We start from the raw sequence: 46,229 nt of genomic DNA, 5'->3' as shown, positions 1-46,229 counted from the left end.
GTCGCCGACCAGCTCAACCGCCGCCCACGCAAAACGCTCGGCTGGGAAACCCCAGCCGAGCGCCTGCATAAACTCCTCGCGGCCTAGACAACCGACCACGTGTTGCAACGACCGCTAGAAACCGCCAACACGACTGGAGGGCCAATAACAGGCTCTCACCTGCTAGTTATCCCTGGTGGGCGCGGACGGTTTCGAACCGCCGACATCTGCTTTGTAAGAGCAGCGCTCTACCCCTGAGCTACGCACCCGTGGATGAGTGGACAGCCTACATGGACGGCGTACCCCGGACACAAACGCGATCGCGTGGGGGAGAATGGGGTGGGGCATGCTGGACGCGGTTGGACGCGGTACGGGAGAGGGATTGTGACAACGGCTTCCCGGCGGTGGTTCGGTGGGCGGGACGAGAGCCGGCGGGCGGATGCGCAGGCCGCGAAGGATGCTGCCGCCGCCGCGTTCTACGAGCTCGACACCGCACAGCGGGATCTGCGGATCTCGATAGAGACGATCACCGCGGCGGACGGGTCTCCCGCCGGGCGGCGGGCCGTCGAGGGCTTCGCGGAACTGGGCCGGCGGATCGACGCGGTCAGCCAGGTCTACATCGAGGCCGTCGACGCGCACGACCTGGACCGGGACGATCTCGACGGCGCGGTGGCCGCGCGCGCCCAGCGTGAGCTGGAGCGGGCGCGGGACGAGCTGGTGCGGGTCAAGGGCGAGCTGGAGCGGTTTGACCAGGGGCTGCGGCCGCTGCTCGACAACGCCGAGTCGCAGCTGGCGCGGGTCGCGCCCGCGCGGGAGCGGGCCAAGGCCGCGCTGCTCGCGGCGGCGAACGCGCTGGACGCCGTACGGGCCTCCGGCATGCGCGCCGACGACCTGGCCGCGCGGCTGGCGGCGCTCGGGCCGGAGCTGACCATGCTCAACCAGGGCGCGGCGCGGCACGGGGTGCCCGCCACGGTGCAGCGCGCCGACCGGATCCTGCGGGACGCGGAGGCGGTGCGGGCGGAGGCGGCCAGGCTGCCGGAGCGGGCGGCCGAGATGGACCGCCGGCTGGTGAGCCTGCGGACCCGGGCGCAGGCCCTGCGCAACCGGGCGGACCGGGTGGATCCGGTGCTGAGCGAGCTGCGGCGCCGGTTCAGCGCCGACTGCTGGCAGGACCTGCAGCACGTACCGGAGCAGGCGCTGGCCTCCGTACGGCAGGCGGAGGAGCGGTTGAAGGAGGCGGGGCAGGCCCGGCAGGAGCAGCGCTGGTCGGAGGCCACCGAGCTGATCGCCACCGTCCGCGAGCTGTTCGACTCGGTGGACGCGGCGGTGTCGACGGCCCAGGACCGGCTGACCCGGCTGGAGGCGGTGGCCAAGGATCCACAGGCGGAGGTCCAGCGGACCCGGTTCGCGATCCGGGACGCGCAGCGGCTGGCGATGGAGGGGCGCAGCGTGCCCGATCCGCGGCACGCGGGGCCGCTGGACGAGTCGGTGGCCCGGGTGGAGCGGGCGCTGGCCGGGCTGGAGGGACGGCACCCGGACTACTGGCACTTCCTCCAGGAGATGGAGGGCGTACGGGCGACCGTGGCCGGGGTGGTCAGCGATATGCGGGGGCGGCGCGGCACCGGCTGAGGCCTGGGTTGTCGGACGGCGGGCATCGGCGGATGCTGGAGTTCCAGAAACGGAGCTGAGGAGGCGGCGCCATGGCTGCCCACATTTCCCACAGGCCTCGTGCGGGCCGCGCCTCCCAGGCGCCCCCTGTACCGCATGAGCCCGAGTCGTACGCGTCCCATGCGCTCTACGGATGCCATGAGGCCCACGAGAACTATGCGCCGTACGTAGCCCACGAGCCCTACGCGTCTCATGCGCCGCAGGCTTCCGAGGGGCTGCTGCGACGCCTCCTGCGTCCCGTCAACGCTGAGCTCGACGATCACCTGCCCGCCGACCACAAGCTCAGCCAGGTCTATCGGGTCGGTGCCGGACTGACCGGGCTGTTGCTGGTCGCCTTCGGGATCCTCGGGATCATCGACCGGATCGGTTTCTTCGACACCGGTGGGGCCACGGTGCTCGCCCTGAACACCAACGGTTCGCTGAGTGTGCTGTCGATCTGTATCGGAGGGCTGTTGTTCGTCGGGATGGTGATCGGGGGCAGCTTCGCGTCGACGCTCAACATCACGCTGGGCCTGCTGTTCATCGCGAGCGGGTTCGTCAATCTCGCGCTGTTGGACACCGGCCTGAACTTCCTGGCCTTCCGGATCCAGAACGTGCTGTTCAGCTTCGTCGTCGGCGTGATGCTGATGTGGTTCGGGATGTACGGGCGGGTGGGCAGTGCGTTGCCGCACGACAATCCGTACTGGCGCGCGCGGCACCCCGAGCAGGCGGCGCGGGAGGAGCGGATGCGGGCCCGTCCGGGGTCGGTGGCCGTGGGCCCCGGCCCGGCTCGGTAGCCGTCGCCCTGGCCTGGCCCCCTGGCACGCTCCGGCTGAATACGTCCACGTCGGCTCCGAGCGCATAGCCTGTGCGCATGCCCCGTTATGAATACCGCTGCCGGACCTGCGAGGACGTCTTCGAGGTCAGCCGCCCCATGGCCGAGTCCGCCGCGCCCGCGAGTTGCCCCGCCGGGCACGGCGACACCGTCAAGCTGCTGTCCGCCGTCGCCGTCGGCGGCACGCGTTCCGCCGCCCCCGCACCAGCCCGCGCGGGCGGAGGCGGCGGAGGCGGGTGCTGCGGCGGCGGAGGCTGCGGCTGAGCCCCGCCAGCCGGCCGGTCGGCCGGCTACCCCGCCAGCCCCCACCGGCCTCCGCTAGCTCCGCTTGCGCGACAGCGTCAGGCCGTCCGAGATCGCCAGCATCACGGACTCCATCCGCTTGTCCCCCGCGACGTGGTCGTTGAAGGCGCGCACCCCGGCCCCCGAGCCGGTCGCCGACTCGTCCAGCACCGTGCCGTGGAAGAGGGTGTTGTCCGTGACGATCAGGCCGCCCGGCCGCAGCCGCGGGACCAGTTCCTCCCAGTAGGCGATCTGGCTCTGCTTGTCGGCGTCGATGTACGCCAGGTCGACGTGTTCCCCGAACGGCATCGCCCGCAGCGTGTCCAGCGCGGGCCCGATCCGCAGCTCGATCCGGTCCGCGACCCCGGCCGCCGCCCAGGCCTGGCGCCCGTACGCCGTCCACTCCTCCGAGACGTCACAGGCGATCAGCCGGCCGTCCTCGGGCAGCGCCTGGGCCATGGACAGCGCCGAGAAACCGGTGAAGGTGCCGACCTCCACGATGTGGCGCGCGCCCGTCAGCCGGACCAGGAAGGCCAGCAGCGGCCCCTGTTCCTGCGCGGACTGCATTCCGGCGACGTCCGGGAACTTCTCGTAGGTCGTCGCGACCAGGGCCTGCTGGACCTCGTCCAGCGGCGGATTGTGGTCGAGCATGTACGCGTACAGCTCATCCGTGATCTTGGTGCTGTTGCCTTTGGTCATGCGCTCAGTCTGCCCACCGCACGGCCGAACTGGCGGATGATCTCCTCACCCGCCGCCACTCCCTGGGTGGTCAGCGCCCGCACGCCCGGCGGGTTCCATCCCGCGTCGGCCAGTTCGCCGTGTCCCGGCCGCCACGCCTCGTCCGCCGCTTCCAGCAGGTCGGCGTCCAGCAGCGAGTCCCCGGCGGCCAGCGTGTGCGCGGCGCCGGTCCGCCGGGCCACCTCCCGCATGGCCGCGCTCTTGGTCAGCGGGCGCGGGACGGCGTATATCTTGCGGCCCTGGAGCGAGACCGTCCAGCCCCGCTCCTGCGACCACTCCACCAGCTCCTTGAGCCACTCCGGCGGCACCAGCTCCCGTTCCACCACCAGGTACGCGAAGAGGTCCTCCGCCACCCGGGCCTTGCGCAGCCACAGCGGGTCCGCGGTGTCCAGCAGGTGCCCGTACACCTCCTCCAGCGGCGCGCACTCCCGCTCCAGCCGCTTGGCCACCTGGCGCCGCCAGTCCCGGTCGGGCGCGCCGTCGACCAGCAGCTGCCCGCCGTTGGCGCAGATCGCGTAGGCGGCGGGGCGGCCGGGGAAGCGGATCCGCTGGTACTGCTTGCGCGTGCGCGTGGTGGTCGGGACGAACACCACGCGGGAGTCGGCGGTCAGTTCGGCGAGCAGCCCGGCCGCCGTCTCCGTCATGAAGGAGAGCGGGCGGCTCTCGTGCACCTCGACGCACAGCAGCCGGGGGGCCACCGGATCGGGCATGGTCAGCCCGAGGGCCGCCGCCGAGTAGATGAGCGTACGGTCGAGATCACTGGCTACCAGGACGGTCACTTGGAGGCCACAGCCTTTCCGTCGGCGCCGGTGGCGCCGCGTGTGAAGCGGGGATGGATGAGTCCTACGCACGTGTACGGCAGCCCGTCGGCCTCCTCGACCGGCACCCCGCGCTGCTCGGCCAGCAGGCGTACGTGGTCCAGGTCGGCCCCGGCGCCGCGCCGGGCCAGGATCTTCCACGGGACGCGGCGGAGCAGGACGCGGGTGGTCTCGCCGACGCCGGGCTTGACGAGGTTGACGTCGTGGATGCCGTACTCCTCGCTGATCCGCTCCACCGCCGCCCAGCCCTCCCAGGTCGGGCTGCGGTCGGCCGCCAGCAGCTCCTTGACCTCGGCGTCCACCACGTCGGCCACCTCGTCGAAGCGGGCGGCGACGGTGTCAACGAACGCGACGGACACATCGGCCCCGGCCAGTTCGCGGTAGAACTTGGCGCCGTGGAAGTCGTCCGGGCCCACCAGGTCGGACCGCAGCACGGTTCGCGATATGAGTCCGGAGACGGTCGAGTTGAGGCAGGCGGAGGGGATCAGGAAGTCCTCGCGGGTGCCGTACGTCGACACGCAGCCGCCCGGGTCGGCGAGGACCACGATCTCCGGGTCGAAGCCGGGGCCCCCTTCGGCCTTCTGATGCGCTTCGAGCGCCGCCTTGAGTTCGCGGGTGATGGCGCCCTTGCCGGTCCAGCCGTCGACGAACACCACGTCGGCCGGGTCGTGGTGGGCGGCCAGCCAGCGCAGCGCGTTGGCGTCGATGCCCCGGCCGCGCACGATGGAGACGGCGTAGTGCGGCAGGTCCAGACCGTGGCGCAGCTGCGCCCAGCGGCGCATCAGCACCCCGACCGGGGTGCCCGCGCGGGCCAGCGAGACCAGCACCGGGTGCGGGGAGCGCTCGGCGAGGACGGTCTCGGTGACCGTGCCGACGGCGCGCGCGATGCGGGCGGCGGAGGCGGCCAGGGCGCTGCGGTACAGCTCCTGGTAGTGGTCGCTGGGCTGGTACTCCACGGGCAGGGATTCGGCGTAGTGCGCGCCGCCGGCCTGGATGGCTTCCTCGCGTTCCTCGGTGGGGGCTTCCAGCTCCACGTCGGAGAGGTCCTGGAGCAGCCAGCCGACGTCCTCGGCCGGGTAGGAGGAGAACGCGGGTCCGCGCAGCGGCTCGGGCAGCGCCGAAGGCTCCGACGGCTCCAGCTCTGACCGCTTCGACCTCTCTGGCAGCTCTGACAGCTCTGACAGCTCGGGCATGATCGGCTCCCGCCGGTCGTCGGGTACGTCGGATGGGTGCGCGCCCGGCGCGTACGACGGCACGTACGACGGTACGACGGCCAGCGCGACCCGGCCCGTGTGCGGCGCGAGGCTGGCCAGGAGCCCGTCCGGGGCGTGCAGGGCCGGGGTGTCACCGGCCGAGTCCACGACCGCGACCACGGTGTCGAAGGCGGGGCCCCCGGCGGTGAAGACGTTGTAGGCGTAGCGCTCGCCGGGCCCGTCGGCCGGGTCGTCGTGGGCCGGGAAGACCAGCCGGGTGCGGATGGCGTAGCCGGGGTCGTCGACGGCGAGGACGGGCGAGCGGGTGGTGGTGGAGAAGCACACCTCGGCGGCGGTCCCGGTCTCCTCCAGGGCCTGCGCGAGCCGCAGCGGGGCGTACATCAGCTCCTCGTTGCCGAGTACGAGGACCCGCCCGGGGCGCTCCCCCAGGGCGCGGGAGAGCTGCGCGCCGAGCCCGGGCAGGGCGGCCTCCAGCCGGGCGCGGTGCGCGGGGGTGAACCCGTGCCTGCCGCCGTCCGGGACCCCGGCCGGCCAGTCGAGCGGGACCCGGGTGACGCGGGCGTGCGCGGGGGCGGGAGCGTGCGCCAGGGGCGCGTCCAGCGCCTCGCACGCCGCAGCATCCTGCGCCTCGCACGCCCCCGCGCCCTGGGCCTCGTACTGCTCGACCAGCCGCATGCCGCGCTCCAGCACGCCCTCCGGCAGTCGCACGGTGCCACTGGCCAGGGCGATCAGGTCCACCCGGGCCCCCAGGCTCTCCGCGAAGGCGGTCAGCCGGTCGCGGTCGGCCGCCGAGCGCATGTCGACCAGGGCGACCACGACGTAGTGCTCGCGCGGATGACGTTCGTGCAGGTCACGGATGGTGTTCAGGACCGTGTTGCCGGTGGAGAACTCGTCGTCGACCAGGACCAGTGGGCCGCTCCCGGCCAGCAGCTCCGGGTCCTCCGGCAGCAGCAGGTGCGAGGTGGCGTGCGAATGCGCCTCCTCGAAGCCCCCCGCGGGCGCCACGCCCGGGACCGGGCGGCGGGTGGAGTGCAGGTACGGGGCCGTGCCGAGGCCGTCGGCGACGCAGTGGCCGAGCCCGGTCGCGGTCTCGGCGTACCCGAGCACCACGGCGGAGGGGGCCGCCTCACCCAGTAGCTCGCGCACCCGCAGCCCCAGCCCGTACCCGGCGCCGTGGACCACCGCCGGGGAGCGGGGGACGTGCTTGCCCAGCACCCGGGACACCAGCAGGTGCGCCCGCTTGGGGTTGCGGCGCAGCGCCAGGCCGAGCAGCTCGGCGAGCGGTGGCGCGCCCGGCTCGGGCCGCGGGCCCTCGTCCAGGGCCACGCCCAGCCGGTCCGCCACCCATGTTCCCGACCACACCGCTTCGATCTTCTTGCCCTTCCTCGACGTCGACACCCGGTCCGGATCCCGGTTCAGACCTGGAGTCCGGCGGTGAGGAGGTCGACGAAGCCGACCTCCTCCCTGGCCACACCGAAGACCTCGGCGCGCAGCATGGTGCGCTCGGCCCAGGCCCGGTGCGGCTTCACTTCATTCATTTTGTTCGTATAAGCCGATCTCATCACTCCGCCGCCGCCCCGCTCGGGGCGCAGGATGTCCTGGGCGTCGCTGAACTCCTCGTGGGAGACCACGGACAGTGCGTGCACCGGGGTGACGTGCGCGGGGTGGATGCAGGTCTTGCCGAGCAGGCCGTTGGCCCGGTCGAGTTCGATCTCGCGCAGCAGGCCGTCTAGGTCGTGCTCGATGAGCGCGGTGCGCAGCTCCTCGACGCCCTCCTCCAGGAAGGGGCTGCGCCGCAGCTGCGGCTTGAAGAGGCGCTGCTGGCTGCGGAAGTACTCCCAGACGGGTCCGGTCACGGTGAATCCGGTGCCGTCGGCCCTGCTCAGGACGTTGACCACGTCCGCGATGACGCCCGCGACGATCTGGACGTCGTAGGCGGTCATGTCGGGGGTGCGGCGCAGTCCGTACGCCGAGCAGAAGTCGGTCACGCCCAGGCGCAGGGCCAGGACCCGCTCGCGGTAGCTGTTGACCGTGCGGGAGATGCCCGCGAGGGCTTCGGCCCGGGTTTCCAGGTGCAGCAGGTCGGGGGTTTCCAGCACGGGCATGGCGTAGAACGGCCGCCCGCCGACCTCCTCGGCCCGGCCGACGGCGTCGAGGAAGGCGACCCCACGGCTTTCCGTGAATTTGGGGAGTACGAATCCGGCCAATCGGCGCACGGACCCGCCGAGGCGTCGCACGATGTCGGGTATCTGTTCGGGTTCGCGGACCCGGACGAAGAGCAGCGGGGCCTCAGCCGCGTTCGCGTCGATCTCGGCGAACTGCCGGACGAGGTTCTCCTCGCCGCCCGCGACCTCGGCGTCGCTGATGGAATCCTCCAGGCAGAGGACCATGGAGACGACTCCGCGACCGGCCTGCTTGGCGACGTCGGCCGCCAGGTGGGGCCGGGTGGCGGGGCTGTACAGGGTGGCCCCCAGGGCCGCGGCGAGCGTGCGGGCCGGTGAGCCGGCGGTGAACTCCACCGGCTCCTGGTGGAAGAGATCCTTACGGACAGTAGGCGATATGTGCCCGAAATGACGCATGTGCTTCCCCCTACTGACTCGGCGGCCCCATTGGCATGGCCGGTAATAGTACGTACGAATGAGTTCCAAGAGTTCCTCAAGCACATGAAGTTCGGGTAACCCTCTTGCACCATGCCCCGCTCCCGGACGACCGAACAAGGGCCGAGGGCGACACTCGGGGGGCCCGCATTGTCCCGGCCCGCCCCGGGAGGGCAGGATGACCGCCATGACGCACGCGATGCAGAAGGGCTCCAACATCCCGGTGACCGCCGCCGCGGTCCGGGCGGTGCTGCGCTGGACCGGCGGCCCCGAGGTCCCGGACGTGGACGCTTCGGCGCTGCTCGTGGGGGCGGACAGCCGTGTGCGCTCGGACGAGGACTTCGTCTTCTACAACCAGCCCCGGCACCCCTCCGGGGCGGTCTGGCGGCTGGGCAAGAAGCGGGTCGGGGACGCGGTCACCGACGCCGTGCAGATGGACCTGGTCTCGGTGCCCGGCTGGGTGGACCGGATCCTCGTGGTCGTCTCGGCGGAGGACGTGCCCTTCGAACGGGTCGGGGACCTGCGGATCCTGCTCTACGACGCCACGGTGAGCGGGGGCACCGAGCCGCTCGCCTACTTCGACGTACAGCCCGAGACGGGCGCGGAGACGGCGCTGATGTGCGGGGAGGTGTACCGCAGGTCCGACGGGTGGAAGTTCCGCGCGCTGGGCGAGGGCTACTCGAACGGGCTGGTCGGGCTGGCCACCGATCACGGCATCTCGGTGGACGACGGCGCCGGGGAACCGGAGGCGGCCGCGGGCGCGGCCCCGGCGGCGCGGGCCGGGCAGGACGGGCCGGCCGCCGGGCAGCTCGGGCAGACCGGCCAGGCCGGGCCGACGGCGGCCATGCGGCCGACGGCGCCCGCCGCGGGGCCGACCCAGGCGCCGCCCGCCGCGCAGCCCGCCTACGGGTACCCGCAGCACGTGTCGCCCGCGCCCGCCGGGGACCCGTCCTTCCGGCTGCCGGTGCAGGGCCCGCAGTTCCTGCGCCGCTGACGCGGGCGGCCCGGGGCCGTCACGCCTTGGTGCTCTTGTAGCCCCGGCCCCACTGGAGCCCCCAGCCGTACAGCCGGTCCAGCTCGGCCTGGAACCCGTAGACGAACTTGACCTCGCGCCGCACGACGAGTTCCCCCTTGACCTTCTCCAGGGAGACCACCGCGCAGGAGCGGGCCTGCGGATGGCGTTCCTCCAGCGGGATCTCTATCCGCGGGCCGGTGACCGGGTAGAGGGTCACCATGGCGTGCGTACGGTCGAAGGCCGGGGTCTGGTCATAGATGTAGACGAAGATCAGCAGCCGCTTGATCTCGTCGGCGTGATCGAGGTTGACGTAGAGGGTCTCGCCCGAGGCCGAACCGAACCGGTCGTCGCCGCTGAGCTTGACGTACGGCGGGTCGTTGATGTCCCCGAGCAGGTTGCCCAGGGGTTGTACCGCCCCGCGCGTGCCGTCGGTCAGCTCGTACAGGCAGCCGAGGTCGAGGTCGACGTTGACCACGCCCTGCGTGTGCGCCTGCACCATGTCCGGCTTGAACAGCTTGAACGGATGGCGCAAGAGCTGCCCGCTCTCGCCGGAGCGGCCGCCGAAGTCGGAGGTCCGCATCCGCCAGGACAGGTTGACGCGCAGGTTTCCGTGGACCGCCCCCTGTTTGGTGAGCGACACCGTGGGGCGCCGTTTCGTCAGCTCGATCGCGTTCGACGACGCGCTGCCCGACTGGAACTGCGAGGCGCGGGCGCCCCTGAGGCCGTCGAAGAAATCGATGAAGCCCATGTCCATCCCCCCTGGGTTCGCAGATGCGGGACGGGGCGGCGTGGGAGTACCCCATGCCGCCCCGCAGTTGAGCGTTCCGCATTACCGCAGTGATCATGCCTCGACGGCGGACTCCTGAAGAGCCAGGCGCTTGTTGCGGCGGACCGAGGACCAGAAGGACCAGGCGATCAGCACCACTCCGACGAGGCCGGTGATGACCTCGTGGATCTCGTACTGGATGGTGACGAGCAGGATGACGGCGAGCGCGCCGATGGCGTAGTGCGCGCCGTGCTCCAGGTAGACGTAGTCGTCCAGGGTGCCCTGGCGGACCAGGTAGACCGTCAGCGACCGGACGTACATGGCACCGATGCCGAGGCCGAGGGCCATGAGCACGATGTCGTTGGTGATGGCGAAGGCGCCGATGACCCCGTCGAAGGAGAACGACGCGTCCAGTACCTCGAGGTAGAGGAACATGAAGAACGCGGCCTTGCCCGCCATGACGACCGCCGAGACCGGACTGCCGGACTTCTTGGCCGCTTCCTCGGCCTCGTGCTCGGCCTCCTCCTCCTCTTCGAGCTTGTTCTCGAAGTAGCCGGAGAGACCGCCGACGATCATGTAGGTGATCAGACCGGCGATGCCGGAGATCAGGACCGTCTGCGCCTTGTCCACATGGGTGCCGCCGTGCTGGTGGGCGTTGGCGGCGAAGGTGAACGAGGAGATCAGCAGGACGATCAGCGCGATGCACGCCGACAGCATGTCGATCTTGCCGAGCTTGGCGAGGGGACGCTCCAGCCAGGCGAGCCACTTGATGTCGCGGTCCTCGAAGATGAAGTCCAGGAAGATCATCAGGAGGAACATGCCGCCGAAGGCCGCGATCGCCGGGTGGGCGTCGGTGACCAGCTGCTGGTACTGGTTCTTGTCGGTCATCGCGAGATCGACGGCCTCGATGGGCCCGATCTTGGCGGTGATCGCGACGATCACGACAGGGAAGACCAGTCGCATGCCGAACACGGCGATGAGGACACCGACGGTGAGGAAGATCTTCTGCCAGAAGGCACTCATCTTCTTCAGGATTCCGGCGTTGACCACCGCATTGTCGAAGGACAGCGAGATCTCCAGGATGGACAGGATCGCGACGATCCCGAACGCGGTCCACCCCCCGTAGAGAACCGCCGCGGCCAGGCCGAGCGCAGTAATTGCGAACGACCAGCCGAAGGTTTTCAGAACCACGGGCACCCCATCGTCTTGTACGGCTTTACGAAACGTTGACCCCGAAGTCTAGAGCGATGCCCCGCAGGCCCGACGCGTACCCCTGCCCCACGGCCCGGAACTTCCATTCGGCGCCGTACCGGTAGACCTCGCCGAAGATCATCGCGGTCTCGCTGGAGGCGTCCTCGGAAAGGTCGTAACGCGCCAACTCCTGGCCGTCCGCCTGGTTCACCACGCGGATGAAGGCATTGGTGACCTGGCCGAAGGACTGCCCGCGGGCATCGGCGTCGTGGATGGACACCGGGAAGACGATCTTGTCGCACACCGCCGGGACCTTGGTGAGGTCGATCAGGACCGACTCGTCGTCGCCTTCACCCTCACCGGTGAGGTTGTCACCCGTGTGTTCGACGGAGCCCTCGGGGCTCTTGAGGTTGTTGTAGAAGACGAAGTACTCGTCGCCCAGCACCCGGCCGTTGCCGCACAGCAGCGCGCTGGCGTCCAGGTCGAAGTCGGCGCCGGTGGTCGAGCGCGCGTCCCAGCCGAGGCCGACCAGCAGCCGGGTCAGGTTCGGTGCGGCCTTGGAGAGGGAGACATTGCCCCCCTTGGCGAGTGTGACGCCCATGATGTGGTCCTCCCCGGAAGATGTGGCGCCGACGTCGGACGCCGACGAATCACATCCGGCGCCGTACACAGAAGTGCACGGCGCCGGACGGTGTACTGCTGGTACTGCTCCTGCGGGTGCTGGCGCGGTCAGACGTTGACGCCGAAGTCCTGCGCGATGCCGCGCAGGCCCGAGGCGTAACCCTGGCCGATGGCACGGAACTTCCACTCCGCGCCATTGCGGTACAGCTCGCCGAAGACCATGGCGGTCTCGGTCGAGGCGTCCTCGGAGAGGTCGTAGCGGGCCAGTTCGGTGTTGTCGGCCTGGTTCACGACGCGGATGTACGCGTTGCGGACCTGGCCGAAGCTCTGCTGGCGGCTCTCGGCCTCATAGATCGAGACAGGGAAGACGATCTTGTTGACGTCGGCAGGGACACCGGCGAGGTTGACCTTGATCGCTTCGTCGTCGCCCTCGCCCTCACCGGTGGTGTTGTCACCGGTGTGCTCGACCGAGCCGTCGGGGCTCTTCAGGTTGTTGAAGAACACGAAGTTCGCGTCGCTGGCGACCTTGCCCTGATCGTTGGTCAGGATCGCGCTGGCGTCGAGGTCGAAGTCGACACCGGTGGTGGTGCGAGCGTCCCAGCCCAGACCGACGATGACCGCCGTCAGGTTAGGCGCGGCCTTGGTCAGCGAGACGTTGCCGCCCTTGCTGAGGCTGACTCCCACGGGTCCTCCATTGGGTTCATGTGGGGCGGGGCCCCGTCGTGCGGTTGCTACCGGATCAACGGTTCGATCCTAGTGACGGGTTCCCGCCCGTACGGGGTTTTCGTGCGGAATCGTACGGATGCGGCTCGGCACCCGGCGCGGCGCCGGGTCAGATGCTGTCGAGCGCCTTGATGTACTCGTTCAGGTCACGCGCGTCGGGCAGCCCGTTGACGACGGTCCAGCGCACGACGCCGTCCTTGTCGATGATGAAGGTGCCGCGGACCGCGCAGCCCTTGTCCTCGTCGAAGACACCGTAGGCACGGGAGGTCTCGCCGTGCGGCCAGAAATCCGAGAGCAGCGGGTATTCCAGCCCCTCCTGCTCGCCGAAGATCCGCAGGGTCGGCGCGGAGTCGTTGGAGACCGCGAGCAGCTGTACGTCGTCGTTCTGGAACCGCGGCAGCTGGTCGCGCAGCTCGCACAACTCGCCGGTGCAGACGCCGGTGAAGGCGAAGGGGTAGAAGAGCAGCACCACGGCCTTCTCCCCGCGGAAGTCGGAAAGCCGCACGGTAGCGCCGTGGTTGTCCTTCAGTTCGAAGTCCGGGGCCTTGGTGCCGACCTCGATCGCCATCTCTCGTATCCCTTCGTTGGACCGTTCGGGTGAAGCCCAGCCTAGGCGAGGGCCTGACAGGACCGTACGCACGCGGCCGTAGGAACAGCAGAAACCCCGCCGACCGGAGCCGACGGGGTTCATCCACTTGTCTGGGCGCGTGGCTAGCGCTTGGACTTTGCGGCCTTGGGGGTCACCAGCTTGCTGGCGGCCCACTCCTTGCCGACGCTGACGCTCTTCGTCTGCGCCAGGCCCGCCGTCTGGGCGGCCTCGCTGATGTCACTGGCCTCGACGTAACCGGGACGACCGGTCTTGGGGGTCAGCAGCAGGATCAGTGCGCCGTCCTCCACCAAGTTGATGGAGTCGACCAGCGTGTCCGTCAGATCGCCGTCTTCGTCCCGGAACCAGAGCAGCACCGCGTCGGCGACGTCGTCGTACTCCTCGTCGACGAGGTCGCTGCCGATGTGATCCTCGATGGCCTCACGGAATTCCTGATCGACGTCGTCGTCGTAGCCGATCTCCTGGACCACCTGTTCGGACTCGAAACCCAGCCTGGAAACCAGACTGGTCTCCGCGTGGTCCGCGGTCGCGCTCACGGGGTGCCTCCTGCTCATGTATCGGTGATTGTCTTCGGCGGCGCGCGTACGCGCAGCATTGGGCGTAGTCCACACGGACGCGGCGGATCGCGCAAGTACCCGGTGCCCGAGACCGTCGAAACGGTGACGATTGCGGCCGTCTCGCCGCAACTTTAAGCCTGCCCGCGCGAACCCCTCGTGATTCATCCCACACCATTGCGGCGCATTCGGCACTCGATGAGGACTTTGACACTTGTTTGAGGGGCGAACGGCCTCACGAAGCGCGTGCGGCCCCTGGGCGTAAGGTTGCCATTTGGCCGGACCCGCTCCTCTCCCCTTGAGTGTGGCCTGATATTCCACCGGTTACCTACTGGTACAGATGACGATTTCGGCCGACCGGTGGACGATGGGAGTCGGCGACCCAGGCACGACTCCCCCGACAGCGAAGGAACAGCGTGGCTTCCGCATCCGATCGCAACCCGATCATCATTGGCGGCCTGCCGAGTCAGGTCCCGGACTTCGATCCGGAGGAGACTCAGGAGTGGCTCGACTCCCTCGACTCAGCCGTCGACGAGCGGGGCCGTGAGCGTGCCCGCTACCTGATGCTGCGGCTGATCGAGCGGGCCCGCGAGAAGCGCGTGGCCGTGCCCGAAATGCGCAGCTCGGACTACGTCAACACCATCGCGACCAAGGACGAGCCCTTCTTCCCCGGCAACGAGGAGATCGAGCGCAAGGTCCTGAACGCCACCCGCTGGAACGCGGCCGTCATGGTCTCGCGCGCCCAGCGCCCCGGCATCGGGGTCGGCGGCCACATCGCCACCTTCGCCTCCTCCGCCTCCCTCTACGACGTGGGCTTCAACCACTTCTTCCGGGGCAAGGACGAGGGCGACGGCGGGGACCAGATCTTCTTCCAGGGCCACGCCTCCCCCGGCATCTACGCGCGCGCCTACCTCCTGGACCGGCTCTCCGAGCAGCAGCTCGACGCGTTCCGCCAGGAGAAGTCGAAGGCCCCGTACGGCCTGTCCAGCTACCCGCACCCGCGGCTGATGCCGGACTTCTGGGAGTTCCCGACCGTCTCGATGGGCCTCGGCCCGCTCGGCGCGATCTACCAGGCCCGGATGAACCGGTACATGGCGGCGCGCGGGATCGCGGACACCTCCAAGTCCCACGTATGGGCGTACCTCGGCGACGGCGAGATGGACGAGCCGGAGTCGCTCGGCCAGCTGTCCATCGCCGCGCGTGAGGGCCTGGACAACCTGACCTTCGTCGTCAACTGCAACCTCCAGCGCCTCGACGGCCCGGTCCGCGGCAACGGCAAGATCATCCAGGAGCTGGAGTCGCAGTTCCGGGGTGCGGGCTGGAACGTCATCAAGCTGATCTGGGACCGCTCCTGGGACCCGCTGCTGGCCCAGGACCGCGACGGCATCCTGGTCAACAAGATGAACTCCACCCCCGACGGCCAGTTCCAGACGTACGCCACCGAGTCCGGCGCCTACGTCCGCGACCACTTCTTCGGCGGCGACCAGCGGCTGCGCGCGATGGTCGAGAACATGTCCGACCAGCAGATCCAGCACCTGGGCCGCGGCGGGCACGACCACAAGAAGGTCTACGCGGCCTACGCGGCGGCCAAGGCCCACAAGGGCCAGCCGACCGTGATCCTGGCCCAGACGGTCAAGGGCTGGACGCTGGGCCCGAACTTCGAGGGCCGCAACGCGACCCACCAGATGAAGAAGCTGACGGTCGACGACCTCAAGCGCTTCCGCGACCGGCTGCACATCCCGATCACGGACCAGCAGCTGGAGGGCGGCGCCCCGCCGTACTACCACCCGGGCCGCGACTCCCCCGAGATCCAGTACATGCACGACCGCCGCAACGCGCTGGGCGGCTACGTGCCGACCCGTGTGGTGCGCGCCAAGCCGCTCCAGCTGCCGGACGACACGACGTACGCGGCGGCCAAGAAGGGTTCCGGGCAGCAGTCGATCGCCACCACCATGGCCTTCGTCCGCATCCTGAAGGACCTGATGCGGGACAAGGAGATCGGCAGGCGCTTCGTGCTGATCGCGCCCGACGAGTACCGCACCTTCGGCATGGACGCGTTCTTCCCGAGCGCCAAGATCTACAACCCGCTGGGCCAGCAGTACGAGGCGGTCGACCGCGACCTGCTCCTCGCGTACAAGGAGTCCCCGACCGGCCAGATGCTGCACGACGGCATCTCGGAGGCGGGCTGCACGGCCTCGCTGATCGCCGCGGGTTCGGCGTACGCGACGCACGGCGAGCCGCTGATCCCGGTCTACGTCTTCTACTCGATGTTCGGTTTCCAGCGCACCGGTGACCAGTTCTGGCAGATGGCCGACCAGCTCGCGCGCGGTTTCGTGCTCGGCGCGACCGCGGGCCGGACCACCCTCACGGGTGAGGGACTCCAGCACGCCGACGGCCACTCCCAGCTGCTGGCCTCGACGAACCCGGGCTGTGTCGCCTACGACCCGGCCTACGGGTACGAGATCGCGCACATCGTCAAGGACGGTCTGCGCCGGATGTACGGGCCGCAGGCGGAGGACGTCTTCTACTACCTGACCGTCTACAACGAGCCGATCCAGCACCCGGCGGAGCCCGCCGACGTCGACGTGGACGGCATCCTGGCCGGCATCCACCGGATCTCCCGGGGCGCCGAGGGCGCCGTACCCGCGCAGCTCATGGCCTCGGGCGTGGCGGTGCCGTGGGCGCTGGAGGCGCAGCGGATCCTGGCCGCCGATTGGAACGTCCGGGCGGACGTCTGGTCGGCGACCTCCTGGAACGAGCTGCGCCGGGACGCCGTCGAGGTGGAGACGCACAACCTGCTCCACCCGGAGGAGGACCAGCGCGTGCCGTACGTGACGCGCAAGCTGTCCGGCGCCGAGGGGCCGTTCGTGGCGGTCTCGGACTGGATGCGGGCGGTACCGGACCAGATCTCGCGCTGGGTGCCCGGCGCGTACACCTCGCTGGGCGCGGACGGCTTCGGCTTCGCCGACACGCGCGGCGCGGCCCGTCGGTTCTTCCACATCGACGCCGAGTCGGTGGTGCTGGCGACGCTGACCGAGCTGGCGAAGGCCGGGAAGATCGACCGGTCGTTGCTCAAGCAGGCCATCGACCGGTACCAGCTGCTGGACGTCAAGGCGGCCGATCCGGGCGCCGCGGGCGGCGACGCGTAGGCGTCACGCCTTCGTTTCCACGGGGCGCCGGGAACCTGGGTTCCCGGCGCCCCCGTGTCGTTCCCTACGATTCCCGCATGAAGGAACAGCCCGCGCAGCTCCGCTGGGAGCGGCACACCCAGCTCCCCCTGCTCGTGTGCGCGGTGGCCTTCGGCGTCGCGTACGCCGTTCCGATCATCGTTGCGGACGCGGACCGGCCGGTGCACGAGGCCTGCCTGCTGACGGAGTGGCTGGTGTGGAGCGTGTTCGCGGGGGACTACGCGGTGCGGCTGCTGCTGGCCCCGGACCGGCGGGTGTTCGTACGGACGCACTGGCTGGACCTGGCGGCGGTACTGCTGCCGATGATCCAGCCGCTGCGGCTGCTGCGGCTGGTGTCCACCCTGCTGCTGGTGGGGCGGCGGGCCCGGATGGCCCCGCAGGTGCGGCTGACCACCTATGTGGCGGGCGCGGTGGTGGGGCTGCTGATGTTCGGGTCGCTGGCCGTGCTGAGCGTGGAGCGCGACGCCCCGCGGGGGAACATCAAGAACCTCCAGGACGCGGTGTGGTGGTCGTTCACCACGATGACCACCGTGGGCTACGGCGACCACTCGCCCACCACCGGTCTGGGGCGGCTGGTCGCGGTGGGCCTGATGCTGTCCGGCATCGCGCTGCTCGGTGTGGTGACCGCGAACATCGCGGCCTGGTTCATCTCCCGCTTCGAGCGCGACGACCAAGCGGAGCGGCTGCAGGCGGCCGCGCTCAGCGAACTGGCCGAGGAGGTACGGGCGCTGCGCGCCGAGGTCGCCCGGCTCGGCGGGGCGGTCCCGGGCGCGGGGGCCGACGTACCGGCTCCGCACCCGGCGCCCGGGACGCCCTCCGCGGTTATCGCTCCCACACCTTGAAGGCCCTCACCTGGTAGGGAGACTGGGGCAGCCAGACACCGTCGCCGGGGTAGGTCTGGAACTCTCCCGTCTCCCCGCATTCGGCCGACTGGTAGGTGGTCACGGGGCGTCCGGTGCGGTTGACGAGGGCCTGCGCACTGGTGCCCGGGGGCAGCGAGACGCAGTCGTTGGTGGTGAGGTCGGCCAGTTCGTGGATCTGCTTCGCGCCCTTGAAGTCGGGCTTGGCCCAGAAGCACAGCTGTCCGCTGGCGCAGGTCGCGAGCGGGGGCGGCCCGGCGGCGTGTGCGGCGGTGGCCGCGCCGGGGAGCAGGGTGGTGGCGGCCAGGAAGACGGCGGCGAGCACGGTGGAACTCGTACGCATGACGGGTCAACTCCTTGTGGTCACAGCGCACTCGGACGGGTGGCCCGATGGGCCGAGGGTCCGCTCCGAGTGCCGGTGACACCACGCTGACCTGCGACGACGGTCGGGCGGAAGAGCCCGGCGGCCGGTCCACCCGGATAGGCGACAGCCCCGCCGGACGGATCCGGCGGGGCTGTCGACGCTGCGGAGTTGACGCCTCCGGGGCGGCTCGCGAGGGGCCCGCGGGGCGGGCCGGACGCGGTTGCGGGCGGGTCAGATGTGGGCCGCGCCCGCTCCTGCGGCCGCGTTGTCCCCGCGCTTGGTGAAGCCCGCGACCACGGCGGCGAGCACCGCGACCACACCGGCCACGACGAAGGCGGTGTTCATGCCTGACACGAAGGTGTCATGGGCGACCGAGGTGATGGCCTTCGCGAGCTCCGCCGGAGCGCCCTCCGGGACGGGGGCCACGCCGACCGTGACGGCGCTCGTGGCCTGGTCCGCCTGCTCGGGGGTGAGCGGCGGCAGGTGCGCCCCGTTCCAGTTGCCGATGAAGGAGGAGGACACCTTGTTGGCCATGACGGCGCCGAGGACGGCGGTGCCGAGGCTGCCGCCGACCTGCATGGCGGCCTGCTGGAGGCCGCCGGCGACACCCGAGAGCTCCAGCGGGGCGTTGCCGACGATGACCTCGGTGGCGCCGACCATGACGGGCGCCAGGCCCAGGCCCATGAGGGCGAACCAGACGGACATGGTGACGGTGCCGGTGTCGGGGGTGAGCCGGGACATCCCGAAGCAGGCGGCGGCGGTGGCGACCATGCCCGCGACCAGCGGGATGCGGGGGCCGACCTTGGTGATGGCGAGGCCCGCGAGCGGCGAACCGATGATCATCATGCCGGTGAGCGGCAGCAGGTGCAGGCCGCTGTCGACCGGGCTCATGCCGTGCACGTTCTGCAGGTAGAAGGTGACGAAGAAGAGGCCGCCCATGAAGGCGAAGGCCATCAGGACCATCAGGACGGTGCCCGCGGACAGGGGCAGCGAGCGGAACATGCCGAGCGGGATCAGCGGTTCGGCGACCCGGGTCTCCCAGAAGGCGAAGAGCCCGAAGCAGAGCACGGACCCGGCCATGAACAGCAGGGTCTTGCTGTCGCCCCAGCCCCATTCGGAGGCCTTGATCAGGGACCAGATCAGCGAGAACATCGCGGCGGACAGGAGCAGGATGCCGAGGACGTCGAAGGACCTGGGGGCGTTCTCGGCCCGGTGGTCGAGCAGGATGAACAGGCCGAAGCCCAGCGCGATGATGCCGACGGGCACGTTGATGAAGAAGACGGACTGCCAGCTGACGTGCTCCACGAGCAGGCCGCCGACGATGGGTCCGGCGGCGGTCGAGGCGCCGATGACCATGCCCCAGATGCCGATGGCCATGTTGAGCTTCTCGGCGGGGAAGGTGGCGCGCAGCAGGCCGAGCGCGGCGGGCATCAGCAGGGCGCCGAAGACGCCCTGGGCGACGCGGAAGCCGATGACCAGCTCGACGCTGGACGAGAGGCCGATCGCGGCGGAGGACGCGGCGAATCCGGCGATGCCTATGAGGAAGGTCTGGCGGTGGCCGAAGCGGTCACCGAGCTTGCCCGCGGTGATCAGGGAGACCGCGAGGGCCAGCAGGTAGCCGTTGGTGATCCACTGCACCTCGGCGAGGGTGGCGTTGAGGTCGTCGGTGATGGCGGGGTTGGCGACGGCGACGATCGTGCCGTCGAGCGTGACCATCATGACGCCGATCGCGACGGCGAAGAGGGTCAGCCAGGGGTGTCCGCGGAGCCCGGAGGCCGGTCCCGGTCCGGGATCCTTGGCGGGGAGCCGGTCGTCGACGCTGATCTGACTAGTCATGCGAACAGGTTAGTGACAGCCGCTGACACTTCACAGACGGGTGAGCGAGACAGTAACTGTCACGTCCGTCACAGGTACCCTGACCGCCCGTCCCCCCGGCCCCCGCCGTCTCATCCCGTCCGCTGCCCGCCCGACCCTGCCCGATCCCGTTCGATCTCCGTCCACGCAGCCTGAAAGAGGACCCCGCGGTGATGACCGACCAGCGGCCCGCCGCCGCGGCGACCGCGCCACCGCCGCTCGCGGGACTGCGCGAGCGCAAGAAGCGCCGCACCCGCGACGCCCTGCTGCGCGCCTCCCTCGAACTCTTCACGACCAAGGGCTACGAGCGGACGACCGTCGACGAGATCACCGACGCCGTCGAGGTCTCCCAGCGCACCTTCTTCCGCTACTTCGCCAGCAAGGAAGAGGTCGCCTTCGCCGTCCAGGACCTGGTGGAGTCGCACTTCGTCGCCGCGCTCGAGGCGCGGCCCGCCGCCGAGGGGCCGCTGGTGGCCATGCGGAACGCCGTGCTCACCGCCTGGGACACCATCGAGGAGGCCATCGGCGAGGTGGTCCCGGTCGACCTGCACATGCGGGCGTACCAGCTGATCGAGTCCACTCCCGCGCTGCTCGCGGTCCACCTGCGCCGCTCCACCGAGCTGGAGGAGCGGATCGCCCGCCTGATCGCGGTCCGCGAGGGGCTCGACGTGGACACCGACCCGCGGCCGCGGGTCGCGGTGGCCGCGTTCTCCGGGGTGATGCGGGTGACCGGGCGGCTGTGGGGGCGGGGCGAGGACAGCAGCGTGGCCGCGATCCGCCGGATGACCGAGGACTACCTCGACCAGATCGGCCCCGCGCTGGCCGCCGACTGGCGCTGAGCCGTCCCGTACGCCCCCCAGTGCGCCTGTGCGCTCCACCGCGCCCCCGCGTACGCCCCACGCTCCCGGAGGCGGTCGTTCCGTACCGGCCCGAACCGCACCCAAAGGCACGGGTCGGCGCCCGTCAGTGACGGCCGCGCCGCCCAAACCGTGACCCCTGTCACCCGGCGCTCCGCACCTGGAAAAGGTCTCTTAGGCTGTTCCTCAGTGAACCTGCCCGGCCTGCACGGCCCTGCCTCCCCCGCCACCTCCCCCAGCCCCGGCGCGCTGCACGCCCTCCTCGCGCTGATGGTGGTCTTCGTCATGCTGGCGACGACCGGCTGGACCGCGGTGCACCGCCCCCAGCAGAACGTCTCGGCCCGCCACGTGGCCCTCGCCGCCTGGGCCGGAGCCCGCGTCGGCGGCATCTCCGTACCGCCCGCCGACGCTCCCATACGTTCGGTCGCGCGCTTCTTCTCCGATCTCGACACGGCCCAGCGGGCCCGGCTCGCCGACACGTATCCGCTGGTCGTCGGCAACCTCGACGGGGTTCCCGCGCAGACCCGGTACCGGGCCAACCGGCACTCGCTGGAACAGGCGAGCGCCACCGAGCGGGACCGCGCCCAGGACGTGGCGCTGACCCCCGCCGACCGGGACGACGCCGTCCGCAGACTGCACCGGCTGGAGTCCCTGGCCGAGCCGGCGCGGCAGGTCCTCGTCTTCGACCCGACCGGCGACGGCCTGGTCGCGGAGGTCTTCGGCGACCTGGACCAGGCCCAGCGCGTCTCGGTGATCGTGCCCGGCGTCGACACCGACCTCATCACCTTCGAACGTTCGCAGCGCCGCTACAGCGCTCCGGTCGGCATGGCCGAGTCCCTCTACGACGCCGAGCGCGCGGCGGCGCCGAAGACCCGGACGGCGGTCATCGCGTGGGCCGGGTACGTGAGCCCCGTCGGCCTCGGCGTGGACGCGGCCACCGGACGGCTGGCCGCGCAGGGCGCCGTACGGTTGGAATCGCTGGCGACGGCCCTGCCCGGTGACGCCTCGGTGGCGCTGTTCTGCCACAGCTACGGATCGGTGGTGTGCGGGGTCGCCGCGCACGGCCTGCCGCGCCGGGTGACCGACGTGGTGGTCTCGGGCAGCCCCGGCATGCGCGTGGAGAACGCCGCCCAGCTGGGCACCTCGGCCCGGGTGTGGGCGATGCGGGACTCCGGGGACTGGATCGCGGACGTGCCGCACCTGGAACTGGGCGGGCTCGGACACGGAGCGGACCCGGTGTCGCCGGACTTCGGCGCGCGGCGGCTCTCGGCGGTCGGAGCGAAGAGCCACACGGGCTATTTCGAGCCAGGGACCGGGTCGCTGGACAACTTCGCGCGAATCGGAACCGGTTCGTACGGTTCCGCCGTATGTGCGAGCGGGGACGACTCCTGCCGACGCGGAATTTCCGGGACAGAAGCGGACTGACGCGCGTAGAGGCCCTGAAAACGACTCTCGCAGTGAGGGGACGCGCGGGCCCACCGCCCTTTACGATGAGCCGCATGGGTGACGTACTGGCCGGAAACCATGCCGTCTGGGAGTTCGACTCGGACTCGGTGCTCATCCGCTTCGAACGGGGGATGTCCGCACTGCGGATGCCGCGGCTCTGGCATGCGCTGGGGCAACGCCGCATCCCCCACGAGGCGTTGTCCGAGGTGAGTGTGACCGTGACCGCGGGGAAGCGGGACACGGTGGTGCTGCGTGCCGCGCCGCGGCCCGGGGCGGATCCGCTGATGGAGGCCGCCGCGGGGCAGCTGAAGGAGATCTGCGACCCGTACCGGCTGGTGCTGCCCGCCGACCGGGCGCCGCTGGCGACCGCGCTGGCCGACGCGCTGCGCGCGCGGCTCGGGCCGGACGCGGCGGAACCGGCCCCGCGCTTCCTGGTCGAGGCGCCGAAGCCGCCGACGCACCTCAAGGCGTACGACGCCCGGGCGACGCTCGACGAGAGCGGGGTCGGCTTCCGCTGGTCGCGCACCGGGGCGTCCAGCGCGAAGTGGAAGGCGGGCGACCAGCACTTCCCGCTGGCCACGCTGACCGGGGTCGAATGGCATTCCCCCGAACAGCCCGGAGGCCACCTGCGGCTGCGCTCCCGCGACGACGGCGACGAGGCCCCGGCCCCGGAGCACGACCCGGCGGCGGTGCTGTTCGCCCTCGGGTACGGCGGGGTGCACGAGTCCCTGCCGTTCGCGGCGGCGGTGCTGGCGGCGGTACGGGGGCGGACGCCGGTGGCGGCCGGACCGATGGCGGCTCCGTCCCCGCGGGAACCGGACCGGATGCGGCACCTCAGCGAGCTGCACGGGGCCGGGCTGCTGACGGACGCCGAGTACGCGGCGCTGCGGGATCGTTTCGCCACCGACGTGTGACCGCTGCGCGGCGCTCTCGCGCCTGCGGCGCCAGGGCCGTCGGCGCGGGGCACGGGCTCAGGACTCGCGGGCCGCCGAGGTGCTGCTCATGTCCGGGTAGCGGTCGCCCGCGACCTCGGCCGCGATGGGGGCCAGCAGGGCCAGCTCCGGCTCCGTCAGGGTGATCCGGGTGGCCGCCGCGTTCTCCTCCAGGCGGCTCCGCTTGCGGGTGCCCGGGATCGGGACGACCGTCAGGCCGTGCACCGCCGCCCGCTGCTGCACCCAGGCCAGCGCGACCTGCGCCGCCGTGGCCCCGTGCGCCGCCGCGATCTCCCGTACCGGCGCCAGCAGCGCGGCATTGACCTTCGCGTTGTCCCCGGTGAACCGCGGCTGGTAGCGCCGGAAGTCGCCCTCCGCCAGCTCCGCACCCGCGTCCGCGAACGCCCCGGTCAGGAAGCCGCGCCCGAGCGGGGAGTAGGGCACGAAGCCCACGCCCAGCTCCGCCGCCGCACCCACCGCGCTGCGCTCCACGTCCCGGCTGAACAGCGACCACTCCGACTGGAGCGCGGTGATCGGATGCACCGCGTGCGCCTCGCGCAGCTCCGCGCCCGTGACCTCGCTCAGGCCCAGGTAGCGCACCTTGCCCTCGGTCACCAGCTCCGCCATCGCGCCGACCGACTCCGCGAACGGCACGTCCGGGTCGCGCCGGTGCATGTAGTACAGGTCGATGGTCTCCACGCCGAGCCGCCGCAGGCTGCCCTCGACGGACTGGCGGACGTACGCCGCGTCGTTGCGCACGGCCCGGTAGTGCGGGTCGTCGTTGCGCTCGATCGCGAACTTCGTCGCCAGGGTGATCTCGTCCCGGTGCGCCGCGACGAACGGCGCGAGGAACTCCTCGTTGCGCCCCCGCCCGTACACGTCGGCCGTGTCGAAGAGGGTGACCCCGGCCTCCAGGGCGGCCTCCAGGGTGTCGCGGGCCGCCGCCTCGTCCGTGTCCCCGTAGAACTCGCTGATGCCCATGCAGCCGAGGCCCTGTATCCCGACCTGCGGGCCGTCCTTGCCCAGTTCGACCCGGGCGATCTTGTCCGTGCCTGCGTTCGTCATGACTGCGCCTTCCCCTGCTCGTAGAAGCCGATCTTGAAGTCCAGTACGGCCAGCGCGTCCGTCAGCTCGTCGATCCGCGCCCGCACCTCGCGCCTGGTGCGCTCCAGCAGCTCCCGGCGCTCTTCGAACGTGTGCGGGCCCTCCCGCACCAGTTCCGCGTACCGGACCATGTCCGCCACCGACATCCCGGTGGTGCGCAGCTTGCCCACGAAGGCCAGCCAGTCGAGGTCCTTGTCGCTGAACCGGCGCTGACCCGAGTGCGAGCGGTCCACGTGCGGCATCAGACCGATCCGTTCGTACCAGCGCAGTGTGTGCTGGGTCAGACCGGTCCGGGCCTCGACCTCGCTGATCGTGTACCGCGTCTGCGTCTGCGTCAGGCTCATGACCACCACGCTAAAACCCTGGAGTGCACTCCAAGCAAGTAGGCTCGGCCACATGGAGATCATGGAGAGCCTGCGGACCATCGAGAGCTGGCCGGTCCCGACCGCGGCCGCGGCCGTCGTGCGCGCCGACGGGACCCTCGCGGGCAGTCACGGACCGGTCGACCACCGTTTCCCGCTGGCCTCCGTCACCAAGCCTCTCACCGCGTACGCCGCGCTCGTCGCGTACGAGGAAGGCGCGGTCGAGCTGGACGAGCCGGCCGGACCCGAGGGATCCACCGTCCGGCACCTGCTCGCGCACACCAGCGGCCTCGCCTTCGACGAGCACCGCGCGATGGCCCCGGCCGGGGAGCGGCGACTGTACTCCAACGCCGGTTTCGAGGTGCTGGGCGACCACATCACCAAGGCCACGGGCATCCCCTTCGCCGAGTACCTCCGGCAGGCCGTGCTGGAGCCGCTCGGTATGACCGCGACCACCGTGGACGGTTCCCCGGCGAAGGACGGCGTCTCGACGGTCTCCGACCTCGTCCGGTTCGCCGCCGAGCTGCAGGCGCCCCGGCTGCTGGACGTCCGCACGGTCGCGGAGGCCACCGCGGTGGTGCACCCGGGACTCAAGGGCGTGCTGCCCGGTTACGGTCACCAGTCCCCCAACGACTGGGGCCTCGGCCTGGAGATCCGCGACGGGAAGTCCCCGCACTGGACAGGCGCCGCGTCCTCCCCGCGCACCTTCGGCCACTTCGGGCAGGCGGGCACCTTCCTGTGGGTGGACCCGGACGCGCGCGCCGCGTGCGTGGCGCTGGCCGACCGGGCCTTCGGGCCGTGGGCGGTCGCGGCCTGGCCGCCGTTCACCGACGCGGTCCTCGCCGAGCTGGCGGAGCGGCGCTGACGCCGCACCGCTGAGCCGCGCCACTGGAGGCGCGCCGCTGGAGGCGCGTTCGACGGTGGCGCCGAACGGGTGACGCGGCCGGGGCTATGCCCCCATCCGACCCGATTGCCGGGGCCTTCTTCCCGGTCCCGGCCCCGGCTGATCGATAGATTCCGGTTCCCATTCACCGTTGATCATCGGGGAGAACCGGGTGCGCACCCGCAGCATCGTGGTGTCGGCCGCCACCGCCGCCCTCACCACCGGCATCGTCGGCCTGCTCGCCGCCCGGGGGGTGCCGGGCGCCGCGCTGCGCACCGAGCCCCTGCGGGTGAGCGGCTCCGGAGCCTCGTTCGAGGACGCGGACACCGCCGGGTTCAGCATGCTGGCCGTCTCCTGGAACGAGCCCGGCCACGCTCTCGACGGAGAGATCCGGGTCCGGACGAAGTCCGTGGCGACCGGGGCATGGTCCCCCTGGACCGTGCTGGGCACGGAGCGGGGCGAAGGCGTGCGCGGGGTCTCCGAGCCGCTGTGGGCCGGGCCCTCCGACGGGGTCGAGGTCAAGGTCGCGGGACACGGCGGGGCGCTGCCCGCGGGGCTGCGCCTGGACCTGGTCGACCCGGGCGCCGACCCGGCGGGAGCCGGGCCGGGCGCGGGGGACGACACCGTGCCGGCCGCGTTCGGAGCCGCCCCGGCGGTACCCGCGGCCCGCTCGGCCGCCGCCCGCCCCGACATCGTGTCGCGCTCCGCGTGGGGCGCCCGGGAGCAGCCGGGCGACGACCCGGTGTACGGCAAGGAGGTCAAGGCCGTCTTCGTCCACCACACCGCGCAGACCAACGCCTACGACTGCACCGACTCGGCGGCGCTGCTGCGCGGGCTCCAGGAGCTGCACGTGCGCACGAACGGGTGGAAGGACCTCGGCTACAACTTCGTCGTGGACAAGTGCGGGACGGTCTTCGAGGGCCGCCGGGGCGGCGCCGACCGCCCGGTGACCGGGGCGCACACCCTGGGCTTCAACACCGACACCATGGGCATCGCGGTGATCGGGGAGTACTCCTCCCAGGAGCCCTCCGGCGCCGCGATGAACGCGGTGGCCCGGCTGGCCGGCTGGAAGCTGGGCCGCTACGGGTACGACCCGCAGGGCAGCGTCACCCTGACCTCCGGGCTCGACAACGGCACGTTCCGCACCGGCCAGGGGGCCCGCTTCGAGCGGATCTCCGGCCACCGGGACGCCTTCTCCACCGAGTGCCCGGGGACCCTTCTCTACCGCAGGCTCCCGGACATCCGCTCCCGGGCCGCCGATCCGCTCGGCGGCTCCCTGACCGGGCCCCTCACCGATCCGCTGGGCGGTTCGCTGGACGGGCTGGTCGGCTCCCTGGCCGGTCAGCGGGGCTGAGCGCGGAACGGGCCGTCACCGCGTCAGGGCAGCTCCCACAGGAGCAGCTCCCCCGGGGACCCGGCCACGATCTCCAGGCCCGCCACGCCCCTGATGCGCACCGAGTCCCCGGGGCCCAGCTCCACGCCCGGGCCGATCCCGTCCTCGGCCGCCGCCCCGTCGAGCCGCAGGTCCCCGCGTACGACGTGCAGGTAGACCCGGGCCGCGTCCGGTACGGCGACCCGCTCGCCCGCGCCGGGCCTGCGCACCCGGAACACGGCCCCGGCCGCGGGGACCGGGCAGGGCGCGCCGTCGGCGAGGCCGCGGGTGATCTCGTACGCCGGTTCCGGGCCGGGGTCGGCGAGACCCGCCGGGGACAGCCACATCTGGACGAAGCGGAGCGGCACCGTGCCATCGTTGCGCTCGACGTGCCGGACCCCGTCGCCCGCGCTGAGCCGCTGGACGTCGCCGGGGCGCACCACGGTCGAGCGGCCGGTGGTGTCCCGGTGGGTCAGCTCGCCCTCGGTGACCCAGGTGACGATCTCGGTGTGACGGTGCGCGTGCTCCTCGAACCCGGCCCCGGGGGCCAGGGTTTCCTCGTTGCAGGCGCGGACCGGGCCGAATCCGATGTTGTCCGGATCGTAGGAGCCGCCGAAGGAGAAGGCGTGCCGGGTGCTGATCCCGGCCGCCTCGTCCCCGCCCGGGTAACGGTCCGTGGCGCGTCGTACTTCCATCATGGGGGCCACCGTAGCCCCACCGGCGATCACCGCCGCGGGACCGGGCCGCCGACCCCGGGACTCCGCGGCGGCGTCCGGATAGGGCAGTCTTGTCACGTGCCCCAACCCGAACGTGAGCAGCCCCCCGCGCATCTCCCGCACCCCGCCCACCAGCTCCACCCGGCCCATCCGCACGCGGCGACGCTGCGTCGACTGGAGAAGTCCTCGGGCCGGCTGGCCGCGAACGCGATCGCCCGCATGGACGAGACGCTGTCCTGGTACCGCGCGATGCCACCGGAGAACCGTTCGTGGATCGGCCTGGTCGCGCAGGCGGGCATCGCCGCGTTCACCGAGTGGTTCCGCCACCCCGAGACCCCGCAGGCGATCTCCACCGACGTGTTCGGGACGGCTCCGCGCGAGCTGACCCGGGCGATCACGCTGCGCCAGACCGTCGAGATGGTCCGTACGACGATCGAGGTCATGGAGTCGGCGATCGAGGAGGTCGCCGCCCCGGGCGACGAGTCGATCCTGCGCGAGGCGCTGCTGGTCTACGCCCGGGAGATCGCCTTCGCGACGGCCCAGGTGTACGCGCAGGCCGCCGAGGCGCGCGGGGCGTGGGACGCCCGGCTGGAGTCCCTGGTGGTCAACGCGGTGCTCTCGGGCGAGGCCGACGAGGGCGCGCTGTCGCGGGCCGCGGCGCTGGGCTGGAGTTCGCCCGATCACGTGTGCGTGGTGCTGGGGACCGCTCCCGAAGGTGACAGCGAGCTGACGGTCGAGGCGATCCGGCGGGCCGCGCGGCACCACAAGCTCCAGGTGCTGACCGGGGTGCTCGGTGACCGGCTGGTGGTGATCGCGGGCGGCAGCGACAACCCGATGCAGGTCGCGAAGTCCCTGATCGGCCCGTTCGCGGCGGGCGCCGTGGTGGCCGGTCCGGTGGTGTCGGACCTGCTGAACGCGACGAAGTCGGCGCAGGCGGCGGCCGCCGGGCTGAAGGCCTGTACGGCGTGGCAGGACGCGCCGCGGCCGGTCCTGGCGGACGATCTCCTCCCGGAGCGGGCGATCGCCTCGGACCCGTCCGCGCGCGAGCAGTTGGTGGAGGAGATCTACAGACCGCTGGAGGAGGCCGGGTCTGCTCTACTGGAGACTCTGAGCGTCTACTTGGAGCAGGCGAGCAGCCTCGAAGGGGCGGCGCGGATGCTCTTCGTGCACCCGAACACGGTGCGGTACCGGCTCCGACGTGTGACCGACGTCACCGGCTGGTCACCGTCCGATGTCCGGTCCGCGTTCACACTGCGGATCGCCCTGATCCTGGGGCGTCTGGCCGACGGCGAACAGCCGTCCTAGACTTTTGTCGGACATCAACAATTACCCCGACGGTTCTTCGTCCCTGTCCCCACGGGCGGCGCGGGCCGAATTCAAGAGAGAGTGTGAGGGTGCTCGTACTCGTCGCTCCCGGCCAAGGCGCTCAGACGCCCGGCTTCCTGACTTCCTGGCTCGACCTTCCCGGCGCCGCCGACCGCGTCGCCGCCTGGTCGGACGCCATCGAGCTCGACCTTGCCCACTACGGCACGAAGGCCGACGCGGACGAGATCCGCGACACCGCCGTGGCCCAGCCGCTGCTCGTGGCCGCGGGTCTGCTGTCCGCGACCGCGCTGGGTTCCCCGGCCGCGTTCGGCGCGGTGGCGGGGCACAGCGTCGGTGAGATCACCGCCGCCGCCTACGCCGGTGTGCTGACCGAGGCCGACGCGCTGTCCTTCGTCCGCACCCGCGGACTGGGCATGGCGGAGGCCGCCGCGGTCACCGAGACCGGCATGGCCGCAGTGCTCGGCGGTGACCCGGACGTGGTCGTGGCCCATCTGGCCGCGCTGGGCCTGACCCCGGCGAACATCAACGGCGCCGGCCAGATCGTGGCCGCGGGCACCATGGAGCAGATCGCCGCTCTGGTGGCCGACAAGCCCGAAGGCACCATGAAGGTCGTCGCCCTCAAGGTCGCGGGCGCCTTCCACACGCACCACATGGCTCCGGCCGTCGTCGCCCTGGAGAAGGCCGCCCAGGCCCTCACCACCGCCGACCCGGTGCTGACGTACGTATCGAACAAAGACGGGCAGGTCGTGACCACGGGCGCCGATGTCGTCGCCCGCCTGGTCGGCCAGGTCGCCAACCCGGTCCGCTGGGACCTGTGCATGGAGACGTTCGCCGACCTCGGTGTCACCGGGATCATCGAGTTGTGCCCGGGCGGCACCCTGACGGGGCTGGCCAAGCGCGCCCTGAAGGGCGTACCGACCGTGGCACTGAAGACGCCGGACGATCTCGAGAAGGCCGCAGCGCTCATCGCCGAGCACGCGGCCTGAGAGAAGGAGCCCACACCGCATGTCGAAGATCAAACCTGCAAAGGGTTCCCCGTACGCGCGCATCCTCGGCGTCGGCGGCTACCGCCCGACGCGGGTCGTCACCAACGAGGTGATCCTGGAGACAATCGACTCGTCCGACGAGTGGATCCGCTCCCGCTCCGGCATCGCCACCCGGCACTGGGCCTCGCCCCAGGAGACCGTGGCCGCGATGTCGGTGGAGGCCTCGGGCAAGGCGCTCGCCGACGCCGGGGTCGCCCCCGAGCAGATCGGCGCCGTGATCGTCTCCACGGTCTCGCACTTCAAGCAGACGCCGGCCGTCGCGACCGAGATCGCGCACCGCATCGGCGCGGGCAAGCCCGCCGCGTTCGACATCTCCGCGGGCTGCGCCGGTTTCGGCTACGGCCTGACCCTGGCCAAGAGCCTGGTCGTCGAGGGCTCGGCGGAGTACGTGCTGGTCATCGGTGTCGAGCGGCTCTCCGACCTGACCGACCTGGAGGACCGCGCGACGGCCTTCCTGTTCGGTGACGGCGCGGGCGCCGTGGTCATCGGCCCCTCGGACGAACCGGCCATCGGCCCCACCGTGTGGGGTTCGGAGGGCGACAAATCCGACACCATCAAGCAGACCGTGCCCTGGGACGAGTACCTCGGCAAGAGCGGCGGCGAAAAGTTTCCGGCCATCACGCAGGAGGGTCAGGCGGTCTTCCGCTGGGCCGTCTTCGAGATGGCCAAGGTGGCCCAGCAGGCGCTCGACGCGGCCGGGATCACCGCGGACGACCTGGACGTCTTCATCCCGCACCAGGCCAACATGCGGATCATCGACTCGATGGTGAAGACTCTGAAGCTGCCGGAGCACGTCACGGTCGCCCGTGACATCGAGACCACCGGCAACACCTCGGCCGCCTCGATCCCGCTCGCTATGGAGCGGCTCCTGGCGACCGGAGCGGCGAAGAGCGGCGACACCGCGCTCGTCATCGGCTTCGGGGCGGGACTCGTCTACGCCGCCACGGTCGTTACCCTCCCTTAGGGCCCGGGATCATTCCCGTCCCGTCCCACCAGAGTTAGCTATCTAAGAAGGAGCGCCACATGGCCGCCACGCAGGAAGAGATCGTCACGGGTCTCGCCGAGATCGTGAACGAGATCGCCGGTATCCCGACCGAGGACGTCGCGATCGAGAAGTCGTTCACGGACGACCTGGACGTCGACTCCCTGTCCATGGTCGAGGTCGTCGTCGCCGCCGAAGAGCGCTTCGACGTCAAGATCCCCGACGAGGACGTCAAGAACCTCAAGACGGTTGGCGACGCCGCCAGCTACATCCTGAAGCACCAGGCCTGAGCCTGACGAGCGTTTGTCGCCACCTGGCGGTGGCGCCGTGACAATTCAGCACCCTCTTACACGTGGAGAAAGAATTCCTGTGAGCCCGACCAATCGCACCGTGGTCGTCACCGGTATCGGCGCAACCACTCCGCTGGGTGGCGACAGCGCTTCGACCTGGGAAGGTCTGCTCGCCGGTCGTTCCGGGGTCAAGCCCCTCGAAGGTGAGCGCTTCGCCGAACTCCCGGTCCGCATCGCCGCCACGGCCGCCGTGGACCCGAGCGAGGTCCTGCCCCGCCCGCTGGCCCGCAAGCTGGACCGCTCGGCGCAGTTCGCGCTGATCGCGGCCCGTGAGGCCTGGGCCGACGCGGGTTACACCGGCCCCGCCGGCGAGGACCCCTCCATCGTTCCCGAGCGCCTCGGCACGGTGATCGCCTCCGGTATCGGCGGTGTCACCACCCTGCTCGACCAGTACGACGTACTGAAGGAAAAGGGTGTGCGCCGGGTCTCCCCGCACACCGTCCCCATGCTCATGCCGAACGGCCCCGCGGCCAACGTCGGTCTCGAGGTCAACGCCCAGGCGGGCGTGCACACCCCCGTCAGTGCGTGCGCCTCCGGCGCCGAGGCCATCGGTTACGCCGTGGAGATGATCCGTACCGGCCGCGCCGACGTGGTCATCGCGGGCGGTACCGAGGCCGCGATCCACCCGCTGCCGATCGCCGCGTTCGCCAACATGATGGCGATGTCCAAGAACAACGAGAACCCCACCACGGCCTCCCGCCCGTACGACAAGGCCCGTGACGGCTTCGTCCTCGGCGAGGGCGCCGGCGTGGTGGTCCTGGAGTCCGCCGAGCACGCCGCGGCGCGCGGCGCCCGGGTCTACTGCGAGGTGCTGGGCCAGGGTCTGTCCGCGGACAGCCACCACATCGCGCAGCCCGAGCCCACCGGCCGCGGTGTCGCGGCCGCGCTGCGCAACCTGCTGGACAACACCGGCCTCGACCCGGCCGAGCTGGTCCACCTGAACGCGCACGCCACGTCGACCCCGCAGGGTGACACGGCCGAGCTGAAGGCCCTGCGCAAGGTGCTGGGCGACGACCTCGACCACATCGCGATCTCGGCGACCAAGTCGATGACGGGCCACCTGCTGGGCGGCGCGGGCGGTATCGAGACCGTAGCGACCGTGCTGGCGCTGTACCACCGCATCGCTCCGCCGACGATCAACGTCGACGAGCTGGACGACGACATCACGGCGGACATCGTCCGCGGCGAGCCGCGCAAGCTGCCGGTCGAGGGCCCGATCTCCGCGATCAACAACTCGTTCGGATTCGGTGGCCACAACGTTTCGCTGGCCTTCCGCACTGTCTAGTGCGGCGTCAGGCAAGGTGTGCCCGTTGAGGAGCGGCGTCCGCCGTCGGGGTTCCTCAGTCGATGGCTGAGGTGTCCGTCGTCGAGTCGTACACGCGCGGAAGGCCCACCCGGTGATCCGGGTGGGCCTTTCGCGCGTACGGACCTCAGACGACCTGGTGGAGCCAGCGGACCGGGGCGCCCTCGCCCGCGTAGCGGAAGGGTTCCAGTTCGTCGTCCCAGGGCTTCCCGAGCAGCTTGGAGATCTCCGCCTCCAGGTCGGTCTCGCCGAGTACGGACCGGGCGAGGGCGGCCCGCAGCCGGTCCTCGGGGATGAGGATGTCGCCGTGCATCCCGGTGACGGCATGGAAGATGCCGAGTTCGGGGGTGGAGCTGTAGCGCTCCCCCTCGGCGGTGGAGCAGGGTTCGGCGGTCACCTCGAAGCGCAGCAGGCGCCAGCCGCGCAGGGCGGAGGCGAGTTTCGAGGCGGTGCCCGGTTCGGCCTGCCAGGAGAACTCCGCTCTCCAGGTGCCCGGGGAGGCGGGCTGCCTGATCCAGTCGAGGTTCACCCGCACCCCGAGTACACCCGCGACCGCCCATTCCACATGCGGACAGAGCGCGCGCGGTGCGGAATGCACGTACAGAACTCCACGTGTCGTCACCGGGACCTCCAGTGTGGGACGAGGTCGGGAATAAACTCCTGAAAACGGACAGTATGTGACGTGATGTAATTTACCGGAAATGATCTGACATTGCGGCAAGGAACCTGCGGCCGAAACGCCACGGGAAAAAGCTACCGTGCGCCGGGGGTCGCGGTGTGACGTACCGTCGCTCCAAACCCGCTCAACACACAGCTTTCACTCAGCAGGGCGCCCCCCGGGGGACACGGAACGACGACGGAGGCACCTCACCCATGCGGACCACCACCCCCGCGCGTCGCCGCGGGCGGACCTCCGCCCTGCGCGCGGGCGCGGTGGCGGCCGTGCTGGCCGTGGCCGTCACCGGCTGCCAGGAAAACGATTCAGCGGCCGACGGGGAACGCGGCGGGCCGGCCGCGCCGCGATGGAACACCGCGCCCGCCTCCCTGGCCGCCGTCGGGGACTCCATCACCCGCGGCTTCGACGCCTGTTCGGTACTGGCGGACTGCCCCGAGGCCTCCTGGGCCACCGGCAACGACCCCGAGGTGCACTCGCTCGCCACCCGGCTGCTCGGCGAGGCGCTGACCCCCGAGCGCAGCTGGAACTACGCGGTGACCGGCTCGCGGATGGCGGATCTGGGCGCCCAGCTGACCGCGGCGGCCGCGCAGCGCCCCGACCTGGTCACGGTGATGGTGGGGTCGAACGACGCGTGCCGCCCGACCGCTTCCTCGATGACCTCGGTCGCCGATTTCCGGGAGGAGTTCGAGCGGGCCATGGCGGGGCTGCGCGCGGCCGCGCCCACGGCCCAGGTCTACGTGTCGAGCGTGCCGGACCTGCAGCGGCTGTGGGAGCAGGGCAAGGGCAGTGCGGTGGGGCGCCAGATCTGGAAGCTGGGCATCTGTCAGTCGATGCTGGCGGACGCCGAGTCGGTGACGGCCGGGGCGACCGCGCGGCGCGAGAAGGTGCGGGCGCGCGTGGTGGAGTACAACGAGGCGCTGCGGCAGGTCTGCGCGAAGGACGCGCTGTGCCGCTACGACGGGGGCGCGGTGTTCCAGTTCCCGTTCACGACGGAGCAGTTGAGCCGCTGGGACTGGTTCCACCCGGGCAAGGACGGGCAGGCCCGGCTGGCGGAACTGGCGCACCGCCAGATCACCTCGCCCGAGCCGCCGGCCTGAGCCGCCCGCCCGAGCCGCACGCCTGAGCTACCTGAGCCGCCCGCCCGAGCTGAGCGCGCCGATCGCCCGGTGGTCGTACGTACGGGCCGGGGGCGGGTGTCAGGGGCCGCCCCCGGCCCGGTTCATGGGTGATTTCCGGCCAGTCGGCGGCTACCGGATCTCAAGGGTGGCGGTCAGCCGGGCGTCGGGGTGCGAGTGGCTCGCGCGGACCTCGTACTCCCCCTCCACGCGCCGCCACGCTCCGGCGCTCTCGTCCCAGATCTCGAAGGCCCGCGCGGGCAGCGCGATCTCGGCCTCCACGCTCTCGCCGGGGCCCGCCTCCAGGCTCGCGAAGGCCGCCAGCCAGCTCGCCGGGCGTTCCACCGGGTCCGCGACGGGGGCCAGGTAGACCTGGACCACCTCGCGTCCGGGGCGGCCGCCCGTGTTGCGGATCCGGACCCGGGCCACCTCGGGGGTGACCTCCAGGGACTCGTACTCCCAGTCGGTGTAGCCGAGGCCGTGCCCGAAGGCGTACGCCGGGACCGTGCCCGCGCGCTCGTAGGCCCGGTAGCCGATGAAGAGCCCCTCGCCGTACTCGAGGCGCCCGTCCCGCGGGACCACGTCGGTGACCGGCGCGTCGGCGAACACGGCGGGCCAGGTGGTGGGCAGCCGCCCGCCCGGCTCCCGGTCGCCGAGGAGTACGTCGGCCAGCGCGGCCCCGCCCTCCTGCCCGGGGAACCAGGTCAGCAGCACCGCCGCGACCTCGTCCCGCCAGGGCAGTTCGACCGGGGACCCGGCGTTGACGACGACCACGGTGTTCGGGTTGACGGCGGCCACGGCGCGCACCAGGTCGTTCTGGCGGCCGGGCAGTTCCAGGTCCCGGCGGTCGAAGCCCTCGGACTCCACGCGCTCGGTGGTGGCGACGACCACGACGGCGGTGTCGGCGCCGCGCGCGGCCTCCACGGCTTCGGCGATCAGCTGGTCGGGGTCGGTGCGCGGACCGAGGTGGAGCAGCGAGAACATGATCGCCTTGAGCGGCAGTCCGGCCAGGTCGGGGACCTGGTAGGTCAGCGAGACCTCGACGGCGTCGCCCTCGGTGAGGGTGATCCGGGCGCGCTCGCTGGGGGCTCCGAAGAAGGCCTCGAAGGGGTCGGCCTCATTGCCCAGGTGCTGGACCCCGTCCCAGACCCGCTCGCCGCCGACCGCGAGGGCGAAGGCGCCGAGCCCCCGGGTGCCGAAGGTGTGCTCGCCGCTCTCGCGGGGGACGAGGGTGCCGATGACCTCGATGGAGGCCATCGTCTCGTAGGTGACCCCGGCCGGCAGGTCGTCGCCGATCCACTGGACCTGGCCGGACGGCAGGGTGCCTTCGCCGAGGACGGCCCCGGAGGCGTCCCGGCAGACGGCGCGCAGCCCGAAGCCCTTGTCGGCGGGGGTGAGTTCCTCGCTGGGGTCCGCGCCGACGGAGAAGGTCAGCGCGCCGTGCGGGAGCGCGGCGGTGAGCCCGTCGAGCGGGGAGACGACCCGCTCGGGGAAGACGGTGGCGGAACCGCCGCCGAGGACCCGGGCGTCGCGGGCGGCGGCGCCGGAGAGGGCGACCGTACGTCCCTCGGCGCTCAGCGGGAGGGCGGCGTTCTCGTTGCGGACCAGGACGAAGCCGCGGGCGGCCAGTTCGCGGGCGAGCGCCTGGCCGTCGAGGGCCTCGGGGATTTCGGTGACGACCGGCGGGGCGCCGTCCAGGACGCCGACGCGGGCGGCGAGGCGCAGGACGTTGCGCACGGCCTCGTCGACGGCGGACTCGGGGACCTCCCCGGCGCGTACGGCGTCGGCGAGCGCGGGCCCGTAGACGGTCCGCGGGCCGGGCATCGCGACGTCGAGGCCGCCGAGGATGTCGCCGGTGGTGGAGCGGGCGGCCATCCAGTCGGAGACGTTGTAGCCGTCGAAGCCCCATTCGCCGCGCAGGACCGCGTTGACGAGGTGGCGGTGCTCGGTCATCGTCGTGCCGTTGACCCGGTTGTACGAGGTCATGATGCCCCAGGGGTGGGCGTGGGTGACGATGGTCTCGAAGGGCGCCAGGTACAGCTCGCGCAGCGGGCGGGGGGCGATGACGCAGTCGACGGTGAAGCGTTCCGTCTCGGCGTCATTGCCGACGAAGTGCTTGACGGTGGTGCCGACCCCGCCGTCCTGGACGCCCTGGACGTAGCCGGTGCCGATGGCTCCGGTGAGGCAGGGGTCCTCGGAGTAGCACTCGAAGTGGCGGCCGCCCAGCGGGGAGCGGTGCAGGTTGACGGTGGGCGCGAGCAGGACGTGCACGCCCTTGCGGCGGGCCTCCTGGGCCAGGAGGCGGCCCGCCCGGCGGGCGAGGGCCGGGTCCCAGGCCGCGGCGAGCGCCGTCGGCGAGGGCAGGGCGATGGACGGGTCGTCGGCGGTCCAGCGGACGCCGCGGACGCCGATCGGGCCGTCGGACATGACCAGGGAGTCCAGTCCGATGCCGGGCACGGCCGGGAGGCTCCACATGTCCTGCCCGGCGAGCAGCCGGGTCTTCGTGTCGAGATCCAACGTTGCGAGCGCGGTTTCCACCACGTCGTTGCGGATCCGGTCGGCCTGGGTGCTGAGGGCGTCGGCGGCCACGGCCTGCCTCCTCGTCGAGTGCTGCGGTGCGGGCGTCCCCATCGTGGACCCGTTCCCTGTTGAGCGGTAGGGTTCGTGATGTGTTCGTTATTTCCAGGCGGGCGGCGTGGATGGCGTACGGTCTGCTGGCAGCACGGCGGCGCGGACGAGGGGGGGCCGGATGGCGGTCAGGGCCAGGAGCGAGGAGCGGCGCGGGGACATCCTGCGCGCGGCGGTCGAGGTGATCGCGGAACGCGGCTACCGGGGGGCGACCCTGGGCGCCGTCGCCGAGCGCGTCGGGCTCACCCAGCAGGGCCTGCTGCACTACTTCCCCAGCAAGGAGTCCCTGCTGGTCGCGGTCCTGGAGGAGCGCGACCGCTGGGACACGGGCGGCGGTTCGCGCGGCGCGGCCGGGCCCTGGCGCCTGGACCTGCTGGACTCCCTGGTGGAGTACAACGCGATGCGCCCCGGGATCGTGCAGACCTTCTCGGCGCTGCTCGGCGAGAGCGTCACGGACGGGCATCCGGCCCGGGAGTTCTTCACCGAGCGCTACGCGCAGGTCCGCGCGGAGATGACGGCGGTACTGCGCGCCGAGTTCGGGGAACGCCTGCCGTCGGGGCTGACCCCCGAGCAGGCGGCCCCGCTGCTGACCGCGGTGCTGGACGGCCTCCAGTACCAGTGGCTGCTCGCCCCGGAAGCGGTGGACATGCCCGCCGCGTTCCGCTCCTTCCTGGTCCTGCTGCGGGGCACGGCCTAAGCGGCGCCGGGGCCGGCGGCGCCGGGGACGAGGTGCCTGCGGCCCCACGCGCCCAGCGGGGCCAAGGCCTCGTTCAGCTCGGCTCCCAGCGGGGTCAGGGAGTACTCGACGCGGGGCGGCACCTCGTCGTACGCCGCGCGGTGCACGATGCCGTCGGCCTCCAGTTCGCGCAGCTGCGCGGAGAGCACCTTCTCGGTGACCCCGGGGATCGTGCGGCGCAAGGCGCCGAACCGGTGGGGCGCCTCGCCCAGCGCCCACAGGATGAGCACCTTCCACTTGCCGCCGATGATGTCCATCGCCGCGTCGATCCCGCAGTGACTCGACCCCGGCCTGCCCGTCGTCGCCATCCCCGCCCCCTCCCCGTCCGCTGTGCACCCACCCGGAGGTAACCACCCACTCCGAAGTGCGTACTTGATCACCTTCCGGCCTGGCCCAAGGCTAAGGGCATGACAACGACGCACACCGCGATGCCCGCCCGGACCCCTGACCCGACCCCTGGCCCGACCCCCGCCCCGGCCCCCGTCACCCTGCTCGGCACCGGAGTCATGGGCACCGCCCTGGCCCGTGCCTGGCTCGCCGCCGGACACCCCCTGACCGTGTGGAACCGCACCCCCGCCCGTACCGCGGCGCTGGCCGCCGAGGGCGCGGCCGTCGCCGCGAGCGTCGCCGACGCGGTGGCCGCGGGTGGGCCGGTGGTCCTGTGCCTGTTGGACGACGCCTCGGTCGGCGAGGCTCTCGACGGGGTCGACCTGACCGGCCGGGACCTGGTCGACCTGACCACCGGGACCCCGGCCGAGGCGCGGGCGCGGGGCGCCGGGGCGGCGGCCCGCGGGGCCCGGTTCCTGGACGGCGGGATCATGGCCGTACCGCCGATGATCGGCATCCCCGAGGCGGGCGGCTACGTCTTCTACAGCGGCTCGCGGGAGCTGTACGAGGCCCACCGCGCGGCCCTGGAGGTCCCGGCCGGGGCCCGGTTCGTCGGCTCGGACGCCGGTCACGCGGCCCTGCACGACGTGGCGCTGCTGAGCGCGATGTACGGGCTGTTCGCCGGGATCTCCCACGCCTACGCGCTGATCCGGGGCGAGGGGATCGCGCCCTCCTCGCTGGCGTCGCCGCTGTCGGAGTGGCTGGGTGCGATGGGCCACTTCGCGGGCGGCGCCGCCGAGCGGCTGGAGTCGGGCGACTTCACCTCGGGGGTGGTCTCCAGCCTGGCCATGCAGGTCGCGGGCGCCCCGACACTGCTGCGCACGGCCGAGGAGCAGGGGGTCAGCGCGGAGCTGATCGCCCCCTACCTGGAGCTCATGCGGCGCAGGCTGGCGCAGGATCCGGCCCACGGGGCCGAGGACACGGCGGGCGCGATCGGCCTGCTCAGCCTGTAGGCCGTCCGTAGCCCGCGGGCGGCGGTCCGAAGCCCTCGGCCCGGGCCGGCTCCACCGCGCCGGCGTCCGCACCGGCGTCGGCGCCCGCATCCGGGTCGGCCGTCAGGTCGCGGACCATCAGGGTGGCTCCCGCCACCGCGCCGGGCATCAGGAACACCGCGACGAGCGGTACCAGGAAGGACAGGACCAGCGGTACGCCGAAGCCGAGCGCCAGCATCCGGCGCGAGCGCAGGAGCGCGAGCTGTCCGGGGAGTTCCACCCGGCGGCGCATGAGGGCGACGCCGGTGAGTTCCTGGGTGAGGAAGTAGCCGGAGACGCAGAACCCGATGGCGGGGACGACGGTCTGGCCGATCACCGGGACGAAGCCGAGGGCGAAGAGCAGGACGCCGTAGAGCAGCACCCGCCCGAGCAGCCGCACGCTGTCGCGGGCCGAGATCCACAGCTCCCGCCACAGCGTGAGCCCGGACCGGGGCACCTCGCCGCCCTCGCCGCGGTCGACCTCCTCGGAGAGGGACTCGTAGAACGGCTGGCCGATCAGCAGGGTCACGGCGGTGAAGGTGATCACCGCGAGGAACAGGCCGAGGCCGAAGAGCAGCACGGTCAGGAAACCGCGCAAAAGCGCGAGCCAGGGCGAACCCCAGCCGTCGGCGAAGGGGGTCAGCCAGGCGACGAGGTCGTCGGCGCCGAAGCCGAGGCCGATCAGGGCGGCGGCGTACAGGACCAGGGACACCAGCCCGGGCAGCAGTCCTATGCCGAGCCAGCGGCCGTGGCCCAGCACCCAGCGCTGGCCCGCCAGCAGATAGCGGAATCCCCCCGCGAGATCACTCATCGGGCCAGCTTACGGCGGAGGCCGCACCCCCTCGGCGGGGGTGCGGCCTTCGCTGCGCGGGTGCGCGTGAGCGTGCGGGATCAGACCGCCAGTTCGACGGTGATGTTGCCGCGGGTCGCCTTGGAGTACGGGCAGACCTGGTGGGCCTTCTCGATGAGGTCCTTGGCGGTGGCGGCGTCCACGTTCGGGATGGAGGCCGAGATCTTGACGATGATGCCGAAGCCGTCGTCGTTCTTGCCGATGCCGACCTCGGCGGTCACGGTGGAGCCGGAGATGTCGGCCTTCTCGGTGCGGGCGACGACGCCGAGCGCACCCTGGAAGCAGGCGCTGTAACCGGCGGCGAACAGGGCCTCCGGGTTGGTGCCGGCGCCGCTGCCGCCCATCTCCTTCGGCGGGTTCACGACGACGTCGAGCTGACCGTCGTGGGTGGCGACGCGGCCGTCACGGCCGTTCTCGGCGGTGGCGACGGCGGTGTAGACGACGTCGGACTGCTGGATCGACATGTAAAGAATCCTCCTGGTGGTTCGCCGCGACTCGCGCCCACGATCGCGACGGTCTGGGGTGAGCCTAACCGGTGAAGGAAACGATCATCTTTCCGGTGTTGTCGCCGCGCAGCAGGCCGAGGAAGGCGTCGGCGGCGTTCTCCACGCCCTCGACGACCGTCTCGTCGTACGTCAGCTCACCGGACCGCAGCCATCCGGCCACGTCCTGGACGAACTGCTGCTGGAGCCCGGCGTGGTCGCCGACGAGGATGCCCTGCAGACGCAGGCGCTTGCCGATGACGAGCGCGAGGTTGCGCGGGCCGGGGGTCGGCTCGGTGGCGTTGTACTGCGCGATCGCACCGCACAGGGTGGCCCGGCCGTGCACCTTGAGGGAGCTGATGGCGGCCTCCAGGTGGTCACCGCCGACGTTGTCGAAGTAGACGTCGATGCCCTCGGGGGCGGCGGCCTTCAGCTGCTCGGCGACCGGGCCGTCCTTGTAGTTGAAGGCGGCGTCGAAGCCGTACTTCTCGGTGAGCGTGGTGACCTTCTCCGCCGAACCGGCCGAGCCGATGACCCGGGACGCGCCCTTGATCTTCGCGAACTGACCGACGAGGCTGCCGACCGCGCCCGCCGCGCCGGAGACGAAGACGGAGTCGCCCTCCTTGAAGGAGGCGACCTTGAAGAGGCCCGCGTAGGCGGTCATGCCCGGCATGCCGAGCACGCCCAGGTAGGCGGAGAGCGGGGCGAGCGAGGCGTCCACCTTGGTGGCGTGCTTCGCGTCGAACTCCGCGTACTCGCGCCAGCCCAGCCCGTGCAGGACGTGGTCGCCGACCTCGAAGCCCTCGGCGGCGGAGGCGACGACCTCGCCGACCGCACCGCCGTCCATCGGGGCGTCGAGCTGGAACGGCGGGATGTACGACTTCACGTCGTTCATCCGGCCGCGCATGTACGGGTCGACCGACATGTGCAGGTTGCGGACGAGGATCCGGCCGGGCGCGGGATCGGCCGACACCGGCACCTCGCGCAGCGCGAAGTCGGTCGCGACGGGCCAGCCCTGCGGACGGGCGACCAGGTGCCACTCGCGGCTTACGGCAGGAATCTCAGACATGGAGCGCTCCCGGGAGAGAAATTACTTAATGACCTGAAACAACCATGCTCCTGGATATTTCATGTTGTCAAGTAAATGGGTACGCTGGTTCCATGCCCAGTCGTCGTACGGACCCCCTGACCCTTGAGGTCGTCGAGCTCATCGGCACCGTCGTGGCCCGCTACCACGAGGAGTACGAGCACGCGGCCGCCACCCACCAGCTGACCGGCGCCCAGGCCCGGGTGCTCGGGCTGCTCTCGCTGGAGCCGATGCCGATGCGCCGGATCGCGCAGAAGCTCAAGTGCGAGCCCTCGAACGTGACCGGCATAGTCGATCGGCTGGAGAGCCGGGGCCTGGTCGAACGCCGCCCCGACCCGGCCGACCGGCGCGTCAAGCTGGCCGCCGCCACCGAGGACGGGCTCCGGACGGGCGACCGGCTGCGCGAGTCGCTCGACTTCGCGCGGGAGCCGCTGGCCGGACTCTCCACGGCCGAGCGGGCGGTCCTGCGGGACCTGCTGAAACGAATGCTGGGCTGACCCTCCGGCCGGCTCAGCACCACCACCAGGGCCAGCACTCGTCCGCCCCCGAGGGGGACGGCGAGGGCTTCGGCTTCGGGGTCTTCGACGGCTCCGACGAGGCCGACTGGCTCGCCGCGGGCTGCTCCGACGCGGTCGGGCGTACGGTCCGACCCGGCGCGGAGGTGGCGGACGGCCGGGCCGAGGCCGAAGCGCTCGCCGACGCGGAGGGACTCGCGGACCGGGACGCACTGGCCGACGGGCTCGCCGAGGCGGACGCGCTGGGTTTCGCCGAGACCTGCCCGGACGTCTGGAGCGGAGCTTCGGCGGACGGGTCCCTGGTCGAGAGCGGCTGCTCCGAGCCCGCGCCGTCCTTGAGCATCACGTTGGACGACCGGCTGCCCTGCCCCTCGTTGACGATCCGGGCCAGGACGAAGGTGCCCCCGACCGCCAGCAGCACCCCGAGCCCCATCGTCAGCGCGGTCCGGCGGCGCCGCCGGTGCACGGCACGGCGGCGCGCCCCGGGGCGGCGGCTCCCCCGCGGGCCCTCGCCCGGGGCGCCGGACGGCGGGGCGAGCCCGTCGGCGTAGGGCGCGCCCGGGTACGGGGCGGCGGGCGCGGCGCCGCTCGCGGGCGCGGTGGTCAGGTATTCGGCCGGAGTTCCGCACCCGGCGCACGCCAGCGCGCCGTTCAGGTGCCTCCGACAGGCGTGGCAGTAGTCCATGGGGCCCGCACGCTACGTGGTCTCCCGCAACATCCGTATCGCGGAGGTGTAAGGATCCTGTGTGCAATTCTGAGGCGCATGGCCGCCGCCCCCGCCTCCCGCCCGACCTCCCGCTTCGGCCCGGAGGCCTTCCAGTTGGTGCTGCTGCGCCGGATGTCCGATTTCCAGCCCGACCTCGCCGACCAGGCCCGCATCCGGCTCGGGGCCTCCCTCGCGGAGCAGCGGGAGGCGAACAGACGATGGCAGGCGATGGTCCGCTCGCCCCGGACGCGCGGGGCCCTGGCCCGCTACCGCTCGGTGCTCGGGCCGGCCGAGTCGGTGGCCCGGCGCGAGATCGGGGACCTGGAGTGCGAGGCCCTGCTATGGCCCGTACCGCTCTGGCCGGACCTGCGCTTCGAGGTGCTGGCCGCGCCGGACGGGGCGGTGTGGAACGAGTGGCTGGTGCGGGCGCCGGGGGCGAGCGGGCCCGTACTGGAGACCCTGGACGATCTTCGGCCGTGGTCGGCCACGGTGGACGAGGTGGCGCGGGCCTTCGCGCCCGCCCGCCCGATGGAGGGCACCGCGCCCACCCGGTGGCGGCTGGCCTTCACCGGGCGGGACACGGACGGGACGGCGCGGCCGTGCGTGGCGGAGTTCACCTACGGGCTGCTCCAGCGCCTCACGTGGTGAGGAAGGCGCGGACCCCGGCCGAGACCCCGTCGTCGCCGAGGAAGTCGTTGTGCTTGAGGCATCCGGCGTAGGTGTTGAGGGCGCCGGTCAGGGCCACACTGCTGTCGGGGTTGACGACCTCGTCGCAGGAGGACCAGAAGGTGGCGTACTTCACCGCGCCGGGCGTCTCGTCGCCCGCCGCGAGCCCCTTCTGCACGTAGGAGCCGGGGCTCATGTCCCGACAGGCCTGGTCCCAGATGACACAGCCCCAGCTGATGTACGTGCCGTGGTTGGGGCCGGCGAGCGAGATCCAGTGGTCCACGACCGGGGCGCCGCCGCCGTACTTCACGTACCAGCGCGTGACGAGCGAGCCGAAGGAGTGGGCGACGACGTCGACCCGGGCGGCGCCGGTCTGACGGCGGACCTGGTCGACGTACTCCGCGAACCGGCCGGAGAGCACCTCATTGACCGACTGGTGGGTGTCGTAGCCCCACGAGAAGAGGTCCGAGTCGGCGTACCCGGCACCGCGCAGGTCCTCACGCAAGGCGCCCCATACGCCGGGGTCGGCGTTGTAGCCGTGGACGAAGATCACCGGATTGCGCGGTAACGCCTGGTCAGCGACCTGATTGGCGGCCTGGGCCGGGAGCGGCGCCAAAAGTGCCAGGCAGAGCGTCAGGAGAGCCAGGAATTTCTGGCGGGCCGTCAGCATCGGGTCCCCCTTACCTTGTTACGCACGGGTAGCTCGGGCACTGGGGGCATCGTGTCGCCTGTCGGTACAGAAAACCACCCCCGTGCAGCACCCCTCGACCCCGCTTGGACGCACCCCGACCGGAGCAGCACAACGGGCGATATGTCCGAATTACCACAGAAGATACTGATTGGGATCGGTATTCCGCCGGTCTTCTCTCATCAGTGCCTCTCGGGAGGACCTGCCGTGACCGTCAGTCTTGAGCAGTTGCGCCGCTGCCACGTCGCCGTCGACCTGGGGGCTGCCAGGACCCGCGTCTACGTCAAGGGCGCGGGCCTGGTCGTCGACGAGCCCAGCGTCGCCGCCGTGAACACCCGGACCGGCGCCCTCATCGCCGTCGGAACCTTCGCCGAACGGATGACCGGCCGCACACCCGACTACATCCGCGTGGTCCGCCCGGTCTCCGGCGGCACCGTCGTCGACATCGAGATGGCCCAGCGGATGCTGCGTCACCTCCTCGGCGAGAAGCTGCGGCGCGCCCTGCGCCGCAAGCCCCGGCTGCGGGCCGCCGCCTGCACCCCGCACGACGCCGATCCGCTGGCCCAGCGGGCGACCGTGGAGACGCTGGTCGGCCTCGGCGCCCGGCGCGTCGAGCTGGTGGACACCCTCATCGCGGCGGCCGTCGGCTGCGGCCTGCCCGTGGAGCAGCCGACCGCGACGATGATCATGGTGTGCGGGGCCGCGGCCACGCAGGTCGCGGTGCTCTCCCTCGGCTCGATCGTCACCGCCCAGCGCATCCCGGTCGGCGGCGAGGCCATCGATCACGCGATCGTCCAGCACTTGCGCCACGCCCACGAGCTGATGCTGCCCAGCCAGGCCGTCCGGCCGCTCCAGCTGGCCCTGCACGGCAACGGCATCACCGACGAGGGGCCCGCCTCCACCCTGATCCACGGCCGGGACGTGGCCACCGGACTGGCCCGTTCCGTACAGGTGGACACAGCGGCGGTGCGCAACGCCATCCACACGCCGCTGACCGCCGTACTGGACGGGATCGGCAAGGTGCTGCGGGACTGCCCGCCGGACCTGGTCGCCGACCTGACCGACCGGGGGATCATGATGGTGGGCGGCAGCGCCCTGCTGCCCGGGCTGGACCAGATGCTGCGGGACGCCACCGGAATGCCCGTGCAGATCGCGGAACGGCCGGACGTGTGCGCCGTACTCGGACTCGGCGCGATGCTCGAAGGGAAGATCACCCCCATGGTTCTGAACCCCTTGGCCGAATGACCCGGATGACCGGAGGAGAGCGGGAGCCGACGGAGCCCGGCGACCGGCCGGAGCCGACGGGGCCGGTCGAGGCTCGGCAGACGGGGCCGACGGGGCCGGTCGAGGTGGTGGAGCCGAGGCTTCCGGTGCTGCTGGAGGCAGTGCTCAGCGTCGGTTCCGACCTGGAGCTGCACAGCACCCTCCAGCACATCGTCGACTCGGCGGCCGAACTGTGCGAGGCCCGCTACGCGGCGCTCGGGGTCGTCGACCCCGAGCACGCGCGGCTCACCGAGCTGTTCACCGCCGGAATGACGGAGGCCGAGCGGAACGCGATCCCCCGGCTGCCCGACGGCCGCTCCGGCCTGCTCGGCACGCTCATCAGCGATCCGCGTCCCCTGCTGGTGGAGGACCTCACCCAGGACCCGCGTTCGGTCGGCTTCCCGCCCGGTCACCCGCCGATGCGCGGGTTCCTCGGCGTACCCATCCGGGTGCACACCGAGGTCTTCGGCAACCTCTACCTCACCGAGAAGCGCGTCGGCTCCTTCACGGAGGACGACCTCGCGCTGGTCCGGGTCCTGGCCTCGCAGGCGGGGATAGCGATCGGCAACGCCCGGCTGTACGAGACGGCCCGCCGCCGGGAACGCTGGATCGAGGGCGCCGCCGCCGTCACCACCACCCTCCTCGCGGGCCGGCCCGCCGCCGACGCGCTGATGTGCGTGGCCGAACGGGCCCGGCTGCTCGCCGACGCGGCGGCCGGTGTGGTGCTCCAGCCCACCGCCGCGGGCGGGATGGAGATCGTGGCCGCCTCCACGCACGGGGATCCCGGGGACCTCCTCGGCACCGCGATCCAGCCCGGTTCGGCCGTCCTGGAACAGTTGCTGGGCGGCGAGCCCGTCTTCATAGACGACTCGGCGACCGACCCCCGGATGACCACGCACGTACGGGTGCGGTTCGGGCCGAGCATGA

General features: G+C 71.7%; 46 protein-coding genes and 1 tRNA gene (1 of these 47 cut by a window edge). 23 read left to right on the top strand and 24 right to left on the bottom strand.

Annotated elements, in window-relative coordinates; genetic code table 11:
- Positions 1–173 precede the first annotated feature (173 nt).
- A tRNA-Val gene (locus tag QMF80_RS24470) sits at positions 174–248 on the bottom strand.
- A 115-nt stretch (positions 249–363) separates the two neighbouring features.
- Between QMF80_RS24470 and QMF80_RS24465 the strand changes: the two genes are divergently transcribed.
- From QMF80_RS24465 to QMF80_RS24455, 3 genes are all read left to right on the top strand, one after another.
- On the top strand, positions 364–1,608 hold the full coding sequence (locus QMF80_RS24465) for an HlyD family secretion protein (RefSeq protein WP_283456741.1): 1,245 nt from the start codon (positions 364–366) through the stop codon (positions 1,606–1,608).
- A gap of 71 nt (positions 1,609–1,679) precedes the next feature.
- Positions 1,680–2,423: a DUF4383 domain-containing protein gene (locus QMF80_RS24460; RefSeq protein ID WP_283456739.1), complete on the top strand. Its 744-nt coding sequence runs from the start codon at positions 1,680–1,682 to the stop codon at positions 2,421–2,423.
- A 77-nt stretch (positions 2,424–2,500) separates the two neighbouring features.
- On the top strand, positions 2,501–2,725 hold the full coding sequence (locus QMF80_RS24455; RefSeq protein WP_283456737.1) for an FmdB family zinc ribbon protein: 225 nt from the start codon (positions 2,501–2,503) through the stop codon (positions 2,723–2,725).
- Positions 2,726–2,779: 54 nt separating this feature from the next.
- Here QMF80_RS24455 and QMF80_RS24450 read toward each other — a convergent pair whose 3' ends face one another.
- From QMF80_RS24450 to QMF80_RS24435, 4 genes are read right to left on the bottom strand one after another with little or no spacing between them, the layout of a single operon-like run.
- Positions 2,780–3,442, bottom strand: coding sequence for an O-methyltransferase (locus QMF80_RS24450; RefSeq protein WP_283456735.1), 663 nt, complete (start codon positions 3,440–3,442; stop codon positions 2,780–2,782).
- Positions 3,439–4,260: an HAD family hydrolase gene (locus tag QMF80_RS24445; RefSeq protein ID WP_283456733.1), complete on the bottom strand. Its 822-nt coding sequence runs from the start codon at positions 4,258–4,260 to the stop codon at positions 3,439–3,441. Before QMF80_RS24445 ends, QMF80_RS24450 begins: the two co-directional genes overlap by 4 nt.
- The gene (locus QMF80_RS24440) at positions 4,257–6,911 is read right to left on the bottom strand and encodes a phosphoribosyltransferase (protein ID WP_283456730.1); all 2,655 of its coding nucleotides are present in this window, start codon (positions 6,909–6,911) and stop codon (positions 4,257–4,259) included. The genes QMF80_RS24445 and QMF80_RS24440 overlap by 4 nt, the downstream gene beginning before the upstream one ends.
- A gap of 17 nt (positions 6,912–6,928) precedes the next feature.
- Entirely contained in the window at positions 6,929–8,092 is a 1,164-nt protein-coding gene (locus QMF80_RS24435) for an HpcH/HpaI aldolase/citrate lyase family protein (RefSeq protein ID WP_283456728.1), read from the bottom strand.
- 205 nt (positions 8,093–8,297) lie between these two features.
- On the opposite strand from QMF80_RS24435, the gene QMF80_RS24430 reads away from it, so the two are divergent.
- On the top strand, positions 8,298–9,104 hold the full coding sequence (locus tag QMF80_RS24430; protein ID WP_283456758.1) for a TerD family protein: 807 nt from the start codon (positions 8,298–8,300) through the stop codon (positions 9,102–9,104).
- Positions 9,105–9,123: 19 nt separating this feature from the next.
- Here QMF80_RS24430 and QMF80_RS24425 read toward each other — a convergent pair whose 3' ends face one another.
- The 6 genes from QMF80_RS24425 to QMF80_RS24400 all read right to left on the bottom strand — a co-directional run bounded on the left by QMF80_RS24425 (position 9,124) and on the right by QMF80_RS24400 (position 13,569).
- Complete coding sequence (locus tag QMF80_RS24425; protein WP_283456755.1) at positions 9,124–9,864, bottom strand: TerD family protein; 741 nt, start codon at positions 9,862–9,864, stop codon at positions 9,124–9,126.
- 102 nt (positions 9,865–9,966) lie between these two features.
- Complete coding sequence (locus QMF80_RS24420; protein WP_283456725.1) at positions 9,967–11,082, bottom strand: DUF475 domain-containing protein; 1,116 nt, start codon at positions 11,080–11,082, stop codon at positions 9,967–9,969.
- Between the two features lie 25 nt (positions 11,083–11,107).
- Positions 11,108–11,683 carry a TerD family protein gene (locus QMF80_RS24415; protein WP_283456723.1) on the bottom strand — a complete coding sequence of 192 codons (576 nt, stop codon included), beginning with the start codon at positions 11,681–11,683 and terminating at the stop codon, positions 11,108–11,110.
- 128 nt (positions 11,684–11,811) lie between these two features.
- A complete protein-coding gene (locus QMF80_RS24410; RefSeq protein WP_283456721.1) occupies positions 11,812–12,387 on the bottom strand; it encodes a TerD family protein in 576 nt (191 codons plus the stop codon).
- Positions 12,388–12,535: 148 nt separating this feature from the next.
- Positions 12,536–12,994: a peroxiredoxin gene (locus tag QMF80_RS24405; RefSeq protein ID WP_283456719.1), complete on the bottom strand. Its 459-nt coding sequence runs from the start codon at positions 12,992–12,994 to the stop codon at positions 12,536–12,538.
- 143 nt (positions 12,995–13,137) lie between these two features.
- Positions 13,138–13,569, bottom strand: a complete 432-nt coding sequence (locus tag QMF80_RS24400; RefSeq protein WP_283456717.1) for a DUF3052 domain-containing protein — start codon at positions 13,567–13,569, stop codon at positions 13,138–13,140.
- Between the two features lie 434 nt (positions 13,570–14,003).
- Here QMF80_RS24400 and aceE point away from each other — a divergent pair, with 434 nt between their 5' ends.
- A complete protein-coding gene (gene aceE / locus QMF80_RS24395) occupies positions 14,004–16,736 on the top strand; it encodes a pyruvate dehydrogenase (acetyl-transferring), homodimeric type (protein ID WP_283456715.1) in 2,733 nt (910 codons plus the stop codon).
- 77 nt (positions 16,737–16,813) lie between these two features.
- A complete protein-coding gene (locus tag QMF80_RS24390) occupies positions 16,814–17,617 on the top strand; it encodes a potassium channel family protein (protein ID WP_283456713.1) in 804 nt (267 codons plus the stop codon).
- Here QMF80_RS24390 and QMF80_RS24385 read toward each other — a convergent pair.
- Together QMF80_RS24385 and QMF80_RS24380 are read right to left on the bottom strand one after the other, a co-directional pair.
- Positions 17,598–17,978 carry a peptidase inhibitor family I36 protein gene (locus QMF80_RS24385; protein ID WP_283456710.1) on the bottom strand — a complete coding sequence of 127 codons (381 nt, stop codon included), beginning with the start codon at positions 17,976–17,978 and terminating at the stop codon, positions 17,598–17,600. The genes QMF80_RS24390 and QMF80_RS24385 overlap by 20 nt on opposite strands.
- Positions 17,979–18,230: 252 nt before the next feature.
- The gene (locus tag QMF80_RS24380; protein WP_283456708.1) at positions 18,231–19,835 is read right to left on the bottom strand and encodes an MFS transporter; all 1,605 of its coding nucleotides are present in this window, start codon (positions 19,833–19,835) and stop codon (positions 18,231–18,233) included.
- Positions 19,836–20,026: 191 nt separating this feature from the next.
- Between QMF80_RS24380 and QMF80_RS24375 the strand changes: the two genes are divergently transcribed.
- The 3 genes from QMF80_RS24375 (at position 20,027) to QMF80_RS24365 (ending at position 23,070) form a co-directional block, all read left to right on the top strand.
- On the top strand, positions 20,027–20,692 hold the full coding sequence (locus QMF80_RS24375; protein ID WP_283456706.1) for a TetR family transcriptional regulator: 666 nt from the start codon (positions 20,027–20,029) through the stop codon (positions 20,690–20,692).
- A gap of 288 nt (positions 20,693–20,980) precedes the next feature.
- Positions 20,981–22,135: an alpha/beta hydrolase gene (locus QMF80_RS24370; RefSeq protein WP_283456753.1), complete on the top strand. Its 1,155-nt coding sequence runs from the start codon at positions 20,981–20,983 to the stop codon at positions 22,133–22,135.
- Between the two features lie 65 nt (positions 22,136–22,200).
- Positions 22,201–23,070 carry a DUF4429 domain-containing protein gene (locus QMF80_RS24365; RefSeq protein ID WP_283456703.1) on the top strand — a complete coding sequence of 290 codons (870 nt, stop codon included), beginning with the start codon at positions 22,201–22,203 and terminating at the stop codon, positions 23,068–23,070.
- A gap of 57 nt (positions 23,071–23,127) precedes the next feature.
- Here QMF80_RS24365 and QMF80_RS24360 read toward each other — a convergent pair whose 3' ends face one another.
- Together QMF80_RS24360 and QMF80_RS24355 are read right to left on the bottom strand one after the other, a co-directional pair.
- A complete protein-coding gene (locus QMF80_RS24360) occupies positions 23,128–24,153 on the bottom strand; it encodes an aldo/keto reductase (RefSeq protein WP_283456702.1) in 1,026 nt (341 codons plus the stop codon).
- Complete coding sequence (locus QMF80_RS24355; protein WP_283456700.1) at positions 24,150–24,536, bottom strand: MerR family transcriptional regulator; 387 nt, start codon at positions 24,534–24,536, stop codon at positions 24,150–24,152. Before QMF80_RS24355 ends, QMF80_RS24360 begins: the two co-directional genes overlap by 4 nt.
- 61 nt (positions 24,537–24,597) lie before the next feature.
- Between QMF80_RS24355 and QMF80_RS24350 the strand changes: the two genes are divergently transcribed.
- Together QMF80_RS24350 and QMF80_RS24345 are read left to right on the top strand one after the other, a co-directional pair.
- The gene (locus QMF80_RS24350; RefSeq protein ID WP_283456751.1) at positions 24,598–25,419 is read left to right on the top strand and encodes a serine hydrolase domain-containing protein; all 822 of its coding nucleotides are present in this window, start codon (positions 24,598–24,600) and stop codon (positions 25,417–25,419) included.
- 169 nt (positions 25,420–25,588) lie between these two features.
- Positions 25,589–26,791, top strand: a complete 1,203-nt coding sequence (locus QMF80_RS24345; protein WP_283456698.1) for a peptidoglycan recognition protein family protein — start codon at positions 25,589–25,591, stop codon at positions 26,789–26,791.
- A 23-nt stretch (positions 26,792–26,814) separates the two neighbouring features.
- Here the strand turns inward: QMF80_RS24345 and QMF80_RS24340 are convergent, their stop codons facing one another.
- A complete protein-coding gene (locus QMF80_RS24340; protein WP_283456697.1) occupies positions 26,815–27,507 on the bottom strand; it encodes a pirin family protein in 693 nt (230 codons plus the stop codon).
- Between the two features lie 96 nt (positions 27,508–27,603).
- Here QMF80_RS24340 and QMF80_RS24335 point away from each other — a divergent pair, with 96 nt between their 5' ends.
- The 5 genes from QMF80_RS24335 (at position 27,604) to fabF (ending at position 32,514) form a co-directional block, all read left to right on the top strand.
- Positions 27,604–28,830, top strand: a complete 1,227-nt coding sequence (locus tag QMF80_RS24335; RefSeq protein ID WP_502962908.1) for a PucR family transcriptional regulator — start codon at positions 27,604–27,606, stop codon at positions 28,828–28,830.
- Positions 28,831–28,919: 89 nt separating this feature from the next.
- Positions 28,920–29,837, top strand: a complete 918-nt coding sequence (locus QMF80_RS24330; protein ID WP_283456695.1) for an ACP S-malonyltransferase — start codon at positions 28,920–28,922, stop codon at positions 29,835–29,837.
- Positions 29,838–29,856: 19 nt separating this feature from the next.
- Entirely contained in the window at positions 29,857–30,861 is a 1,005-nt protein-coding gene (locus QMF80_RS24325) for a ketoacyl-ACP synthase III (protein ID WP_283456693.1), read from the top strand.
- Between the two features lie 59 nt (positions 30,862–30,920).
- Positions 30,921–31,169 (top strand): acyl carrier protein, encoded by a 249-nt coding sequence (locus QMF80_RS24320; RefSeq protein ID WP_283456691.1) that lies wholly within the window; start codon positions 30,921–30,923, stop codon positions 31,167–31,169.
- Positions 31,170–31,248: 79 nt separating this feature from the next.
- The gene (gene fabF / locus QMF80_RS24315; RefSeq protein WP_283456689.1) at positions 31,249–32,514 is read left to right on the top strand and encodes a beta-ketoacyl-ACP synthase II; all 1,266 of its coding nucleotides are present in this window, start codon (positions 31,249–31,251) and stop codon (positions 32,512–32,514) included.
- Between the two features lie 145 nt (positions 32,515–32,659).
- Here the strand turns inward: fabF and QMF80_RS24310 are convergent, their stop codons facing one another.
- Positions 32,660–33,154, bottom strand: coding sequence for a DUF3145 domain-containing protein (locus QMF80_RS24310; RefSeq protein ID WP_283456687.1), 495 nt, complete (start codon positions 33,152–33,154; stop codon positions 32,660–32,662).
- A 251-nt stretch (positions 33,155–33,405) separates the two neighbouring features.
- On the opposite strand from QMF80_RS24310, the gene QMF80_RS24305 reads away from it, so the two are divergent.
- Positions 33,406–34,305, top strand: coding sequence for an SGNH/GDSL hydrolase family protein (locus tag QMF80_RS24305; protein ID WP_283456685.1), 900 nt, complete (start codon positions 33,406–33,408; stop codon positions 34,303–34,305).
- 150 nt (positions 34,306–34,455) lie between these two features.
- Here QMF80_RS24305 and QMF80_RS24300 read toward each other — a convergent pair whose 3' ends face one another.
- A complete protein-coding gene (locus QMF80_RS24300) occupies positions 34,456–36,954 on the bottom strand; it encodes a glycoside hydrolase family 3 protein (RefSeq protein ID WP_502962907.1) in 2,499 nt (832 codons plus the stop codon).
- Between the two features lie 118 nt (positions 36,955–37,072).
- Between QMF80_RS24300 and QMF80_RS24295 the strand changes: the two genes are divergently transcribed.
- On the top strand, positions 37,073–37,648 hold the full coding sequence (locus QMF80_RS24295) for a TetR/AcrR family transcriptional regulator (protein ID WP_283456682.1): 576 nt from the start codon (positions 37,073–37,075) through the stop codon (positions 37,646–37,648).
- Here the strand turns inward: QMF80_RS24295 and QMF80_RS24290 are convergent.
- Positions 37,645–37,995 (bottom strand): winged helix-turn-helix transcriptional regulator, encoded by a 351-nt coding sequence (locus QMF80_RS24290; protein ID WP_283456680.1) that lies wholly within the window; start codon positions 37,993–37,995, stop codon positions 37,645–37,647. The two genes, QMF80_RS24295 and QMF80_RS24290, sit on opposite strands and share 4 nt — an antisense overlap.
- Before the next feature lie 120 nt (positions 37,996–38,115).
- On the opposite strand from QMF80_RS24290, the gene QMF80_RS24285 reads away from it, so the two are divergent.
- Positions 38,116–39,027, top strand: coding sequence for an imine reductase family protein (locus QMF80_RS24285; RefSeq protein WP_283456747.1), 912 nt, complete (start codon positions 38,116–38,118; stop codon positions 39,025–39,027).
- Here QMF80_RS24285 and QMF80_RS24280 read toward each other — a convergent pair.
- The 3 genes from QMF80_RS24280 to QMF80_RS24270 form a co-directional block, all read right to left on the bottom strand.
- Positions 39,017–39,856, bottom strand: a complete 840-nt coding sequence (locus tag QMF80_RS24280; RefSeq protein ID WP_283456678.1) for an EI24 domain-containing protein — start codon at positions 39,854–39,856, stop codon at positions 39,017–39,019. The genes QMF80_RS24285 and QMF80_RS24280 overlap by 11 nt on opposite strands.
- 80 nt (positions 39,857–39,936) lie before the next feature.
- Complete coding sequence (locus QMF80_RS24275) at positions 39,937–40,359, bottom strand: organic hydroperoxide resistance protein (RefSeq protein ID WP_283456676.1); 423 nt, start codon at positions 40,357–40,359, stop codon at positions 39,937–39,939.
- Positions 40,360–40,423: 64 nt separating this feature from the next.
- Complete coding sequence (locus tag QMF80_RS24270; protein ID WP_283456674.1) at positions 40,424–41,446, bottom strand: NADP-dependent oxidoreductase; 1,023 nt, start codon at positions 41,444–41,446, stop codon at positions 40,424–40,426.
- Positions 41,447–41,538: 92 nt separating this feature from the next.
- Between QMF80_RS24270 and QMF80_RS24265 the strand changes: the two genes are divergently transcribed.
- The gene (locus QMF80_RS24265; protein WP_283456672.1) at positions 41,539–41,961 is read left to right on the top strand and encodes a MarR family winged helix-turn-helix transcriptional regulator; all 423 of its coding nucleotides are present in this window, start codon (positions 41,539–41,541) and stop codon (positions 41,959–41,961) included.
- Between the two features lie 13 nt (positions 41,962–41,974).
- Here the strand turns inward: QMF80_RS24265 and QMF80_RS24260 are convergent, their stop codons facing one another.
- A complete protein-coding gene (locus QMF80_RS24260) occupies positions 41,975–42,664 on the bottom strand; it encodes an SCO2400 family protein (protein WP_283456670.1) in 690 nt (229 codons plus the stop codon).
- A 78-nt stretch (positions 42,665–42,742) separates the two neighbouring features.
- Here QMF80_RS24260 and QMF80_RS24255 point away from each other — a divergent pair, with 78 nt between their 5' ends.
- Positions 42,743–43,333 carry a hypothetical protein gene (locus QMF80_RS24255; RefSeq protein ID WP_283456668.1) on the top strand — a complete coding sequence of 197 codons (591 nt, stop codon included), beginning with the start codon at positions 42,743–42,745 and terminating at the stop codon, positions 43,331–43,333.
- On the opposite strand, the gene QMF80_RS24250 is transcribed toward QMF80_RS24255, so the two are convergent.
- On the bottom strand, positions 43,323–44,021 hold the full coding sequence (locus tag QMF80_RS24250) for an esterase/lipase family protein (RefSeq protein WP_283456666.1): 699 nt from the start codon (positions 44,019–44,021) through the stop codon (positions 43,323–43,325). The two genes, QMF80_RS24255 and QMF80_RS24250, sit on opposite strands and share 11 nt — an antisense overlap.
- Positions 44,022–44,246: 225 nt before the next feature.
- On the opposite strand from QMF80_RS24250, the gene QMF80_RS24245 reads away from it, so the two are divergent.
- Positions 44,247–45,284: a rod shape-determining protein gene (locus QMF80_RS24245; RefSeq protein ID WP_283456665.1), complete on the top strand. Its 1,038-nt coding sequence runs from the start codon at positions 44,247–44,249 to the stop codon at positions 45,282–45,284.
- A 5-nt stretch (positions 45,285–45,289) separates the two neighbouring features.
- Positions 45,290–46,229, top strand: partial view of a GAF domain-containing protein gene (locus QMF80_RS24240; protein ID WP_283456663.1) — the 5' portion only. 695 nt of this gene lie beyond the right edge of the window; 940 of the gene's 1,635 nt are visible here — the first part of the coding sequence; it begins with the start codon at positions 45,290–45,292; its stop codon lies off the right edge, out of view.

This window comes from Streptomyces sp. G-G2 (assembly GCF_030063135.1).
Classification (GTDB): domain Bacteria; phylum Actinomycetota; class Actinomycetes; order Streptomycetales; family Streptomycetaceae; genus Streptomyces.
This window is presented reverse-complemented; position numbering and strand designations above follow the sequence as displayed.

Excerpts from the sequence above, each read along its gene's own strand:
- QMF80_RS24455 (WP_283456737.1), top strand. The coding sequence starts at position 2,501 with ATGCCCCGTTATGAATACCGCTGCCGGACCTGCGAGGACGTCTTCGAG.
- QMF80_RS24360 (WP_283456702.1), bottom strand. The coding sequence starts at position 24,153 with ATGACGAACGCAGGCACGGACAAGATCGCCCGGGTCGAACTGGGCAAG.
- QMF80_RS24265 (WP_283456672.1), top strand. The coding sequence starts at position 41,539 with ATGCCCAGTCGTCGTACGGACCCCCTGACCCTTGAGGTCGTCGAGCTC.
- QMF80_RS24295 (WP_283456682.1), top strand. The coding sequence starts at position 37,073 with ATGGCGGTCAGGGCCAGGAGCGAGGAGCGGCGCGGGGACATCCTGCGC.
- QMF80_RS24405 (WP_283456719.1), bottom strand. The coding sequence starts at position 12,994 with ATGGCGATCGAGGTCGGCACCAAGGCCCCGGACTTCGAACTGAAGGAC.
- QMF80_RS24385 (WP_283456710.1), bottom strand. The coding sequence starts at position 17,978 with ATGCGTACGAGTTCCACCGTGCTCGCCGCCGTCTTCCTGGCCGCCACC.
- QMF80_RS24380 (WP_283456708.1), bottom strand. The coding sequence starts at position 19,835 with ATGACTAGTCAGATCAGCGTCGACGACCGGCTCCCCGCCAAGGATCCC.
- QMF80_RS24255 (WP_283456668.1), top strand. The coding sequence starts at position 42,743 with ATGGCCGCCGCCCCCGCCTCCCGCCCGACCTCCCGCTTCGGCCCGGAG.
- QMF80_RS24290 (WP_283456680.1), bottom strand. The coding sequence starts at position 37,995 with ATGGCGACGACGGGCAGGCCGGGGTCGAGTCACTGCGGGATCGACGCG.
- QMF80_RS24375 (WP_283456706.1), top strand. The coding sequence starts at position 20,027 with ATGACCGACCAGCGGCCCGCCGCCGCGGCGACCGCGCCACCGCCGCTC.
- QMF80_RS24370 (WP_283456753.1), top strand. The coding sequence starts at position 20,981 with ATGGTGGTCTTCGTCATGCTGGCGACGACCGGCTGGACCGCGGTGCAC.
- QMF80_RS24390 (WP_283456713.1), top strand. The coding sequence starts at position 16,814 with ATGAAGGAACAGCCCGCGCAGCTCCGCTGGGAGCGGCACACCCAGCTC.
- QMF80_RS24340 (WP_283456697.1), bottom strand. The coding sequence starts at position 27,507 with ATGATGGAAGTACGACGCGCCACGGACCGTTACCCGGGCGGGGACGAG.
- QMF80_RS24460 (WP_283456739.1), top strand. The coding sequence starts at position 1,680 with ATGGCTGCCCACATTTCCCACAGGCCTCGTGCGGGCCGCGCCTCCCAG.
- QMF80_RS24250 (WP_283456666.1), bottom strand. The coding sequence starts at position 44,021 with ATGCTGACGGCCCGCCAGAAATTCCTGGCTCTCCTGACGCTCTGCCTG.
- QMF80_RS24365 (WP_283456703.1), top strand. The coding sequence starts at position 22,201 with ATGAGCCGCATGGGTGACGTACTGGCCGGAAACCATGCCGTCTGGGAG.
- QMF80_RS24355 (WP_283456700.1), bottom strand. The coding sequence starts at position 24,536 with ATGAGCCTGACGCAGACGCAGACGCGGTACACGATCAGCGAGGTCGAG.
- QMF80_RS24275 (WP_283456676.1), bottom strand. The coding sequence starts at position 40,359 with ATGTCGATCCAGCAGTCCGACGTCGTCTACACCGCCGTCGCCACCGCC.
- QMF80_RS24260 (WP_283456670.1), bottom strand. The coding sequence starts at position 42,664 with ATGGACTACTGCCACGCCTGTCGGAGGCACCTGAACGGCGCGCTGGCG.
- QMF80_RS24430 (WP_283456758.1), top strand. The coding sequence starts at position 8,298 with ATGACGCACGCGATGCAGAAGGGCTCCAACATCCCGGTGACCGCCGCC.
- QMF80_RS24435 (WP_283456728.1), bottom strand. The coding sequence starts at position 8,092 with ATGCGTCATTTCGGGCACATATCGCCTACTGTCCGTAAGGATCTCTTC.
- QMF80_RS24350 (WP_283456751.1), top strand. The coding sequence starts at position 24,598 with ATGGAGAGCCTGCGGACCATCGAGAGCTGGCCGGTCCCGACCGCGGCC.
- QMF80_RS24285 (WP_283456747.1), top strand. The coding sequence starts at position 38,116 with ATGCCCGCCCGGACCCCTGACCCGACCCCTGGCCCGACCCCCGCCCCG.
- QMF80_RS24320 (WP_283456691.1), top strand. The coding sequence starts at position 30,921 with ATGGCCGCCACGCAGGAAGAGATCGTCACGGGTCTCGCCGAGATCGTG.
- QMF80_RS24325 (WP_283456693.1), top strand. The coding sequence starts at position 29,857 with ATGTCGAAGATCAAACCTGCAAAGGGTTCCCCGTACGCGCGCATCCTC.
- QMF80_RS24415 (WP_283456723.1), bottom strand. The coding sequence starts at position 11,683 with ATGGGCGTCACACTCGCCAAGGGGGGCAATGTCTCCCTCTCCAAGGCC.
- QMF80_RS24280 (WP_283456678.1), bottom strand. The coding sequence starts at position 39,856 with ATGAGTGATCTCGCGGGGGGATTCCGCTATCTGCTGGCGGGCCAGCGC.
- QMF80_RS24305 (WP_283456685.1), top strand. The coding sequence starts at position 33,406 with ATGCGGACCACCACCCCCGCGCGTCGCCGCGGGCGGACCTCCGCCCTG.
- QMF80_RS24450 (WP_283456735.1), bottom strand. The coding sequence starts at position 3,442 with ATGACCAAAGGCAACAGCACCAAGATCACGGATGAGCTGTACGCGTAC.
- QMF80_RS24300 (WP_502962907.1), bottom strand. The coding sequence starts at position 36,954 with ATGGGGACGCCCGCACCGCAGCACTCGACGAGGAGGCAGGCCGTGGCC.
- QMF80_RS24270 (WP_283456674.1), bottom strand. The coding sequence starts at position 41,446 with ATGTCTGAGATTCCTGCCGTAAGCCGCGAGTGGCACCTGGTCGCCCGT.